Here is a 57,671-nt window from a genome sequence, read left to right on the forward strand (position 1 = left end):
CACAAAGGATTGTACTGGAGTAAAGTAAAAGGGACTAAAGGAGCGACGAGTGTAGAGCCTAGTGAGGATTATGTATTGCCTTTTGGTAAAGCTTGGGTCTTACAAGAGATCTGGAAAAAGGAAGAAGAAGAAACCTTGAGTATCATCACCTACGGTATGGGCGTGCATTGGGCGATGAACGCCACGGCAGAGCTTGGTTTAAAAGATCGGGTAGAGATAGTCGACCTAAGAACGCTGCATCCTTTGGATTATGAGACCGTTTTTTCCAGTGTCAAGAAATGCGGCAAATGTTTGGTTGTGACTGAAGAACCTAGCGAGAATAGTTTCTCTCGCGCACTACAAGGTCGCATTCAAGAGGAATGTTTCAAATATATCGATGCACCAGTGATGGTCATAGGTTCAGAAAACATGCCGGCGATTCCGTTGAATTCGGTTTTAGAAGAAACGATGATCCTGTCAACGGAAAAGATAAAGGTGAAGATTGAGGAGATTTTGAGGTATTAGTTAGACATTCAGGAGCTTTTTAAGAATGAACAAAAAGACACTCAGTTAGAAGAGGACTTGGAGACAGTGGAGAACTAAAAATTACGTATTCGCAATAAATTATTAAGTCGATTAGTATCATTGAAGAAAAAAATGTCTAATGTTTAGGATCATATACATCTCACTCATAGCTTTTATATTTTTATTATTTTCCTCGTTTATACAGTTGCCCATTGAGAAAGTAAACTTCAAAAAATCAGATCTGGTTGAATTATCAAAAGTAGACACGACGTTTAGATTTGATATTAGGTATGCAACTACAAACAATTTTGCAGGACAACCAGTTTATAAAGAAGCACGAGCTTTTCTACAACAACCAGCTGCCGAGTGTTTGAAGGAGGCACATGAAGAGTTGAAATCCATGGGATATGGATTGCTGATTTTTGATGGCTATAGGCCCTGGAGCGTCACAAAATTATTCTGGGATATAACACCAGCAAAGAATAAAATGTACGTTGCGAAACCTAGTAAAGGCTCTAGGCACAATAGAGGTTGTGCAATCGATTTGAGTCTGTACGATTTGAAAACAGGCAAGGAAATAGAAATGACAGGTGCTTATGATGAAATGAGCGCACGATCGCATAGGAGTTATACCGGAGGGACATTAGAGCAGCGTAAAAATAGAGACCTACTTATCAAGGTGATGAGAAGCTATGGATTTAGTGTTCACAGATATGAGTGGTGGCACTTTGACTATATGGATTGGAGAAACTATGCTATTCAAGATATTCTTTTTACGGATTTATGATGGTTAATGTATTCATTAATAGATTTTATATTTTTAAATAACGTTCATCTCCTGAGAACCAATTCGATAGCTATTTAAATTATTTCCAGCAATTGAAACTGACTTATTTTAAATAGGATTATACGCGCGTTCGTATAATAAGGTTTTGAGAAACATATTGTACAGTTGACCATCAATCACTCGCATAAAAGATTGAAAAAAGATGAGTCTATTTAATCATCGTTTAATCCGTTTTCTTAAAAATGTTAGGTATTGAACACGACAATTCATTATGATTGCCGACCTTTCTTGTTTAAATACATTTTAATGAAAGTTACCCTAGAGAGAAAAAACACAGAATATCTACTAGAAGCCAGAGGAGCCTCTGGAATTCCCGTGATGATTGACAATAAAGGAAGTGAAGTCGTTCAGGGATCTAGTCCCATGGAATTGATATTAATGGGCGTAGGCGGTTGTAGCGCGATTGATATTATCTCTATACTCAAAAAACAGAGACAAGAAATCACTTCTTACAAAGTAGAGGTAACTGGCGATAGAGTAGAGCAGGATGGTTCTAAGCCATTCAAGGCTATTGAGGTCGTCGTTCATCTTGAGGGCGATATCACTCCAGAAAAAGCGCAACGAGCCGCTGATTTGAGTTTCCTGAAATACTGTAGTGTTTCTAAGACTTTTGACAGCGTTGTAGACATTACTTACCAAGTTTCACTCAACGGAAAACTTATTTCATGAAGCATTTTGAAACTGAAGCGATACGCGCACAAATGGAGCGATCGCATAATCTAGAACACTCCACGCCGGTATACTTAACATCTAGCTTTGTTTTTGAGGATGCAGAGGAGATGCGAGCATCATTTGCAGGAGAGAAGAAACGAAATCTTTACAGTCGCTTCACCAATCCCAATACTTCAGAATTCATAGAGAAAATCTGCAGGATGGAAGGCGCTGATTCTGGCTATGCTTTTGCTACTGGGATGTCTGCAATCTTTACAACGTTTGCGGCTTTACTGGATAGCGGTGATCATGTAGTGTCCTGCCGCAGTGTTTTTGGTAGTACACACTCACTATTTACCAAGATCTTTCCCAAATGGAACATTTCCACCAGCTACTTCAAGATTGATGAGCTGGATCGAATAGAGTCTTTGATTACTGACAAAACAAAAGTACTTTACGTAGAATCGCCTACAAATCCCGCAGTGGATGTCTTGGACATGGCGGCGATTGGTGCTATTTGTAAAAAGCACAATATTATTTATATCGTAGATAACTGTTTTGCAACTCCTTATTTACAACAGCCTATCAAATTTGGTGCAGATCTAGTCATTCACAGCGCAACTAAATTGATGGATGGACAAGGCAGAGTTTTAGGTGGCGTGACGGTTGGTAGGGCAGATTTAATGGAAGAAGTGTATGCTTTTGCCAGAGCTTCTGGTCCAGCAATGTCTCCGTTCAATGCATGGGTGCTTTCCAAAAGCCTGGAAACACTCGCCGTTAGAGTCGATCGTCATTGCGACAATGCTTTAAAGGTGGCAGAGTTCCTGGAGCAACAGGATAAAATAGGAATGGTAAAGTATCCGTTTTTGAAATCTCATCCTCAATATGAGATGGCCAGGAAGCAGATGAAAAAGGGTGGTAGCGTGATTGCCTTTGAATTGAAAGGTGGTCTTGAAGCTGGAATAACATTTCTCAATGCGATTGAGATGTGCTCGCTAAGTGCCAATCTGGGCGACTCCAGAACCATTGTTACTCATCCAGCATCCACAACTCATGGTAGGCTAGCAGAAGAAGACCGACTGGAAGTAGGAATTACAGATGGTCTGGTGCGTATCTCCATTGGTCTTGAACATCATGAAGATATCATCGCAGATGTAAAACAAGCGCTGGCTGCTGTCTAGAAGTTTAATTGCTTTATAAAAAAAACGCCCTATGCATTTTGCAAAGGGCGTTCTTCTATTTGAATAAATATAATTAGTTGGATCCAGTCGTCGCTTTAATCACCACGTTATTGTTGGCATCCAAAAGAGTCAAAGTCCCATCTGTTTTTTGATAGGAAGTCACCTTTTCCACCGCGGCTAGAAAATTATTCTCCATACTCATATCTGGACAAGACATTCTTGTAAGAGCTACGTTACCAATATTTAGCTGATAAGTTTCAATGGTAAATGGAGCATTGTAGGTATTACATCCAGCGTTGCCGCTTATAGTTTTGGCTAATCCGTTGAAGTTAATTGTTTGGCCAGCACTTACGGTGTTACCATTAAGTTGATTAACGTTGTAGCTACCGTTCAATTCTACACGGCTTCCCGTATTTAAAACCTGACGTGTCTCATCACAACTAGTTGTTGAAATGAAAAGGATAGCAACTAGGCAAATTGAAAATAATGATTTCATGATTTTTATTTTAAAAGTAGTTGGATTGCAAAGTTTAAGGTCTCAAATATTTAATAAAAAACGGTCAGCGTCATGAAGATACTAACCGGTTTATGATTTTCTGTTTGAGAAATATTATCTCTTAGCTTGTGGTGGGAATTGCATTAAAATCTCACGTACCATTTCATTGGTTCGCTCTACTTTTTCCTCTGGTGAAGATTTTAGGGAAGCCGTTCCAACACCTTGCCATATCAGTTCCTTATCAGCTGCATCAATCAGATCTATATATAGAACACCTTCTGTCGTTCTGTTGACATTATTGTTGAACGGACCGTTGAAGCCAAAACCGCCCCAACCCCAACCGTAGCCAAAGCCCCAGCCAAAGTTGTTATACACATCAACGCGTTCCTTAGTATCTGTAAATATGCTTACTAAAATATCTGGAGTTTCAGATTTGGAAAATCCTCTTGCGCTCATTTCGCTATCAATGGCTCTCAAGATTCTTTTTTTATCCAACTCAGAAATTTTGGCTTCATCGACACCTTTTTTAAAGTAGGCGTACGTTTTATATTGGTTAAAGTCTGTTCCCAGTGCATAATCTTGGGAAACTCTTACGGTTTGACAGCCAACCATCGCAGTCATGACGAGTAGTAGAAGTATTATCTTTTTCATAGTATGGATTATTTGATATTACGCTTTCGCGAAAGCAAAAACGCTGACTAAAATAATATCAAATTTAATGCCGAAAAGTAGATTTATTAACCTCTAGCTTTATCAAAGCCGTAAGGACAGTGGCGACAACCGCTCTCGCAACAATAGCCTCGTTTTAAGTGATATTGCTCTGTAAAACATCGATAACCGTCTGGAGTTAGATAATAATCACCGTCTTCTATAGGAATATGTTTTTTCACAAAACAAAAGTAGCAGATAATTGTAGGTAAATAAAAAAACCGCTATGAAGGCAGCGGTGTTTTTATAGAAGTTCTATGTTACCTGTGTATTACTGCTTGAATGCTATCAAATGTGGTTTCACCAAATCTCATACGAAAATCAAAATCTGCACCAAAACCTAGTGCCGATAAAGTAAAGGAATGCGTACCTGCTGGTAGTTCAACATAACCACTACCGCTTAAATAATAAAAGCCTGATGCGTAAGTACCATTTGCCGATGCTCTATTTGTATAAGTACCGGTGTCATATCCATAATGATTAGCATTATCACCATTGACAGTAAACCATGCTCTAAATAATCGAGGAGCACCATCTGTAATAACGCCACCGTTTGATCTATTGACTCCTACACTAAATTGATAGGAATATTGAACTAATGAAGGCTGTGTCAAAGTAATCGTTGATGTGTTTAAATTTGTCTCTACACCTGAGCCATTGTTTGATGTGATGGTGACACCAGGTGTAAAGTCCCTCAAATTCAAGGGCATTTTACTTTGAACTAAGGATGGCTGGGTAATTAAATCTCCATCTGTATTGACATACACTGGAAATGCATCATCATCAGCAGTGGTGTAAACATTACCGTTATTTGCCGCATTCAATCCATCAATTCTCATGGTAGAATTGGCACCTGCAATATGTATTTCTCTTTTTGGGGCATTGTTTTTTACACCAACATAACCTGAAGGGTTCAGGTTAATATCATCATTAAAGCCATTGTCACCATCATTTTCAATACCAATGGTTAACAAAGCATTTTCTGTGCTTGAACCATTTCCAGAACCGTCATCTTCGAACCTGATATATCCATAATCACTATTGATGTTTTCACGACTTCTAAATACAATGGAAGACGCTCCACCTGCATTGCCATGTTCAAGCGTAATAGAGCCATTAGCGGCACTTCCAGCATTTCCAGTAGCTTCAACAATATGCAGTGAAGAAGAGGGATTATTGGTGCCAATGCCTACATTGCCATTGGTCCAGATGTTATCGTCAATACTTGCAGGAGCAGTCGTTGTATTAGAAGTAAACCAATCTGCATCACTATCAATGACAGGAGCAGAACTAATGACATTACCAGCGGCATCTAGACCTAAAATTCTAGTAGGAGTTTCGTTCTGGAAACTACCAACATAAGATGGTAAAGCAAGCTGAGAAGTATTAAGAATTGTCAATGCATCAGTATTATCCGTTCTAAAATTGAAAGCATTGTTTGTTTGAAAAGTAAAAGGAGTATTAATATCTGTAACGTCTGGTTGCAAAATATTTAATGGCCTCCCAGAAGATGTATTTAATTGAAACATTAAGTGTTCAAAGTCTGAAGAATCTTCATCAATCTGTAATCTGGCATTTGGGGTAACCGTTCCTATTCCTGTATTTCCATTAGCCTCTACTCTAAAGTTTCCACCGGTATATGTTCCATTCGTATTCGGAGTGGTTCCTAGTTGAATTCCTCCTGTGGACCAGTAGTCATTATCGGTAATATCGACTCCCCAAAATGGAGCTCCTTCATCTACAGTTCTACCAGAAATCCAATATTTGTTAGCTCCAGGATCAGAAGATGTACTTGCCAGCTCAATAAGGCTAAAGCCATCATCACCACTATTTATAGGGCCGCTTTTGAAAACTTTAAGAACCGAGCTGTGATCTTGACCACCACCACCTGCGTCCTGATCTTCAATGGTGAAAACGTCTATTTCTCCGGTCAAATTATTTGATTGAACAAAGTTGAAGGAATTTTCATTTCCATTACCTATGACATCTAAGGTGCCCGTAGGGTTGGACTTATTGATTCCAAAGGATCCATTTGTAAAATTTAGATCTTCAGTATTTAAATCATAGGTTCTAGTCTCTGAGTCTTGGGTAAGGTTAGTTGTAGCAAGATTTGTATCGTCACCAGAATTCACTGCAACCCATACAGATCCATCCCAATAATAAAAACCAACAGAGTGTGCACCAGTTGCGTTAAATACCATGGTTCCTACTTCAGGTGTAGCTGTTAAAGGTGCCTGTGTACTAAGATCGTCAATCTGAACTTTAGGAATCAAAATACCTTTATCACCATTCCCGTCGTCGACATGCAGTAATGTACCAGCAGAAGGAAAAGTAGTCCCTATTCCTACTTGCGCAAAGGTGAGCACTGGTAAGACTGCTAGGACGATTAATAGAAGTATTTTTGTTTTCATTAGTTGAATAATAATGATACAAAATTATGCTTAAACATCGATTAAATACAATAAAAACAGATTAAAAAAGATTAGTATATTGTAAAACACTGAACAACAGCTATATAAAAAATAACATGTCTGAGTCAATCGTGTTGTTCATCGGTAATGAATGTTTTACAATTAGTTTCATTCCTCTAAATCAATGATTTAATTTTATTTCATGTCTAGATTTTTTCTTGTTTCCACTAGTATTTTAGGTAAGCTAGGAATTGCTGGAATATGCCTGTATCCTTTTGTGATTGTATCTAATGAATCACACAAAGAAGATATGCGCTTAGTAAATCACGAGCGCATTCATTTGAGACAACAGATTGAACTGTTGATCTTGCCATTTTATATTTGGTATTTAATAGAGTATGTAATAGGGCGTTTTACTATGAGCCATGATCAAGCCTATCGCAATATTGTCTTTGAGCGTGAGGCCTATGCTCGTGAAAGTGATTTAGACTATCTCAAAAAGCGATCATTATGGCAGTTTTTAAATTTTTATAGAGACTCTTCAAAACATGAATTATTTAAGGAGGCAACATCAATAACTCAATCATTTAAAACATTTCCCGATAAAGAGATAATACTAGATATAAAGAGAGAAGATCAATTGCATCCCACGGTATCTGGTAATAAGGTGCGAAAACTTAAATACAATCTGGACCACGCCCTAAATAGTGGATTTGAGCAAATAATCACATTTGGCGGTGCTTACTCAAATCATATTGCTGCAACCGCTGCAGCTTGTGATATACTTGGTCTACGATCGGTTGGTGTGATTAGAGGTGAAGAGTTGGGTGCAGATCTACAGAAAACCTTATCAAACAACATCACGCTCAAAACAGCTGTTGACAATGGAATGGAGCTGGCTTTTGTTACCAGAGAGGAATATAAAATGAAGGATCAACCGTCATTTATTTCGCATCTTTTAGAAAAGTACGGTTCCAGTTTTATCATTCCAGAAGGTGGAACCAATGAGTTGGCAGTCAAAGGCAGTGCGGAAATATTATCGCAGCAGGACCAACAAAACTACGAGTTCATTTGTGTTGCAGCGGGCACCGGCGGCACGGCAGCAGGAATTATAGAAAGCTCGCATAGCAATCAGCATGTGTTTGTTTTTTCTGCGCTTAAAGGCGATTTCCTCAAGAATGAGATTGAAAAGTATACCGACCGTAAAAATTTTACGTTATTCTCTGAGGACACATTTGGCGGTTATGCAAAATCTACGGATGAATTGATAAATTATATGAATGCACGCTTTCGCGAAAGCGGAATTCCTCTAGATCCTATCTACACGGGAAAAATGATGTATCGTATCGAACAGATGATTGCAAGCGGCTATTTTACCGACAAAACTCGTATTTTAGCCATCCATACGGGCGGTCTTCAGGGTATTCCTGGATTCAATCGCAGACTTAAGAAAAAAGGACGTCTACCACTACAGTATGAAGATCACATTTAAGACTTTTCTCATTTTATTTTTAGCTGCAGGCCTATTGGTTTCCTGTGGTTCAAAAAACAAAGTAGTCACTACCAAAAAACGCAACCGTACCTCAAGAACGGTAAAAAAAATACCTGAAGAACGCGTTGTTGACGTCAAGGAAACTGATGAAAAAGTAACGAGAACCATCACACCTTCTGGAAAGGATGATGTGAGTACCTATATCGATAATTTTGCCGCAGATGCGATGAAGGAGATGCAGCTGTACAAAATTCCTGCGAGCATCACTCTTGCTCAAGGAATTCTGGAAAGTGGCTCTGGAAAAGGCCGACTTGCAGTGGAGGCGAACAACCATTTTGGCGTTAAATGTCACACAGGTTGGACCGGTAATAAAATCTATCACGATGATGATGCCTCTCAAGAATGTTTTAGAAAATACAGAGATGCGTCATATTCATATAGAGACCATTCTCTTTTCCTAACAGAACGCTCCAGATATAGCGGGCTTTTCAAACTGGATGCAGATGATTACAAAGCTTGGGCAAAAGGTTTGAAAGATGCCGGCTATGCTACCGACAGAAAATATCCAGACAAGTTAATTTCCTTAATAGAGAGATATAGATTGGATCGATATGATGCACAGGTTTTAGGTAAAAAGCCTATGGAACTGCCAGCAGAAGCAGGTGCTACAGACCAGATCCAGTATACTATCATTAAAGGAGATACACTATACGGTCTGGCCAAAAAACATAATACTACCGTGGATCGCATCAAACTTATTAATGGTTTGAGAGATAATTCCATCAGCATAGGTTCGACCATTTTGATCGAGCCGGACACAAAAAATTAAGCATGTCATTTACCTATAAAAGAAGCAGCTCACTTTTTAGTGAGGCAAAACAATATATTCCTGGTGGAGTCAACTCGCCAGTAAGAGCATTTAATGCGGTAGGCGGCGATCCAGTATATGTGAAAAGCGCCAAAGGCGCCTATCTCCATACAGAAGATGGTCACCAACTTATAGATTATATCGCTTCCTGGGGTCCCATGATTCTAGGACATGCTTTTGATCCAGTGGTAGATGCCGTTGTAGAGGCGACCAAGAATGGAACCTCTTATGGAATGCCTACTGAAATTGAAACCCAAATAGCAAAATTAGTAGTATCCATGGCGCCCAACATCGATCAGGTGCGCATGGTGAATAGTGGTACAGAGGCTTGTATGAGTGCCGTACGTCTCGCTCGTGGGTTTACCGGTCGTGAAAAGATTATCAAGTTTGCAGGTTGTTATCACGGTCATAGCGATTCGTTTTTGATACAGGCTGGTAGTGGTGCGGTTACCTTTGGTAGTCCTAATAGTCCAGGCGTGACAAAAGGAACAGCACAAGACACCTTACTAGCAGATTATAACAATCTGGATCAGGTCGCTGAAATCTTTGATAAAAACAAGGATGAAATTGCCTGTGTCATCATCGAGCCTATAGCCGGTAATATGGGATGCATCGTTCCCAGCGATGGATTTTTGGAAGGAATACGTGAATTGTGTGATGCAAACGGTGCTCTTTTTGTTTTTGATGAGGTCATGACAGGATTTAGACTGGCTCGTGGTGGTGCACAAGAAACTACTGGTGTGAAGGCAGATATTGTTACCTATGGTAAAGTAATTGGTGGTGGATTGCCCGTTGGTGCATTTGCGGCGAGGCAGGAAATCATGAATCATCTGGCGCCTTTAGGTCCTGTGTATCAAGCGGGAACATTGAGTGGGAATCCGCTGGCGATGAGCGCTGGTCTTGCGATGCTGGAACACTTGAACGACCACCCAGATATTTTTGTCAATCTCGCTCAAAAATCTGAGCATCTACATAAAGGAATTGCTGACGTTCTTTCGGCTAAAGGGATCGATCACCAGATCAATAGGTATGGGAGCATGATATCAGTACATTTCACAGATGAACCTGTCACTGATTTTGCAAGTGCCGCAAAAGGTAATAACGAATGGTTCAAAAAATACTTTCACGGGTTGTTGGAACGTGGCATTTATTTGCCGCCTAGTGCTTTTGAAAGCTATTTCTTAAACGATGCCTTGAGCTATGAAGATATCGAACGCACGATCACCGCGGTTGAAGATGTGGTTTCTAAATGGTAGGATGATGAAGGTATTTTCGCTTTCGCGAAAGCGAATTTCCTAAGAATCTAAAGGAACAACCACCAACAATTTGCGATAGTTTTCCTCACCTAGCAACGATCTAAGTTCAAATTTGTATTTGGTCTCCAATTCTTTGAGTTCCATCTGTTGCTCGCGAGTAAAGGTTTTGCTTTTCAGATATACATTGGATTCCTTTGCGTGGAGATGCACCAATTTTTTCAATTCAGGAATAGTTTCCTTGTCTAATTGCGTTTTAGATAAAATGAGTTTCGTTTCTTTTTTTGCATCTACTGGTTTCAAGGTATTCTTGATAGGATATTGCACCTCAAAACCCGAATCCTCATCAATTGAAAGAGTAGTTTCTTGAGCAAATAAGCTCATTGAGATAACAAAAAAAGGGATCGATAAGAATATCTGTAAACGAGTCAAAATGTAGCGGCTTTACAACTGCTAACGTAATATAAATAAGGATCGTATAAAAAGAAAAACTCTGGAATCTTTGTTAAATTCCAGAGCCTCTCATCAACCAACTACTACTTATTTTCTAGATCTGCGCGCTTCATCTTTACGCCCGCGAGATCTATGCTCTTTCATCACCGCCATTTTTTCAAACTTGGTGTATTGGTCATCATTTAAAATCTCTTTGAAAGCTCTTTTTGTAGCGATCTTTTGATCCATACGAGCCTCTGCCATCGCCATTCTTTCTTCTTTAGAAGGCTTGCTGTTTTCTTTGTTTGCTGCTCTATTAGCCATCATTTCTTTTCTCTTGATAGCATTGTTCAACATCACTTTCTCCACTTGAGCTTCTTGTTTATTAGTAAGATCCAGTGCTAGGGTCATTCGTTTTGCTTGCATGGAAGCCATTGCTTCAGGTTCCATTTTTTCTGCACGAGCAATACGTTTTTCCATACGATCACCACGATCACGGTCTTGATTTTTCTGTGCTTGTGCTGTGAATGCAAGTAGCATCAACAAGGCAGGTAGGATTAACTTTTTCATTTTATTTTGTTTTAATTTGTTCAACGACTTTGTGACGTCAAATCAATAAAAAAGTTTGATGTAGCCTTTTATTCAGTATAGAAATTGAAAAAATAATTATTACTAAAACTAACTTGTTAAAGCAAGCTAGTTAAATGGATTTAAGCTAATTGACTTTTGAATCCGCAATTAATTTAGAATGTATTTTTGTGACGAAATGTTCAATTTTTATAGGATTGAAGGATTCTAAAATTGCGTCCACTCCATATTCAGAACCTTTAATGTTTCTGCCTATGCTGTGCAATCCATCAATTGGTTTTCCATCTACTAGATGAGTGTTATTGATATCCACATGGATCCCTAATTTGTCTTCCACCTGTTCCACGAGGTCATTTTCTTTGAGATTTCTTATGAGTGGCGATGCCATTTCTTCCAGATTGGGAGATGACAGGATAGCATCAATTAATGCCTCACAGGTTATGGAGCCATTCTTATTTTTCAGCTGAAATCCGTTCGGGATTAATTTTAAATCAGGATCGTTGACAAAATCTAGATTCATGATTCCAGCTTCATAAAGAGCAATAATTTGTAGAATACTTTCTACCGGCGGGCCAAAGCTGTAGCGCTTCGTTCCCTCATCCACTTGTATAAGCTCAGACATCAACTTTGGTGGTAGTTTGTGGCTATAGATGTTATATAGATCGGGTTGTAGCTGGCGCCATACTTGACCAATCGTATAATCCAAAGAAAAGGCATGAATCCCATAAGCCATTTCACAAGTGCGTTTCATGTATTCAACGACAGGCAAATTAGCATCTAGAATATGGTCATGCTTTATGGTAGGATCCACTAACCAATCCACAATCAGCGAAACCAACCCAGACTTCCCGATAGAAGTATCATCAAACCTATCTTCCAAAGAACTGTAGATGTCAGCGATTACTGTGGCGATGGGTTTAAGCAACTCTTTGATAGTAAGGTTGTCTGTGTTTCCTAATTGCTTATGCAGTTTAGCGAACAGGTCTTTCTTTTGTTTCTGATCCAATGAAAAATGATCATCTACATTCTTTCCTAAAGGTTTTGGTACAATAGGTAAACCATCCAGCGAATATGGAACCATCAGTACATCTGCTCCTTTTAAGGTATAGTCCAAATAAATAGAATCCTCTTGTTGCACAAAATCACCATCATAATGATCCATGATCATACGCATGACATCGACCATAGAAAGCCCTAAGCCTTTGATCGCAAAAGTGCTTGCTGCTCCATAAATTTCCTTTGCTTGATTTGAGTAGCTGTTGTTTGAAAAGTATAGATCATTATCTACTGCATGTTTTTTGAATTTTTGATTCTCGTCTGACATTGCCGTAGAGACATGCCCTATGGCTATTAGCACATTAGTAGATTCAAAGAGGCCGTCATCTTCAGTAAAAACCTGAAATTTTCCATTGAGTTTTTCAATGTTGTCCACTTTAGAGCGAACCAACTCAATCACCTCAAGCGTGATCAATCGCTCTATAAAGCTGTTGGCTCTTTGCGACAAATAGGTGCCCATCACTCTTCTGGGCTGGAATGCATCTTTAGTGTAATTTGGTTCATGATCCATAACAGTCTCCAGCCATTCAAAATAACATGGAAACTCTGGAAAAGTGGTGCCTTGTAAATCAAATGCTGGCCTTGCTGGAAAATCTTTAAGTGCGCGGTCAGTGATATTACTTAGATTGGAAGGTGTTTGATCTACTTTCCAGGCGGTTCCAGTTCCCAGCACGTCACTAGATTCAAAAATCAAGATAAATGGTAATACCTTCAGCTCACTTCTGGAAAAGGAAATATAGAGTTGTTCAAGTGCAAAAAGTCCTCGTGGACCTAGCCCAATAAGGGATAAAAAGGGATTGGATTTCATGGGACAAAGAACGTTCAAGGAAAATATAATAGTGGTAAATAATACCCAAACCATTTTTATGATTCTACCATGAGTTCAAGAAAACTCCTTGGTTTATAATCAATTTCAATCAAGCGAACATTGCAATTGAATTTCGCTCGTCAGTCTAAAGTTTTGCCAATCCACCAACAAGCCGTTTTTTCCTACGTTATCTTTAAAAGAAAAAATGGGAAAGTTCTCAAAGATGGCCATACTCGCAAAATTAGGATGGAAAGGCTTCAAATGGTATCGTAAAAGACGCAAGAATAAAAAGTTGAAAAAGCAAACTAAACACTCGAAGTAGGAATTTATAAAGTGATCTACACGTGATTAAATAATCGCAATGAGTACTTCTTCTATAAACATTTATTGGTTTAAAAGGGACTTGCGACTTTCAGATCTAGAAGGTTTGAAAGCGTTGGAATCTGACACTATACCGCTATTGCTGGTTTATATTTATGAACCTAGCATTTGGCAAAATGCTCATTATTCTAGTCGTCACTCAGATTTTGTCAAGCAGTCCATTGCAGACTTGAACACTCAACTGGAGCCTTTTAATCAGGAAATTCTCACCGTGGAAAGCGAGGCACCTGCATTTTTTGAAAAGTTGTCTCAATTGGTCAATATCAAATCTATCCACAGTTCCATGGAGACAGGACTTGATCTCACTTATAGTAGGGATTTGGCCCTAAAAGACTATTTCAACAATGAGGATATCGTTTGGAATGAATATCAAACAAATGGTGTTTTTAGAGGTATTAATAATCGAGATACGTGGAGTAAGGATTGGTACAATTACATGAACCGTTCGTTATGCGATGTGGATTTGAATAAGTTCGCTTTCGCGAAAGCGGAACAATTCTCCAACCATGTCAATTTATTAAATCTAGAAACCTCGACCGAAGTATTTCAAATAGGAGGCGAGTCGCAATCTAAATTATGGGCAGATAGTTTTTTCAATCACAGGTTAAAGTTCTATTCCAGTTTCATCTCAAAACCATTGCAGTCCCGCATGGGTTGCAGTCGATTGTCGCCGTACATTTCATGGGGAAATGTATCGATACGGCAGTTGTACCAGGGAGCCAAAAAACTCAAAGAACACACGACCCACAAAAAATCGTTGAATGCCTTTAATAGCAGATTGCGCTGGCAAAGCCACTTCATACAGAAATTTGAACAAGAACCACGTATGGAATTTGAGTCAATCAATAAAGGATACCTCGAGTTGCACCAAACGTACAATGAAGAGTTTGTCACTGCCTGGAAAGAAGGGAAAACAGGCTATCCATTAGTCGATGCATCCATGCGTGCGGTTAAACAAACAGGTTATATCAACTTCAGGATGCGGTGTTTGGTAACCTCATTTTTATGTCATCACCTATTTCAGCATTTCACAACTGGAAGTGCTTTTCTGGCCGCTCAATTTCTGGATTGGGAACCTGGTATTCACTACGGTCAATTCCAGATGCAGGCTGGACTTACGGGAACCAACACTTTACGTATTTACAACCCAACCAAAGGTGCTCATGATCATGATCCAGATGCGTTATTCATTAAATATTACGTTACGGAATTGAGTCATTTACCACCACGATATGCCATCGAACCATGGCTCGCAGAAGAAGAGTTGCACGAATACGATTTCAATTACGGAGTCGATTACCCGCGTAGAATCGTGGATATAACAGAAACTCGTAAACAAGCTCTGGAAAAAATTTATGGATTGCGAAAGAACCCTTTGACACAATCAGAAAAGAAAAGGATTTTGGCAACACATTCCATGAAACGTAGGATGGCATGAGCAACGCAAGCATTTATTGGTTTAAGAATGATCAACGTCTACTGGATAATGAAGGATTGTGTCAAGCGGTCGCTTATGGCCAACCAGTATTGTCAATATTCATAATCGATCCTAGATGGTTCAACACTATAGTCTACGGTGAGCGCAAGGCAGACCGGTTGAGGTTTGAGTTTCTAGTTCAATCATTAAAGGACCTTAAAAGTAATTTGAAGGAGTTGGGAGCAAACCTGGATATTCAAGTGGGACATCCTGAGACCATTCTGCCAAAACTTTCCAAGGAACATCACATTAGCCACATCTATTGTGAACAAGAATATGCTGATGAGGAACTGCGACTGCTCGATAGAGTAAAGGCAAACCTATCAAAGGAGACAGAAATAGTCACCTATTGGGGCAAAACGCTTTATCATATTGATGACATACCATACACTATTGAGGAACTTCCAAAAACTTCAAAAGCGTATCGCATCAATACCCAGAAAAAAGCAGCAGTGCGTGAAACCTTTGAAAAGGTCGCTCCATTTGCAACCATTGATAATTATAAATACGGTGATATTCCTGATGCTATGGAAGTTGGCTTTGAAACCAATGAATGCGAACTTGAAACCTTTGTAACAGCAGGAGAAACGGCAGCGCTTGAGCGATTGCATTACTATACTTTCGGCAGTCAATTATTGACTGGTTATAAATGGAGCAGGAATAAATCTTTGGGTTTGGACTACAGCAGTAAACTATCACCTTATCTCGCTCTAGGAAACATATCGCCTAGAACGATCTATGAGAAAGTAAAGCAATATGAAGCATCTATTAAGAAAAACACTAGTACGTGGTGGCTCATATTTGAAGTGGTCTGGCGAGACTTTTTCACTTTCAAGGGAATGCATTACGGCAATGTCATTTTCCAAACGCAAGGCTTCAAGAATAAAAAACTAGAATTTGAAAATGATCCCAAGCTTTTTGAAGCTTGGAAAACCGGAACCACTGGAATACCTTTTATAGATGCCAGCATGCGCCAACTTAACCAGACTGGCTACATGAGTAACCGTGGCCGCGTGAACTGCGCTAGTTTCTTAATTCATGATTTGAAGGTTGATTGGACTTGGGGTGCGGCCTATTTTGAAACTAAATTGATTGATTATGACGTTTCGGCGAACTGGCTTAATTGGCACATGCAAGCCTTTGAGATATGGTACACCAATCCCGTGAATCAAGCTCTGAAATATAAAGCCGGTCCATACATCAAAAAGCACATCAAAGAATTAGAACCCTTGACTGATGAGCAAGTTCTGGCTCCATGGTTATTTCAACGCAATACCGATTATCCTGATCCTGTTGTGATGTTCTCTAAATGGACCAGGGCAATCAATTTGATCAAGAAAGCGAATGGATTGGAAACCTAGTTTAGCTTAATAGAAGTCATTTTAAGAAGTTTCGCTTTCGCGAAAGCGGAAAAATAAAAATCATTGAATAAACTAAACCACCTCAATAAACAATCCACCATCCGTTTTTGAAACTTTGGCGACTTTTTTTCCAGTAAGACCTTTTACGGCTTTATCCCATTTTTTATTGGACAATCCAGCTTCTTCTTTTAGAGCGTTGAGGTCTACTTTTTCATGTTTTTTCAAGCGCTCAAAAACCACTTTCTCATCCTCATTCAATTCGACACCGGCTTTTTTCTCTGGTCGCATTTGAGGGAAGAATAATACTTCTTGAATCGATGGATTATTGGTTAAGAACATAATCAGACGATCCATTCCTATTCCTAATCCAGATGTAGGAGGCATTCCATATTCCAATGCTCTCAAGAAATCCTGATCGATAAACATCGCCTCGTCATCACCGCGATCCGCAAGAGCGGCTTGTGCTTCAAAACGTTCCCGCTGATCAATAGGATCATTCAATTCTGAATAAGCATTAGCGATTTCCTTACCACAAACCATAAGCTCAAAACGCTCCGTAAGCTCTGGGTTCTCGCGGTGTGTTTTACACAGCGGACTCATCTCTTTGGGATAGTCAGTAATAAATGTGGGTTGGATAAAGTTTCCTTCACATTTTTCGCCAAATATCTCGTCAATTAATTTCCCTTTTCCCATGGATTTATCGACGTCGATGTCTTGCGCTTTCGCGAAAGCGAACAACTCATCCTCACTTTTTCCAGTAATATCAAAGCCTGTAAATTGTTTGATCGCATCGGTCATTGTGACTCTTGGATAGGGCGCTTTCCACTCAATCTCATGCTTGCCAAAAGTGCTGGTCGTCTTACCATTCACCTTCATGGCACAGTGCTCCAATAGACTTTCAGTGAAATCCATCATCCAATTATAATCCTTGTAGGAAACGTAGATTTCCATAGCCGTGAATTCTGGATTGTGGGTACGATCCATTCCTTCATTTCTAAAATTTTTGCTGAATTCATAAACGCCATCAAATCCGCCTACAATCAAACGCTTCAAATACAACTCATTCGCAACACGCATATATAGCGGTATGTCCAGCGAATTGTGATGGGTAATAAAGGGTTTTGCAGCTGCGCCACCTGGAATGGGTTGTAAGATGGGTGTTTCTACCTCAAAATATTCACGCTCGTTGAAAAATGATCGCATCGCATTGAAAAGCTTGGTACGCTTGACAAATACGTCTTTAACTTTGGGATTGACCACAAGGTCTGCATACCGTTGACGGTAGCGCATTTCAGGATCGTTAAACTCGTCATAGGTGTTACCGTCGGCGTCTGTTTTAGGTAATGGCAATGGTCGCAGTGCCTTGCTCAATACTTCAAAATTCTTGACCATAACGGTTTGCTCTCCCACGTTTGTCGTGAACAACTCGCCCTCAATTCCTATAAAGTCACCTATATCAAGCAATTTCTTGTAAACGTCATTATATAAAGACTTATCCTCACCAGGACAGATCTCGTCACGGTTAAAATAGACTTGGATCTTTCCTTTTCCATCTTGGATTTCAGCAAAAGAAGCCTTTCCCTGAATTCTTCTGGACATCAATCGGCCAGCTATGGTAACTTTCTTGCCGTCTGCAAAATCCTGTTTTATGAATGCTGTGGTGGCATCAATGTGATACTGCGCTGCTGGATAGGGATCGATTCCCATCTCACGCAATTTGTCAAGTTTTTCACGTCTAACGATTTCTTGTTCAGAAAGTGGCATTGGTCAATTAATTTAAGCTTGCAAAGATAACTTTGTATTATGGTGTGGCAAAGCGGTTATGGTTTTGCTAACAAGAGGTTGATAAGCGCGCTTTCGCGAAAGCGTAACTCCAAATAATCTTCAATCCATAATGTAACAATTTTCAAGATTTACGGTCTATTACTACAAACCCAGTTACTTTATGTCCATTTGGAGAGTTATTCTTGCTGTTATTTTGCCACCGCTAGCCGTGCTTGATAAAGGATGTGGTTCGATAGTTATCGTATTTATATTGACACTTTTGGGGTGGATTCCTGGCGTGATTGCAGCATTGATTATTTTGAATAACCCCAACAGGTAATCTATCACAGTAGTTGTATGTGGTAAAGTTTAAAAAGCCTTTGCCGTACCTTTGCACCATGAACAAAACCGTCCGTTTTCAAGATCTAGGTCGTAAGGATTACAAGGAAACTTGGGATTATCAAGAGCAGCTTTTCAAGGAGATTCTAGATACCAAAATCAAGAATAGGAGAGAAGATGCAGGTCTGGAAACCGACAATCATTTGTTGTTCGTAGAGCATGACCATGTATATACGCTAGGTAAAAGCGGCGATGAAGAAAACCTGCTGGCAAATCAAGATCTGCTTAAAAAAATAGGAGCTACTTATTATAAGATCAATCGTGGTGGTGATATCACTTATCACGGTCCAGGACAGATTACCGGTTATCCCATTCTAGATCTAGAGAATTTCTTTACTGACATTCATAAATACCTAAGATTCTTAGAAGAAATCTTCATCACAATATTAGCCGATTATAACCTCAAAGGCGAGCGCAGTCCGGGCGAGACCGGAGTTTGGTTGGATGTAGGCACTCCATTTGCCCGCAAGATTTGTGCGCTGGGCGTGCGAGCCAGTCGCTGGGTTACCATGCATGGTTTTGCTTTTAATGTCAATACAGATTTGGGCTATTTTGACCATATTATTCCTTGTGGGATTCAGGACAAAGCGGTCACTTCACTGGCATCAGAATTGAAACGAGATGTTGATATGGATGAAGTCAAGGAGAAAATTAAAAAGTATTTCGCAGAAATGTTTGAAGCACAACTTACCGATTAGAATAGCGCCTCATTTTAATTTGGCTATTTATTAAGTGTCCTATTTTTCCTACTGATTTATTTTTAGGTCATGACGCTCACTCCCGAACAAATCACCAACGCACTAGCTGAGCCAGAAATGGCGGCACACCTTGCAGACCTTGTCTATATACAGGACGAGCACTTATCCATTCACCGAAAAAAATATGGTAAGGGCTTTACTTATTTGATCAATAATAAGGATCGAGTGACTGATAAAAAAGAGATTGATCGCATCAAGGCGTTAGTGATACCGCCAGGTTGGAAAGATGTGCGTATCTCTGGAATTGAGAATGGCCACCTGCAATCTGTGGGACGTGATGACAAGGGCCGCAAGGTGTACAGATATCATGACTTGTGGAATGTTCTTAGAAACCAGACAAAGTTTTTTAAAATGTCCGCTTTCGCGAAAGCGTTACCCAACATGAGAAAACAGCTAGAAAAAGACCTCGAATTAAACGGTATGCCGCTTAACAAATGTCTTGCCATCGTACTGTCTGTAATGGATGCGACGCACATTAGAGTAGGTAGTGAGCAATATGCGCGCAGGAATAAAACCTACGGGCTGTCCACACTTAGAACCAAACATGTGGATGATACGGCAGACGGTATCGAGTTTCATTTTAATGGCAAAAAAGGCGTACAGCAAACCAAAAATATAATCGATGCAGACCTGGTGGAGCTCATTCATCAATGTGAGGAAATTCCAGGTTGGGAACTTTTTCAATATTATGATGAATCAGGCAAGCATCATGGTATCGATAGTGGAATGGTCAACGATTACATCCATAGAATAGGCGGTGAAATTTTCACGGCCAAAGACTTTAGAACTTGGGGTGCCACCACCACATTTTTTGAAACGGTTCTAGAATTACCTAAACCAGAAAGCGAAAAAGAAAAAGACAAGAATATCCTAAAAGGCTATGATGCCGCTGCAGAAGAATTGGGCAATACACGTGCGGTTTGCCGCCAGTACTACGTGCATCCTGAAGTTCCAAATATTTATCAGGATGACAATTTTGAACCCTATCGCAAAAAGGCGAGAAACTACAAGGATAAGAATCACATGACCGCGAGTGAGCGTTGCGTGCAGGAAATCATCGAGAATTTTGAGATTGAGTTCAAGCTAGATGAGTAACTACCACTTATAGATCAGCACTTCATTATTGTCTAGAGTGACCAGATATCTGGACTTTCCACCTGCAATTTGTGCCATCGTATTGCCGTAAACGGGTAAGAAAGGAATGGTTTCACCTTGATTATTCAGAATGAACACCTTGTTTTCCCCATTCTCAATTACAGTTACATAATCCTTACCGTTGACTCTAGATATTGTTGCGGGTAAGTATGTGCCATAAGGTAATGTGGTTTTTGCGCCATTGATTTGAAGCACATTTTTGTTTTGAATAAGCTGGCTTCTCGAGGTGAAGCCTATTTGTGAATCAGTATCCAGTGATGTGTTTGTAGTAGTTACTTTACCTGTGGTTGGATTTACGTGCAGTAGTTTGTTATCAGCATTAACCAATTGAATCAGATTATTAAAGAAATATAGATCAGATTTTGCGTCAATTTTAGTCTTCACATTAGTTCGTGTTGAACCGGTACGAGTGAGAAGTTTCAACTCGTTTTTGTCTGTAGTAAAACCAATATAATCCTTATTACCTTTTCTAAAATGCTGCGGACTATTCAAAATAGTACCATCAGATTTGTAATCAAAACCACTCACCTTGTTCCCTTTTGAATCTAACATGGTGAGATCTTTACCTGTGGTCACTACAAATCGATAGTTGCGATTATTGTCATAATCAAAAATGCTCAACGGCTGGCTAATTTGATTCTTGGGACTGAAAGGGAATTTATCGACGTTCTCACCTTTTCGGTCCAGTAAATAGACTTTTTTTGAAGTAGCAAAAAGTAACTGCTTGCGATCGTTTTTGTAAACATCTACATTTTCAATATCGCCCAGGATTTTGGAATCCAGTTCTTTGGTCCAGTGCACCTCACCACTTTCAGAAATCAATGACAATTTGAAGTCTTCGGTTTGAAAAGCAACGTCATAGGTATTGTTCAAATGATTAGGAAATAGAAATGGACCAGCAATGATATTACCTTCTGGTTTGAAAGAACCTACTTGCGCTACTAAGGGTTGTTCTGCAGCAGTCGTTCCATAAGGTATTTCCAGTCTGTAAAAGGCATAAGAATCTTCATGAACGTATTGACTAATAATGGCTTTGAACGATTTCTCGTCCATGGTTTTCAATGCTTTCTCATCATTCTCGCTAATGGTAATAAAAGGTTGTTTCAATTTTTCAAAACTGGTGATGTTAAGAAGTGAGCTGCTGCTGCTCATTTTTTTACGAGCTTCCATCCACCAATTCTGTTTAGATAGAGTAGTACCGTTTTGATAGCTAGCGATCACTTCTTCCAGCGTTTCCTGCTGTGCAGATAATACCATGAATTGATCCATGACGGTGACATAACTCAAGGATAGTTCTGAAACCAAGGGTTTCATGCTGCGAGTTTCAATAGGGTCTGCAATGGTATAAAATGGTACATCGCGATAGGTACTTTTTGCCGCGCTTATACTATCAAGGTCGACAAATAGATCCTCATAAGGCATCAATGTAAAAGCGATGGCTTGACCACTTTCCAATTCAATAGCTGACACTTCTTGTGAATTGAGCAATATGTCATTCAGTAATTGAGGAACAGTAACTTTCCTGTTATTATATTGAGACAGATTACTCAATAATTGTTCTTGATCGCTATAAGTGGTAGAAGACAATGATTTGAAATTTGCAGGCGCTATCTGGTCAAGTTGGTTTTCTCGCGCATCTAAATCATTATAGATAGTTTGCTTCTGGTTCAAGCTATCCTTGTAGACGATCAATCCATCCATATAAATGGAATTGCCATTTATTTTAGGCTCTAGTTGATACCAGTCACCATAATTACGAGCATTAGTTTTGTTTCTTCCCAGCAGGAATTGATATAGCCATTGCTCATCAGACGCATTGATGTAAATGCTTAGGTCGTCATGGGTACGTTCATAAAGTGTAACAAAGGACTTGTCAAAAACATAATCGGTTAGATTGCGGCGTATGAGACTTTCAACCACTAGAATGGAAGAACTTGCGATGTGTGTTCCATTTTTATCTGCGGTGTAATAGGTATTACCATCGGCAGTTTTTTCTTGAATTTCTGTATCGTTGTAATCGATGCGTTTCACGGTAGAACTAGAATCTGCGGTACTTTCAAAAGTCTCTGTCAATAATGTGATGGCCACTTGGTTTTTACCTTCCATACTCAAAGCCACAAAGGATTCTGACTTGAGTTGATAGTTACTTAAAAACGAGCTAGCGCCTTTGATTTCTTTAATTCTGGAGAGAGATTCCAGTTGCTCATATAATGGGTTGCTATCCAATAAATCATTGATCTCCTGAATATCAGAAAGTGCAATGAGAACTTTGGAATGATCAGGAATACTATAAATAAGAGCTGTGTCTTCCATTTTAGGATCACAACCAATAATTACCGTGAGAAGAAAAAAGAAGGCTAAAAATCTGTTCATACCGTGGATAAATCGCATGACGCAAAAATAGAATTTATGAGTCCAAACCACTCTGTTTTAAGAAACTTATAGAGGCAACTGTAGTTGCTCTGGCAATAATTTGAAACTCATGCGGTGATAAGGTGTCGTTCCAAATTCCCTGATGGCCGCTCGATGCTGTTTAGTGGGATAACCTTGATTCTGTTTCCAGTGATACATTGGGAATTCTTGATCCAGCTTTTCCATGAATTCATCGCGATGGGTTTTTGCAAGAATGGAAGCAGCAGCAATATGTAGATACTTACCGTCACCTTTTATCACTGTTGTTGAAGGGATTTTAGGAAAGGCGTGAAAACGATTGCCGTCAACAGCAATGTGTTCTGGAGCTACATTCAAACCCTTAATCGCATGATGCAGTGCTTGAATACTCGCATTGAGGATATTAATTTCATCGATTACAACCATGTCCACATGAGCAACATGGTAAGACAAAGCCTCTTTCTCTATGATTTCACGCAGATGGTTTCTACGCTTTCGCGAAAGCGTCTTACTATCATTCAGCCCTGCACAGGTAAATCCTGGAGGTAGTATCACAGCTGCAGCAGTTACTGGTCCAGCAAGACAACCACGGCCAGCTTCATCAGTACCGCACTCTATGAGTTCAGGATGTATTTTTTCCAACAGCATGTCCTGCAATGATATGGAATTTATCAAATCTCAATGATTATGGCAATATCCAACTCATATCAAAGTTGATAAAAGGTCGCGTTTAATTGGACGCGGCAATATGTATAATACCTATTTTTGGCATCGTGTCACGACTCATGAAATCCTTACTATTATTCCTGCTGTTCCTAGCATCAACAAGTGCATTTGCATTACAGCAACCTGTTCGTACACTCGACAATGGGAACCAGCAACGACCTCTTAATAATAAAGAAGTAAGTGTAGAAGGCGAGAAGCCGCCTATTACAGATTATTTGATCATAAGCCAGTCCAGAGATACCACTTATGTAGATACCACGCTTAGCATGGCCAAAGAATTCAAATTCAATTACCTGCGCAAGGATAATTTTGAATTGATGCCTGGAGCAAACATAGGCCAACCTTATAATAAGTTGATCAAGAGATTTGATATGGAACAGCTCACACCCAGAATGGGAGCAGAGGCACGCCATGATAATTATTATGAGATAAGCGACATCAATGATTATTATGTACCAACACCGTTAACAGATCTTTATTTCAAAACTGCCATCAATCAAGGCCAGCAGTTGGATGCGCTTTTTACTTCCAATATTTCACCTCAATTTAATTTCTCAATTAGCTACAAGGGAATGCGTAGTGCTGGTGACTATGTAAATACATTGACTAGTACGGGAAACTTTAAGTTTACGGCTAATTATTTTTCAAAGGATAATAGGTACTGTATGCGTTTGCATACTGTATTTCAGGATTTGAGCAATCAAGAAAGTGGTGGATTGACACCAGATGCTTTGAATGGATTTATAACAGTAGATGAGGATTTAGATGATCGAGGTAGACTAGAACCCAATCTGGATGACGCCGTAAGTTTATTGGACGGCAAGCGATTCTACATCGATCATGATTATGAATTACTAAAATCGACTGACAGTCTTAGGAATTACAGTTTGCGTGTGACTAATAAAATGTCTTTTGAAGATAAGTTCTACAGGTATCAAGAAGCTACCGCATCAGAAGAGTTTCTAGGTGAGGCGTTTCAGGCGACGAATATAAAAGACAAAACCAACCACGAAGAAGGTTATGTTGAATTGGGTGCCTCACTTGATCATTACCTATTTGGTAACATCAAAGCAGCTATAGGAAGGCTGGACTACACTTATGGATACGACCGTGTACTCAACCGTGGAACAGAAACGATCCCTAGCAGGTTAAATGGAGAAGTTTATCAATTCAAAGCAGAATTTGAAAAGCGATTAGGCGTGTTTCAGTTTGAATCGCATGGAGGTATTAATGTTGCAGGAGAACTGGATGGACAGTATCTTAATGCAATGGCTAGCGTGAACTTTAAAGATTTTACAGTTGCGGCTGGCGCAGGCATAAGCTCTCGAGCACCTAATTTCAATTTGTTATTGCACCAGAGTGAATACAGAGAATATAACTGGCAGAACTCTGAGTTTAGCAACGTCAAAAAACAGCAACTCAAATTACAGGTCAAATCAGAGAAATATTTTGATCTTGATGTCGAGGTGAATACGATTCAGGATTATGCATATTTCCAAGAATTAGCAATCCCAGATATTACAACTGGCTTGACTGTTTACAATGCGATACCTGTGCAAACCAATGAAGAGTTGATCTATTTAAAAGTAAAAGCACATAAGTCCTTTGAATTCCTAAGATATTTTGGAACTGATCATACACTAGCATTCCAGACGGTTGATCAGACTGATGGTATCATCAATGTTCCTAGTTTTGTCACGAGAAACAGTATTTACTATAAAGATCGCTGGTTTAAAAAGGCTATGCTGGTGCAAACAGGAATCACGCTCAAATACTTTGATGAATACAATATGGATGGCTACGATCCAGTCTTAGGAGAGTTTTATACTCAGAATACGGTAGAATTGGGAGCCTTTCCTTTAGTGGATATTTTCTTCAATGCAAAAATCCAGCAGACACGAATTTTTGTGAAGCTGGAGAACGCAACTTCTCCTTTGGGCCAGCCCAATTACTTCAGTGCGCCTAGAACTCCGTTCAGAGATTTGAGCCTCAGGTTTGGTCTTGTATGGAATTTCTTTCTTTAGTACCCATAGGATAGCAGCCTCTAAAATTAAAGTTTTACTAAAAGCGTTAAATGTTGTATGTACAAGGATTTGTGCATGAGAGAGTTGTAATCAGTTTTTGTTAAATTTTGGTTTTCGTTGAGAAGTCCTTAGGAACTAGTGAGCCTTATGCGGCGTATGTTTGGCAAAAAATAGATAACTATGAAATTTACCAAATTAACAATCGCCATTCTATCTGCAGCTACAGTGTTTGTGTCATGTAACGATGACGACGATATCACTGAAGGTCGTTTTGACCGTGCAGAATTGTACGCAACAAGTAACACAAGTGGCGCAATTACCGTTTATGACCTTTCTGACGGTGATGATCCAGAAACTACTACATTTAATGTAGCTGGTACTCAAGAAAATGAGGGTATTGTTTATGATCCATCTACAGATCAAATAATATTCGCCTCAAGAACTACAAACTCCGTTCATATTGGTGACAATATTGAAGACATGATTGACGGTACAACTCAGTCCTTGACTGTAACCGCTAGTAATTCAGAATTATCTAGTCCAAGATCTGTCACTGTCAATGGTAATTTTATTGTGGTTGCAAATAACGTTTCGAATCAACTCTTTATTTATGAAAGAACTGGAAGTACTGTAACCTTGAGAAATACTTTGCAAGTTGGTTTTGCTTTATGGGAAATACAGTTTGATGGTGATGACCTATTTGCAGTCGTTGATAACACAAATGGTATTGCAGTTTTCAATAATTTAATTACTGCTAATACATCAAACGGAGCTGTACAACCAAGTAAGACAGTACTTATAGAAGGTATTCAAAGAACTCACGGGTTTGTTTACAACGCAGAGGATGATATTGCTATAGTAACTGATATTGCTGACGCAACAGTTTTTGACGATGGTTCATTCCATATCATAACTAACTTCTCAACTAAATTTGACGCCGTTACTAATCTTGGAACTTTACCAGTAGCAGGAAATCAAGTTGAAGTTATTGGTGCATCAACATTTTTAGGTAATCCAGTTGCTGCTGCATATGATGCTGAAACTAATACGATTTTCATTGCCGAAAATAGAAATGGTGGCGGTCGTGTTTTAGGTTTTAATGCTAGCGCGAGCGGTAATGCATCCCCAATTATTGACAATTCCTTGCCACGTGTAAGCACAGTATTCTTCTATGGTGAGGACTAATTCTCAATAGAAATTGATATTATTTGAAAGCCTCCCAATTTTGGGAGGCTTTTTGCATGCAGTATTTTTTATCCTTATATATTTGTGCTGTGCAAAAAATGAAACATTTTATTTCTGCTGGATTGATTGCGTTGCTTTTTGCGATGCAACTGGCTACACTGCATCAGTTTTCGCACGATGATTCTTCAACGGTTTGTGACATATGTTTGGTCGCACAACAGGTTCAGTCTTTAGATTATACGCCTGTAGACGCAGCAACTGTTCCAATCTATATTCCTATTGAGGTACCTCAAGGGATTGTAAATGAGTACGCTTTCGCGAAAGCGGAACTTCTTTCCTACTACCACCTATCCAGACCACCACCAGTAGATTGCTAGAAAATTAAGGACACGTTTCTAAGTGTCAATTTTTAGTAATCAATACTTATATCATGTTTAAACAACTAGGTATAGCAATGGCAATGATTTGCTTTGCATATGCTGTTAATGCTCAAGACTGTCGCGTTGAGCTCAAGGGAATTGTAACAGATTTCCACGATGGTGAGCCGCTGGCTTTTGCCCAACTTTATATCAAAGACCTACAGAAGGGTACTTCAACCAATGAAAATGGAGAGTACGTCCTTAGCAATCTTTGTGCGGGAACTTTTGATATGGTCATTACTCATCCTGAATGTGAGACCAAAACAATTCAAATTGAAGTTCAAAACGATAAGATTCAGAATTTTACGTTAGAGCATCACATCAACGATCTGGATCAAGTCGAGGTTGTTGCAGATGTTCACGATGATCATGAGAAAACGCAATCATCCACTAGAGTCAGTGAAGAAACCATTAACGAGTTTAGTGGTGCTACCCTAGGTGATGCTCTTGCTACTGTTCAAGGTGTTTCGGTTTTAAAAACGGGTAACAGTGTGACAAAGCCTATCATTCATGGACTATTTGGGAGTCGTGTTACTATTGTCAACAACGGTTTGCGACAACAAGATCAGGAATGGGGCGTTGAACACGCGCCCAATATTGATTTGAATACTGCCAGCAATATTCAAGTGATCAAAGGTGCTAGTGCCTTGCGTTATGGCGGTGACGCCATAGGTGGTACGATCGTGATTGATCCTGAACGTTACCTGGCAAAAGATACGCTCAAAGGTCAGGCAATAGCTCAATTACAATCCAATGGTCGTGGTGGTAGCTTTACTGGTTCAGTTAGTAATTATAAGAAAAGCGGCTGGTATCAGCAAGCTACGTTGACTTATAAGAAGCTTGGCGATTTTGAAGCGCCAGATTATGTGTTGAGCAATACAGGCAGTCAGACTTATGCGGGAAATTTTGCGATAGGTTATCACAAGTTTGAGTATGGCGCGAGCATTAGGTATTCGTATTATAATACAGAACTTGGAATTTTGAGAGCCTCGCATTTAGGGAATTCAAGCTCATTGGTTACTTCCATTAATACAGGAGTACCATCAGTGATTCGGGATTTTACTTATAATGTTGATCCGCCTAAACAGGATGTGGAACATCATGGACTCCAACTTGACGCCTACAGAAGAATTCAAGGTTTGGGAAAATTGGAATTGAATTATGCGTTTCAATTTAATAACAGACTGGAATTTGATATACGTCGTCAGGCTTTTGATGGAGAAGCGTCGCTAGACCTGGACTTATTGACTCATACGCTCGCTGCTTTTCTCGTTATTGATTCTATGGAAGATACTGAGGTTGAATTGGGAATTGACGGATTGTATCAAAACAATTCTCCAAATCCAGCAACTGGAATACGACGATTGATACCAGATTATGAGAGTCAAAAAATAGGCGGTTTCGCTAGTTTCAATCATCAATTGAGTGATCAATGGTTGTTCGACGCTGGCTTAAGATATGATTATTACAGAATCGATGCTGATAAATTCTACCTTCAAAATAGGTGGGAAGGTTTAGGATACGATCAGCAATTCCCAGAATTTGAAGTCCGGGAAATTGATAATCAGATTTTGACAAATCCAGTATTTGATTACCATCTGTTTGCGTTTAGTGCTGGCGCTAAATATCTTCTGGAAGAGCATTATGATTTTGCTCTTAATTTAAGTACGGCAAACCGTGCGCCTAATCCTTCAGAATTATTTAGTGATGGTTTACACCATGCGCTAGCTTCTATAGAATTAGGGCAATTAGACTTGAGAAAGGAGCAATCCTACAAGTTGAATTTTGTAGCACATGCGGTACATGATAATCTGGACGTTGAGGTGAATCCTTATCTGAATATTGTGGAAGACTATGTACAATTGATTCCTAATGGGATTGAAACCACTACACGCGGTGCGTTTCCAGTATATCAATACGAGCAAGTAAGTGCCGTATTAGCTGGGGTTGATGTTGGGGCGACATGGGATATCTTCAAAATTTACAGTGTAGATCCTGAAAGACAATTCTTGGATCCAGTGATTGAGAAACACTTGTCACTCAATTCTAGATTTTCATATATCTATGGCCAGAATCGTACGAATGATGAGCCCTTGATCAATATGCCACCTACACAATTCTTTAACGAGTTAGTATGGACTAATGGTATTCTAGATAATCTAGAACTTAAGATTTCTAATCAGAGTACGCTTAAACAAACTAGATTTCCGGATAATGATTATGAGGTTGAAATACCCGATGATCAAGGCAATACTCGTATAGAAACCGTCAGGATTTCTGAATCACCAGCAGGCTATAGTTTGTGGAATGTTGGTGCCGGCTACTCTTTCGCGAAAGCGAAATTAAACTTAAGAGTCAACAACGTTTTCAATACAAACTATCGCAATTATTTAAACAGACAACGCTTCTATGCAGATGACATAGGAACCGATGTACAATTACAATTCATCTATAATTTTTAAAAACAAATTCAATGAAAATCAAATTTATAAAATCACAAACCATGAAAACTCAAATTTTAAAACTGGCTTTTGCAGCTGTTCTTGTAACATCATTGACAGCTTGCGGTGATGATGATGCTCCAGAAATTATCAATGAAGAAGAGGTGATCACAACAGTAGAATATACATTGACAAATTCAATTGATGCTAATAACGTTGTCGTTTACAGATCATTTGACGCAGGTGGTGGAGCTTCACCGGCAGTTACCGTAACGGGAACTTTACTCGCAAACGCTAACTATAATGGAAGCGTTAGATTTTTGAATGAATCTGACCCACAAGATGCAGACAATATTACTGAAGAGGTGATGGATGAGGCTAATGATCACGAGGTGTTCTATGCGACTCCTGTCGCTGGTGTAATTATCACAAAGCAGGATACGGATTCTGACGGAAATCCATTAGGATTGAGAACAAACTTCAACACAGGTGCTGCCGGATCAGGAAACTTAACCATCACTTTGATCCACTTGCCTAAAAAGCCTAATAACAATACGGTGTCTGATGCAAGGTCAACAGGTGGTGAACCAGACGTTCAACAAACGTTTTCACTCAACATTCAATAATTAGTCAGCCCTTAAAAAAGGGTATAAAAAAACCGTCCCGATAATTAAACTATCGGGACGGTTATTATTTTAAAGAAGAATAGATTTAATCTACAGCATCTTCAACATCATCAGCAACGTCTTCCATTTTGTCGCCTACTGAATCGTTTTCTTCTCTGCAGCTTGAAATGCTAATCGCAATTAAAGCTACCATACCTAGTACTAAAAATTTCTTGATCATAATATTATATTTTATAATTGATTGATTAAAAAATGTACGTTTAGTTACAATGGTCTGCGACCAGAGATAATATTTATTAGTATCACAATTACAGCAATTACTAATAATACGTGAATTAAGCCACCAGTTCCAATTCCAGGAATAACACCTAGAAGTCCTAGCAACCACACAACGATACAAATTACGGCTACAAGCCAAAGAATACTTCTCATAATAGTTAGTTTTTTAGTTAACGGATTGAATTTACTTACATTATTTGCAGCCTATTGTTAATGAAATGGCAATTAATTTATATTTAGTAGGAACTAGTGTAAGGTTTTGATTGATAATTGTGACTACTAGCTTTGCTAGTAATTTTCAGGATTCTCAATCACATCTCTGGCTCTTTTTTGGTGAGCGTCAATAACTTCCTTGTCCATTTTCTTAAGTAACGCCATCATCATATTCATGCGCTGATTGTTATCAAAATATTCTTTTTTCTCTTCCAGGAAATTCCAATACAAGGAGTTGAAAGGACAGGCATCATCTTCTGCTTTTTTCTTTGAGACTTTATAGGCGCAACCCTTGCAATAATTACTCATTTTATTGATGTAGCTACCGCTGGAAACATAAGGTTTAGTTGCAACCAGGCCGCCATCTGCCCATTGCGACATGCCACGAGTGTTAGTAATCTCGACCCATTCAATAGCATCGATATAGATTCCCAGATACCATTCATCTACATAACTGGGATCTGTCATGGTGAGCAGCGCATAATTTCCCGTGATCATCAATCTCTGGATATGATGCGCATATGCGTTATCCAGAGAGTTGTTGATCGCGTTACTCAAGCAATTCATTTTAGTGTCACCAGTCCAGTAAAAATCGGGTAGTGGGTTTTTGTTTTCTAATTTATTAAGGGTTTGATAGCTGGGCATTTCCTTCCAATAAATACCGCGCATGAATTCTCTCCAACCTAGTATTTGTCTTACAAAGCCTTCGATTTGGGAAATATGTATGTCGGTATCGCTTTCGCGAAAGCGTGCTACAGCAGCCTCAATAACTTCCATCGGGCTCAAGAGTTTGCTATTCATGGCAAAGCTCAATCTGGAATGATATAAATATTCCTGATCTGTATGCATAGCGTCCTGAAAATCACCGAAACGTATCAACAAGTGCTCACAGAAATAATTTAAAACATCTAGTGCATCTTGTCTGGTGGTGGGCCAGTTGAAGTTTTTCTCTTCAATTCTTCCAAAGGTTGCTACATTTTCCTCCTGCAACAATTTCACGATATGACTCACATCTTTGCGAAAGCCTTTCTCATGCGGGATGCTGGTGTCTCCATCCCATTTCTTACGATTGCTCTGATCATAGTTCCATTTTCCACCTTCGGGTTCTTTGTCGCCCTCGATCATGATGTCGTATTTCTTGCGCATATCGCGATAGAAATATTCCATCGTCAACCTTTTTTTTCCTTCAAAGAACTTTTTTACATCCATTCTTTTGGTGAGGAAATGTTCTGTATCAAATCCTTCCCATTCAATATCTAATGATTTGCAAAACTCCTTGAGCTGTTGATCCAGTCTCCATTCATCAGGTGCCAGATATTCAAACTTTTCAATGTCGTGTTTGTTGATGAGGTCATCTAGGTTTTTGACTAGATCCTGAGAATTCTCCTTATGATTCAATTCATAATAGACGTTTTCAAAACCACGATCATCCATCCAATCCTTGAAGGACCTCATGGCACTAAAAAACGCCACCACCTTCTGAATATGATGTTTTACATAATCAGTTTCTTGGCGCATTTCTGCCATGTGATATATAATGTGTTCCTGATCGCCATTGAACCAACTGTGCTTATGATTGAGTTGATCGCCTAGAATGAGTCTTAAGGTTTTAGGAGAATTTGACATGTTGTAACAACTGGTTGATTTAATTTACTTATAGGTATAACCTTTAAAATTTCAAGTTATGTCAACTAAGAAATATCTACCGTTAATCATATCATTAATTTATGCGGTAGGATTCCTTTTGTATGCCATGTTAAACGACATAAGTGGAGTTGATATAGCCATCTATGCTGTTTTAGGATATGCCATTGTTTTGCCTTTCGCAACAAAATGGGCGTGTAGGAAATTTGATTGTTCTCTTTTAAATAAAAAAACTACTCATGAATAGCAGTCTCAAAAGGTGGCTTTATGGTCTGACCGCTCTGTGGTTAATCGTCCTAATTATCTGTGCTTTTATAATAGAAGTTTCGCAGACGACTTTAATGATGAGTTATATAACCGGGCAAGGTTTTCTCATAGCGCTATTAATACCTTACTTAAAGCAACGCAAGAGTTGTACATCTAAAACTAAATGAAAGTAGTTTTCAAAGCCACAAATTTCTATACTCTTTATCGCTATCATATCGATCTGCTTGTGATTGAATATTAAAAGTTCGGTTTCTGGGATCGTTTCCTACACCGCTATTGTACATCCAGTTTCCATAATTCGAATGAACATCGTAGTCTATAAGGATATGTTCAAAATAGGCCGCTCCTAACCGCCAGTCCTGCTTTTGATGCATGGACCAATAACTGGCCACATTTTGCCTACCTCGATTACTCATAAAACCTGTGGCTGCGATTTCGTTCATATTAGCATTTACGAAATCTTCATGGGTTTCACCATCGATCCATTTGTCTAGAGCACGATCGCTGGATTTCCAATCATATTCTTTCTCTAGAATTCCGCTTAAGGCAAATATTTTTTCCTGATGTTTTAGAGAAACATACTTGAAAAAATCTCTCCAGATCAATTCAAAGATCAACCAATAAGTATCCTTGTTTTTTGTGATCTCGTCCTCAAACTTTTTCACCTGAGCATAAATCTGTCGTGGCGAGATACAACCTATCGCTAACCATGCGCTGAATTTGCTGCTATAGTCCGTGCCTACTAGACCATTTCTAGTTTGTTTATATTCTTGTAGTTTTTTTGTTTCCCAGAAATAATGGTTCAAACGTTCCCAGGCGCTGCTCTCGCCACCATTCCAGGGGAAGGCACTGCGAGAATCTTTTTCAAACGTTTCTAATCCTAAATCATTTAAACTTGGCATTTCAGTATCAGGGATTTCTGGCATCTTTTGGTGGTAGCCATCAATTCCAACAACCGCTCTAACGCTGCTTTCTTTTTCAAGTTTTTTGCGCAATTCTGTAAATACTCTTGGGATTTGCGAGATTTTAAAAGGAATATCGTCTGGATGATAAAGAAACTGATCATAAAATCGATGACCCTTTGGCTTACTCTCTAGTTGGTATAAAGCCTCACCTAATAGCTCTTCTTGCTCCGTTTCATCACGAGTCCATTCTTTTTGTAGATAGATATGCTTGATGTCATATTGCTTAACCAGATCTGGAATAACCTCGTGCGGAGCATCATGATAAATCAAAAGCGGTATGCCATGTTCCTTTAGATGACTACTCAAGTCTTCAATCGCTTCTCTAATGAATTGCGCCCTGAATTTTCCCGTTTTACCAAAAGGTAAATCCACATCTAGATCCATCCCAAAATCACTCTCCTGATAATATCGTGGATCAAAAAAGTAAACGCCTATAACATCACCATCGGCGTCGCAAGCTTCTTTCAAGCTCTGATTATCAGCTACTCTTAAGTCATTTCTAAACCAAACTAAATTCATATTCTGTATTAATTTTATTTTGCAGCGCTACACTTCTTGCTGCAATACTTCACGTTCTCCCAATTTTTCTCCCATTTCTTGCGCCAAGTAAACTCTCGCTCACAAACAGGACAAACCTTGGTAGGTAGATTATTCGGATTTCTCGCTTTTTGTTTCATAATTCACTTTCTGCACCTCATGCAGATTATGTTTGTTCAGAACTCAATGTTTATCAGTTCAGAGTACACATTCAGTCAAGTATCTCTACTTTATACTTAAATCTCAAATTCTAAATCGGTCAGTTCTTTTCCAACCTTAGCATAACTCAATCGTTTCTCGAGGTTAGCCGTTGAATATCCGTCCAGTCCATTAATGGCCATACTACCTGCTTTTTCTAAATGGATCCAGCCGTCTTTTGCCTGGATTCCTTCTTTCAAGAAAATATCAGTAATGCGGCAAATGACCAGAATGCATTTGTTCTCTTTTAAATAATACTCACTCTCATAACGAGCGCTTACTTGGATTTTAGCAGCTTTCACAAATGGCGCCTCAATACCGTCTCGCATCTCTTTTTCAATATCTAGATGTTCAAATTCTGAGATAGTGGGATCATATTTCGCGCTGCTTTGATGTGCGGCTTCCAGTATATCCGTGTTGATATGGTTGAGTGTAATTTGACCAGTTTCTTTCAAGTTTTTGTAAGTATCGCCAGCGCCATGTCCTAGAGGTCGCTGTATAAAACTGAACATTGCGGGATTACTTCCCAGGTGTGTAACACTGCTAAAAATGGCGACATTGTCAACTCCATTTTTTGACCTTGTTGCCAGCAGGTTAGCGCTTTTGTAACCGGTAACACTGTTGATTAGATTGCCTCGATAAATGCGCTCCATACCTTCAAGATCTCGGTTTGTAAAATGTTTCATTAGGGCGCTTTTCTCTCAAAGGTAGGATATAAGGCAAGCCACATTCAGCCCAACTATTTTAAAACTTTGCTAAATTGCCCAATGGACCATCAAAAAGCTTTTTCAACAAACCGCGAGACTTGGAACGCACGCACGATGCTACATTATAACAGTGGTTTCTATGATAAGTCCGCTTTCGCGAAAGCGAGAAATTCCCTAAACCATTACGAACAACGAGCATTAGGTGATATCACAGGCAAGAGTTTGCTACATCTTCAATGTCATTTTGGACAGGATTCATTGAGTTGGGTGCAAAAAGGAGCCATCGTCACTGGCGTTGATATTAGTGATACGGCTATCGATCTGGCTAGAAACCTAAGTGAACAACTTGAGTTGCCGGCAACCTTTGAGTGCTGCAATGTTCTAGACACATCATATCATATAAAGAATCAATTTGATATCGTTTTCACGAGTTATGGTGTGATAGGCTGGCTGCCTGACTTAAAACCTTGGGCACAGATGATCGCCCAGCGACTCAAAAAAGGAGGTCAATTTTACATGGTAGAATTTCACCCCATCGCATGGATGTTTGATTACCAAAACACGCCGCCTACCATATCCTACCACTATGCAAATAAGGAAGTGATTCATGAGGAGTATCAAGGAAGCTATGCCGTTGATGATAAGGGTCTTGACAGCAATGAATACAGCTGGAACCATAGTTTGAGCGAGGTGGTTCAGTCTTTAATCGATGCTGGTCTACAAATTACAACCCTAGCAGAACATGATGGTAGCCCTTATAATATCTTCCCAGGAATGCATAAAAAGGATGATTTATATTATCTCAAAGACCAACTATACCCAACTATATTTGAGATTCTCGCCGTGCTTCCCTAAGCTATGGTTAAAGCTATATTAAGTTTTGACCTAGGTGAATTGCCGCTAATTCTATAATCTTATTTTTGGCCAAAATCTAAACCATGGCCATCCTAGGACCTATCATTAAAGCTGCTCTCAATATTCATGAGTTTTTCACTCACGTGGATGACCACAAAATGGCACAGCAAAAAGTGCTGAAAAAATTGTTGGAAACAGCTCAGGACACAGCCTTTGGAAAGGAATATGATTTCAAAACTATTCTGGAAGATGACAATGTGCATGAGGCATTTGACAATGCTGTACCATTCCATGATTATACCAGTATGGATTCAAAATGGTGGAGCAGAATCAAAAATGGTGAGGAAAATGTGACCTGGCCAGGAATGCCTGGATATATGGCACGTAGCAGTGGTACCACTGGAAAAAAGAGTAAGATGATTCCTGTTACTGACGACATGCTGGATGCGATAAGCACCGCTGGAACACGGCAGGTAAGTGCGCTGACCAACTTTGACCTAGACGCAGAGGTTTTTGAAAAAGAAGCTTTAGCCTTAGGAAGTTCAACAGAACTTGAAATAGTTGACGGATTCAAAGTAGGTGAGATTAGCGGTATTGCCGCAAGCAATATTCCAGAGTTTTTGGAAAGCAAATATCGTCCAGGACAAGACATCGCGAGAATCGACGATTGGGATGAGCGTGTTCAAAAAATTGCAGAATTGTCTAGTGAATGGGACATCGCAATGATTAGCGGCATTCCGTCATGGCTGGAATTGATGCTTAAAAAAGTAATGGATTACCACAAAGTGGATTCCATTCATGAGGTATGGCCATCCTTGAGTGTTTATACTACTGGTGGCGTTGCATTTGAGCCTTATCGCAAGAGTTTTGAAAAATTATTTACAAAGCCCGTTACTATTGTGGATACCTATCTAGCTAGTGAAGGTTTTATCGCTTGCCAGCAACGTCAGGAAACTGATGCCATGCAATTAATAACAGATGGTGGCATTTACTTTGAATTCGTTCCCTTCAAGCCAGAATATATTTTAGAGGATGGAAGCCTACGACAAGATGTAACCACCTTAGATATTTCTCAGGTAGAAGAAAATGTGGATTATGTATTGATTATCTCAACAGTAAGCGGTGCGTGGCGCTACTTGATTGGTGATACCATAGCTTTTACTGACGTGAACCATGCAGAAATCAAGATTACTGGACGTACCAAGTTTTTCTTGAATGTTGTTGGTAGCCAGTTATCCGTTCTTAAAATGGAAACTGCATTGAATGAATTGCAAGAAGAATGTCATGCGAGCATTAAAGAATTTACGGTTTACGCTCGTAAGATCGATGGAGAGTTTTACCACAAATGGTTTCTGGAAACAGAAACAGATAAGTCTGAAGAAGATCTCGCCGACTCATTAGACCAAAAGCTGAAAGAGGCTAATAAAAATTATTCAGTTGCCAGAAGTAAAGCTTTAAAAGGTGTGAAAGTAACTAAGGTTCCAGAAGGGTTCTTTAACGACTGGAACGCACACCAAAAGAAAATGGGCGGTCAGGTGAAAATGGCCAAAGTTCTAAGCGATGACAAACAAGATGAATGGGAAGAGTTCGTAAAGGAGAAGTTGGGAACTGATTAGGAAATAGTCTCAGTCTCAGTAATCCATTGTGAGAATGGCTAGCGACAAATATCTTTAAGCAAAATTTTACTAAGGCAATCTGGGAATTGCCACTGAAAACTGAATACTCAAAATTAACTCAACTCTTCCATGGTAGGCACCTGACCTGTTTCACCATATCGATTGATAAGATCTGTAATTTCTTCTGGCGATAGATAGAATTGCCTCATGTGATTCTTATAGCTATCAGATAGGCTGGTGTGATTAAGAATGAAATTTTTGGTTTTCAAAATATAATCGCCCATTCCGTGTTTTACGGCATAATCGTCTGCCGCCCGTTCTACCTCTTTGATGTGCGTTTTGGAATACAAATACTTGAGTCCAAAAATTAGCATTCCAATGGTGGAACGACTGCGATAGTCCATCACGTGACCCAATTCATGACCTAACCATCCGGTTAATACGTCATTGGGAATCTCGTCAATGGTAAAATAATTGTCCTCTACTTTGAATTTTTTGCTGATTAAAATGATGTAAGCTCGGTTTTTTCTTGAGCTTAAAATGCTCTTCCACTTAGGTTGCGCCTGCATGAAATTCTTGCGTACCATATCGTTGTACTTGAATTCCACCTCGGTATCAGCGAGTTCTGGGTAATAGGACATGGCTAGTTCTGCCTCTTCACGTATATTTTCTGGTACGATTAATTTTGGGTACTTCATGGACGGGAAAGATAGCCGTTGGAGCGGTTTTAGCCGTGAAAAATGCGTTAAAACAAAATCGGCAGGTGATCAGTTCCTGCCGATTGTTGTGTGCAATGGGATTGAGATTGATATCGCTTTCGCGAAAGCGTAACTTCTCAAAAATCCTTAGAACTGTGCCACAATGCCGGCATTTATACCAAACGGGTGACCAGGACGTAAGCCAGCAGGTTGCCTGGAAACAGCATATTCATTGTCTAGAATATTGATGATGTTTGCCGTTATGGACAGATAATTATTGACGTGATAGCGACCAGAAAGATCAACGATAAAATTGCTGTCTACTTTATTTGAACTAGCGATGCTGCCTTGCCCGGCGATAGTCCTCATAGCACCTACAAAGCGAGCGTTGAGGTTGACGTCAAAGCTGTTATGGGAAACGCCAGCAAGTATGTTGAACTGATTTTGCGCGATGTAGGGAATTTCATCACCTATTTCTACCTCGCCATACACGTCACTATCAAATGCATTACGGAACTGCGTGTCAGTGAAAGTATAGTTCACACTAACGGGTAAGGACCAACTATTATTCATTTCAAGAAAATCATAGTTCAAGCTAAATTCAAGTCCTGCAACGTTTGCTGCGCCTGCGTTGAACTGGTCTGTCGTGCCACCACCACCAGCTGCGGCTAGATCACTTCCCAAAAGGTTGGAATAATCATTGAAAAATACAGTGGTCTCGCCACGTATTCCTGCTAGGTTGAATCTAGTTCCCAACTCATAATTGACGCTTTCTTCTGCATCTACATCTGGTGCGCTTCCAGGTGGTGAGAAACCTTTGTGAATTCCGCCAAACATGGAAATACTGTTGTCGAACTTGTAAAAGGCACCTACTCCAGGAATGAAAATATCAATGTTGTTCTCTCTGGAGCTTAGCTCTGATCCAGTACGTTGAGGATCTGCGCTTCCATAATTATCTCTGGTCAGCTTAATGTTTTCATAACGCAATCCTGGTGTTATGGTCAATTTACCAGTTGTAAACTTATAGAGTGCATGTGCGGCGATGGCGCTTGCCTCGCTTATTCGATTAGCATCTGTGCCTGGAGATCCTGGAGATGTCAAAGCAAGCCTGTTATTTTCTACAGCATATAGATCAACGTGCTGGTAGCGATCTTCTTGATCTTTATGATAGCGCAAACCTACTTCTAGTTCACTTCTAGTTTTTGAACCGAAGAATAGGTTCGCTTTAGATTGAATCCCACGACCGTAATAGCTGCGGTTGTTTGCTTTGACTCCTAGTACATCATCTGCAGTATCTGCACCACTGGATAAGGCTAGAAATTCATTTTGATTGGTAGCAGGATCGCGCAATATTGAGGCGATGCCTACATTGCCATTTCCAGTATTTACATAATCCAACTTGTACCAGTTGCGTGCAAAATTATTGGAGTAGGCCGTGGTGGTAATGAAAAGGTTTTTGGCAGGTTGGATCAGGTGTGTGAGTTGGATTTGATCGTGTTCGGTTTTGATGAAATCTTCTGCGCTGCCCAGATATCTTCTGTAAGGATCATTTTCAAAATCAGTTTCGGTAAGTCCTAGGTATGTCTCGTTGTCTAGGCCTTCACTGTATTGAAGTTTGAGCGTCAGTGATTGATAGACGTCAGCATCTGCTTTTGTAGAGTAGCGAACTTTTGCACTATAGTCATTGCGGTCAAATCCAGTATTGCCGCCACCATCAAGACTTTTGAATCCATCACTATTAAAGTTAAGGTATTCTACTACATAGCCCAGCTGCTCACCGCTATCACCTACACGCAGTTGTGTCTGGCGAGAGTTATAGTTTCCAAAATTCATTTTGGCATACCCTTTCAATTCATTTGGGATATTCGTTGATACAAAGTTGATCGCGCCGCCAGTGGTAAAAGGACCATACTGAACTTGGCTGCTACCTTTAAGGACTTCGATCGCTTCCATACGAGCCACATTAGGAAAATAGTATGCTGCTGGAGCAGAATATGGTGCTGGAGCTATAAGAACGCCATCCTCCATAAGCGTGATTTTAGCAGATCGTTCTGCTTGTGTGCCTCGTAGTGAGATGTTGGGTCTCAGGCCAAAACCATCTTCTTCAGTAATATTCACGCCAGGAACTGTAAGTAAGGCTCGATTGACGTCAGTATATTGAAACTTGGCTAAGTCTTTAGCCGATAAAAAATAGGAGGAACCCGTGCTATTTTGTGCTTCAAATTTGCTCCCAAACAATGAGTTTGACCTCAGTTTAATGGAATTCAGATTATTGATGGAATCTTGAATTGTGGTTTGCTGAGCGTTAGCAAAAACCATTGCCAGCACTACGAACAAAGAAGAAAAATATACTTTCATTTATTTAGACTAAATATGAATAGTTGTTTTGGGTATGCAAAACTAAAACCTTATTTAGATTAAATAAAAATTATTATTGAGTTTTTACATTGATAATCTCAATGGAAAGCACGTTTGTGATAGATGATGACTTTCTCTATTGAATTAGAGTTATTTATAAGCCTATAATTCTTTTGAAAGTTGCAAATGTTGCTGAATGCAGTCACCGATAGAAACGCCATAAATAAAGTTTCCAGCTACATGAAATCCGTGATTCTGGGTTTCCCAGTTTTTGATTTGATTCATTTTATTTTGATGTCCCACCACTTTTTGCGGAATGGCCTGCGGCCAGAATCGGCTATGGATGAGTTCTAACTTAACATCGATTCCCGTCCATTTGCGAAATAAAGGCACACAAAGATTATCAAAAATCACCTGCGGATCCTGGGAATTACAGTGATCTGGTCTGACGAAAAAATTCATTAATGCGTGATCACCAGCAACGGCTGTTTCAAATACGTTTCCATTGAAAAGTACGCCTATAAAATCCTTGCGTTCAAACGATGATGCTAGAAAACCAAAACCCGTTGTTTTTGAGCGCAATTCTTCTAATGTGATTTTGACTTGTAGCGTCAACATGGGATTGTAAGAGACTGCGATATTTGGGAAGTCTGTCACGGACAATACTTTTGTCAATTTATAGTAGGGTAGTGTAGAAATAATTTTATTAGCGATAATTTCCTGACCATTCTCCAAAGCTATCTTCCAGGCATCAGCTTCCTTAACTATTGACTGTATCGATTTGTTGAGGTGAATATGGTTATTGAGCTTTCGCGAAAGCGAACTAGTCAAAACCTCCATTCCACGGTCAAAGCTAACAATTTTGCGAGGTGCAGATGGCGATTTCTTGAGAACTTTCAATAGGCTGCCGTGTTCCCTTTCCAACTCCACAAATCGCGGAAACACAGATGCCATTTCAAGCTGAGCAGCATCGCCTGCATAAATACCGCTAACAATAGCTCCTGCCATGCGCCTTGCGACTTGCTTACCGAATCTGCGAGTAAAAAATTCCAGTACACTTTCTCCTGCTGGCGATTTACTGGTGATGAAAGGCTCCTTGAGAATGCGGAGTTTTGCGCCCAACGAAATGAGATTGGTAGAAAGTAGCGTCAACGGTGATGCCTTCAGGGTATGTAGTTGATCATCCCAAAGTATCTGGCGTATTTTACTTTCTTCCAATGCCGGTAGTATGCGGTCTTCAATGTGTAATTCTTGACAGAGTGCTTCTACTTCTGGCGTGAGTGCCATGCTGTTGGGCCCATGTTCCACTAACAATCCATCGATGACCTCTGATTCTATGACTCCGCCGCAGCGATCGGTGGCTTCTAGGATGGCAAAATCCTGTTCAGATTTGAGTAGAGAATATCCAGCGCTTAGGCCAGAAATTCCAGCGCCAAGTATAACTACATCATAGTTTTGCTTCAAAGTCATAAGGCAAAGGTAACCGTTGTCAGGATCAGATACCAGTTGCTATTCATTGGGTTTTGGTTCTAGTATTTGGGAGCTATGAAGTAAAATAAACCTTATGAGTTTTAACTAGAATGTTATTATGGATTAAAGCCGAGTTATGCATTTTAGGTGATCTAGTTTTGCGACCTATAAATCTTACTTCATTTGTAGAACAATTTCATATAAACTCAACGATGACAACCATGGACTAGCATTCCTTAAAGTCGTACCTTTGCATGCAATTAAATTGAATTGCAATGATCTCACACGATGCTAAGTTTGTAGGTGAAGGCCTTACTTACGACGATGTACTTCTTGTTCCTGGCTACAGCGAGGTACTCCCTAGAGAAGTTAGTATACAAAGTAAATTTTCCCGTAACATTACCCTTAATGTACCCATAGTATCTGCCGCAATGGATACGGTAACTGAAAGTCGTATGGCTATCGCCATGGCGCAGGAAGGAGGAATAGGGATTCTACACAAGAACATGTCGATAGAGGCACAGGCTCAGAAAGTGCGCCGTGTCAAACGTGCAGAAAGCGGTATGATCATCGATCCAGTAACCCTTACTGAACAGGCTACCATTGGCGATGCAAAAGCCAGCATGCGCGAGCACGGTATAGGTGGTATTCCTATCGTTGATGAAGGAGGATTCATAAAAGGAATTGTAACAAATCGGGATTTACGATTTGAGAAAAAAGATAGCCGCAGTGTAACTGAGGTAATGACTTCAGAAAATCTAGTAACGGCAAAGGCAGGAACTTCCCTGCAGCAGGCAGAAATCATTTTACAGGAACATAAAATTGAAAAGCTTCTGGTCGTTAGCGATGATGATAAATTAATTGGTCTGATCACTTTTAGAGATATTACCAAGCTCACACTACAGCCTAATGCCAACAAGGATCAATACGGTAGATTGCGTGTTGCTGCTGCGATAGGTGTTACTGGTGATGCGGTAGATAGAGCAAGAGCTTTAGTTGAGGCTGGTGTTGATGCGGTAGTTATTGATACAGCACACGGTCATACCAAAGGTGTGGTTGATGTATTGAAAGATGTAAAAAAGCATTTTCCAGAATTAGACGTTGTTGTAGGTAATGTAGCTACAGCTGCCGCCGCAAAGTATCTAGCAGATGCTGGTGCAGACGCCGTCAAGGTTGGTATAGGTCCTGGGTCCATTTGTACGACACGAGTGGTTGCAGGAGTAGGTTTTCCACAACTCAGCGCTGTTATGGAAGCGGCTCATGCTCTCAAAGGCTCTGGAGTTCCTGTCATTGCAGATGGCGGAATACGATACACGGGTGATATTCCTAAAGCTATAGCTGCTGGTGCAGACTGCGTCATGTTGGGTTCTTTACTTGCTGGTACTACAGAATCTCCAGGTGAAACGATTATCTATGATGGTCGTAAATTCAAATCTTATCGTGGTATGGGATCTGTAGAAGCGATGCAGACTGGATCTAAGGATCGTTATTTCCAGGATGTGGAAGACGACATCAAGAAATTGGTTCCAGAAGGAATTGTGGGACGTGTACCATTCAAAGGTGATCTTGTAGAAAGCATGACACAATTTATAGGAGGTCTACGTGCAGGAATGGGTTATTGCGGAGCTAGTGATATTGAAAGCCTCAAGGATAAAGGTCAGTTTGTAAAGATCACTGCCGCTGGAGTTCATGAAAGTCACCCACATGATGTAACGATTACAAAAGAGGCGCCTAATTATAGCCGCAACTAAATGAAAATCATTTGTATAGGCCGTAATTATGTGGAACACATCAGGGAGCTCGATAGCGAGCGACCTGATGAACCCATTGTTTTTTTAAAGCCAGATACGTCTATTTTATTGGATAAGAACCCGTTTTTTATTCCAGACTTTTCTGATGATGTCCATCATGAAATTGAGGTTGTTATCAAAATCAATAGGCTAGGAAAACATATAGACGAGAAGTTTGCGCACAAATATTACAACGAGATAGGATTGGGTATTGACTTTACCGCAAGAGATCTTCAAAATGAATTAAAAGCTAAAGGCCTTCCATGGGAAAAGTGCAAGGCATTTGATGGCGCTACCGTTGTTTCTAGGACTTTTATCGATAAAAAAGAATTGGGAGATCTTGGCCAGCTCGGTTTTCAACTATACAAGAATGACGTTCTACAGCAGGACGGCAATACAAACTTGATGTTGTGGAAGGTTGATGAGCTCATTGCATATGTCAGTAAATTTTTTACTCTCAAGATAGGAGACCTTATCTTTACAGGCACACCAGCTGGAGTTTCTAGAGTTCAGGAGAATGACTCTCTCAAAGGATTTCTAGCAGGAAAGGAATTATTTTCAATACGCGTTAAATGAGTAAATTATATAACTTAAGTACTATAAAGGAATTGTCAGAAGATGATCCAGAATTCATCAAGGCAATGGTCGATACTTTTATAGAAGAGATACCGCAGGATCTGGAGCAACTTGCTTTGGGAGTCGTGGAGGATGATCGTGAAATGGTTCACGAGTACGCCCATAAGATGAAGCCTACCGTTGAAATGTTTGGACTTTCTTGTCACTATGACGTACTCGTCATGGAGGCTTGGGGAAAGTCAGACGATCAAATGGATATCAACGAGCACTTCATGCGAGTGCAGGAAGACCTACAGAAAACCGTCACACAGCTCAAGGAAGATTTTTAACCCATGAAAGCAACGGTAATTACTATAGGCGATGAGATCCTCATAGGCCAGATCGTTGATACAAATTCTGCTTGGATGGGTAAGGAGCTCAACAAGATTGGGGTTTCTGTCTATGAAATTATTTCTATTGCCGACGATAAGGATCATATTTTGTCCGCTTTCGCGAAAGCGGAACAGCAATCAGACGTAGTGCTCATCACCGGCGGCTTAGGTCCTACCAAGGACGACATCACAAAATCAACCATCTGTGAGTACTTTGACGATGAATTGGTGCTGAACGAATCTGTTTTAGTACATATACGTGAGATGTTTGCTAAGTATGTCAAAGATGCTATTGTGCCGGCTAACGAGCTGCAGGCTATGGTTCCCTCTAAAGCCAAAATTCTCAACAACGCCTACGGTACCGCACCAGGAATGTGGTTGGAGAAGAATGAAACTGTTTTTGTTTCCATGCCAGGTGTCCCTTTTGAAATGAAGGCATTAATGAGTAATGAAGTATTGCCGCTACTGGGAAAAACCGAAGGTTTACCTTTAATTTATCACCGTACGATATTGACAGCTGGTCAAGGTGAGAGTACCATAGCGGCTCGAATTGAAAAATGGGAAGATGAATTACCGGCAGATATCAAACTGGCTTATCTGCCTAGTTTAGGCTCCGTGAGGTTGCGTTTGTCCAGTATAGGAAAAGACCGTGATCAAGTGAGGTCTGCCGTGGATCAAAGAGTATTGTCTTTATATGATCTCATCGATGATATTATCATAGGAGAAAGTAATGATGAATCCTTAGCCCAGCAAGTATCTGCACTTTTCAAAAAAGCGGGACGAACTCTGGCAGTTGCAGAAAGTTGTACAGGCGGTCAAATCGCACAACAACTAACGGAGCATGCAGGTGCCTCTCAGTTTTTCATGGGTGCATCTGTCACTTATGCTACAAGATCTAAGATTGATTTATTGGATGTCGATCCATCGATTATAGAAACGCACAGCGTTGTCAGTGAACAGGTAGCAATGGCGATGGCAAAAGGTGCACGATTAAAATTTCATTCTGACATTGCAGTTTCTACCACAGGCAATGCTGGACCCAGCAAAGGCGATAGCGATGCAGACGTTGGAACAGTGTTTATAGGTATAGCAACGGCATATGAGTGTTTTGCGGTCAAGTTCAACATGGGGAATCATCGCGAGCGAGTGATCCAGAAGACGGTCAATAAGTCGTTTGAGTTATTACAGAAAGAAATATTGAAAATACACGCAAATTAGGTTTGTGTGTTCCAATTAATATTTGTTATTTTGCAGTCCGATTTTAAACACAGATAATCATGTCACGAGTTTGTGAACTTACTGGTAAGAAAGCGATGAGTGGAAACAATGTTTCCTTCGCTATGAATAAGACGAGACGTAAATTTAACGTGAACCTTTTCAAAAAACGTTTTTACCTTCCAACAGAAGATAAGTGGATTACCTTGCGTGTATCTGCAAAAGCATTAAAGAACATCAATAAAAAAGGAATTACCGCTGTGGTAAAAGAAGCTCGTGCTAACGGGATTCTTTCCAAGTAATTCTATAGAAGAGCACTAAGATGGCAAAGAAAGGCAATAGAATACAGGTAATTTTAGAATGTACCGAGCATAAAGCAACTGGTGAGCCAGGAACTTCTCGTTACATTACTACAAAGAATAAGAAGAATACTCCAGATCGTCTTGAAATCAAGAAATTCAACCCGATCTTGAAGAAGATGACTGTTCATAAAGAAATTAAATAATAAGACATGGCAAAGAAATCAGTAGCAACCCTACAAACTGGGTCAAAGAGATTAACAAAAGCCATTAAGATGGTTAAATCACCTAAAACAGGTGCATACACATTTGTGAGCGCTATCATGGCTCCGGAATTAGTAAGCGATTTCTTAGAAAAGAAATAAGTTGGTTAGTTAAAACTGAAAAGACCGCGTTGCAACAGCAACGCGGTTTTTTTATTTTGATTTTTCACGCGTTTATTCATTTTACTCCATTGTATTTATTCATTATTTAGAGTTAGCCTTCCTGGTAAGCGTATATGAAACAAAAGCTTAACCAAAATACGCTCAACTCATAACCAGCGATATCTTAACTTTGCCAGACCAACAATAGACTATGAGTTTTTTCAAGAATATATTCAATAAAGAGAAAAAGGAAAGCCTTGATAAAGGTCTAGAAAAGACCAAAACTAATTTTCTCGACAAGCTGGGTAAAGCCGTTGCGGGTAAATCAAAGGTGGACGATGATTTACTGGACGACTTGGAAGATGTACTGGTTTCCAGTGATCTAGGAGTAGCAACCACCATTAAGATTATTAAGCGCATTGAAGAACGCGTTGCAAGAGATAAATATTTAGGGACTGAAGAGCTCAATAAAATCATGCGAGAAGAAATCGCTGGATTGATGAGTGAGGTCAATAGCGGTAATGCCACCGAATTTAAAATACCAAAGCAAGATGGACCTTACGTGATTATGATCGTAGGTGTCAATGGAGTTGGCAAAACAACAACTATAGGTAAGCTGGCCCACCAATTTAAAAAAGCAGGCTTGAAAGTGGTATTAGGAGCTGGAGATACCTTTAGAGCTGCTGCGGTAGATCAGTTGCAAATCTGGGCAGATCGCGTAGGAGTTGATATTGTCAAACAAGCCATGGGAAGTGATCCTGCGAGTGTAGCGTTTGATACCTTACAAAGTGCTGTTGCTCAAAATGCAGATGTCGTATTGCTTGATACAGCTGGAAGATTACATAATAAGGTCAATTTGATGAACGAATTGACAAAGATAAAGCGCGTGATGGACAAAGTGATTCCTGAGGCGCCACATGATGTGATGTTAGTCTTGGATGGTTCTACTGGTCAAAATGCTTTTGAACAAGCAAAACAATTTACGGCCGCCACTGAAGTTACCTCACTAGCTATCACAAAATTGGACGGTACCGCAAAGGGTGGCGTGGTCATAGGTATTTCAGATCAGCTTCAGATTCCTGTTCGATATATTGGAGTAGGCGAAGGCATGGAAGATCTCCAGGTATTTAACAAGATAGAATTTGTAGATAGTTTCTTCAATTAGAAATAAAGCTCAATAACCTATAAAAACACTCGCAAGGACCTTATAGTTCTTGCGAGTGTTTTATTTTTAGAAAAAGAATTACCCATGAAAAAAATCTTGTTCCTTTTTGCTTTAACTGCTATCATAAGTTCCTGCAAAACACCAGAAACTACAACATCAGAAAATCCTGAGCAAACAAATGTTGCTGTGGAATCGGATTCTTTACAGCCTTTGGATTTGAAAGTAACAGATTCAAAATATATCACTAGAGATGATGTGTTTGCAGAGCTTAAAGACGAGGTGTTATTATTCAGTGAGAATTCTCCAAATGGAACTCGCAAAGCAGAATTACTAAATGAATTGGTTCAGGAAAAAAGCATTCCTCAAATTCAACGAGCTATTTATGATGGTAAGTTCAGTTATGAAGATTTGGCGCTTTACTACTTGAATAGAATTTACAAGTATGATAGGAATAATGATCTGTCATTGAATTCGGTCATTGCGCTCAACCCTAATGTACTGGATCAAGCAAGATCTGCTGATGCGACATTGGTTACAATGAAAGAATACGGTGAGACTTTAGATATTTATGCTATAACTGGTATGCCTATTCTTTTAAAGGATAATATCAATACTAGCGATATACCAACTACAGCAGGTGCAGCTGTTTTACAGGGAAACCAAACAGATGATGCACAGCTGGTCAAAAACCTCAAAAATGCTGGAGCAATTATTTTGGGTAAAGCCAACTTGAGCGAATGGGCTTATTTTTTCTGTGGAGATTGTCCTAGCGGTTATAGCGCCGTTGGTGGACAGACATTGAGTCCCTATAAAAGATTATATTTTGATACCGGTGGATCCAGTAGCGGTAGCGGTGTCTCGGTAGCAGCAAACTTTGCTGTAGCTGCTGTAGGTTCAGAGACTAGTGGTTCAATTTTGTCACCATCTTCCCAAAACTCTGTTGTTGGTCTTAAACCTACAGTAGGAACAATTTCGGGTGAAGGAGTAGTTCCTATTTCGTGCTATCTAGATACTGCAGGACCTATGGCAAAGAATGTCGTTGATGCCGCTATCTTGATCAATGCTATGCGTGGTAACGAGGCCGATGTTATAGAGAAAAACCTGATTCCTAAACTCAACGATTATTCATTGGAAGGAAAACGCTTTGGGATTTTCAAGAGGTTTATGGAAAACCCATTATATGCTGATGCCATTGCGACAATTAGAAATCAGCGAGCTGTGATTGTAGAGTTAGAAGAGAAGGATGTAGAATTAAATGGTTTCCTTAAACTACTTAATGCAGACATGAAGCAGGATTTGCCTGTCTATTTCAAAACCGCAGGAAATGATCAGTACAAAGATTGGAATGTTGCCAGAGTAATGCAGGAGAATTTAAAGGACTCTTTAAAATCAATGCCTTACGGTCAGCGATTATTTCAAGGGATTGTCGACGAACCAGAAATGACCGAAGAAGAATTTGCTACTTTCAAAGAAGGAATGACCAAAACGGCTCAAGATTATCTGAATTATTATTATTCCAAATACCGATTAGATGGTATACTGTCCATTAACAACTACACAGCCGGTGTAGCGGCTGTTGGCTTCTTTCCAGCCATGACAGTTCCTATGGGTTATGATGAGGATGGCAAGCCATTTGGGTTAACTTTTATCGCACCTACAAATAAAGATCGCGAGCTATTAGGTTGGGCAGCAGCCTATGAGCGCGTAAGTAAGAAGCGTAAGATGCCGACTGATTATCAAAAGTAAGCCATGACACAAGACGACAAGCCACCTATATTTTCAAACAAGAGTCTACGTACATTGACTAAAGGAGTAGCCATTTATGCGGGCTTCTATGTAGCTGTGGTTGTTGGTCAAACTATTAGCCAGCCGGTTAGTGAAAATTCTGCTGCACCGCAAAACGCATATATGCCGTTATATTTTTTAGCTGCGGCACATTTGCTTTTAGGATTGATCAATTTGGGTATCATTCTAAGTAAAAGATACAATTGGTTTGTTCCATCAATATCTGGGATTCTTATGATATTATCTAGAATTTATCATACCGAGCTCGAAATATGGGTTTGGAGCTGGTCGTAGAATAATTCGCTTTCGCGAAAGCGATATAAATTTGTACCTACAGACTCTAAAAGCGAACTGTTTTTGATAAGTAGATTGAAAACTCGTTGTAGGTTTCCAGTTCTTCATATTGGATTCCAATATCAACTATACGATTGTTATATTTTGTACCTAAAGTCCAATGATTTAAATCTCTATATTTTAAAAAGGAACCGTTGAAGTATACGCCTGAAGGTATATAGATAGAGTGTTTTATACCGTAGCCAAAGCTTTCTATATCTTCGTTACTATTGTAATTGATATGAGCTATTACGAGCGATGGGATCCATTTGAAAATACGATAATTGGTATATGGCTTTAAAATCAATTGATAATTGAAAAACTGATTGCTGTCAAAATCTGCTTTATGAAACGATACAGTCGCTGACAAATCCCATTCGTTTCTAAGAGTAAAAATTTTCTGTAACGATGCATCTGCACGATCATTTTTAGAAAAATTAGTGGCATAACCCACTTGTAAATCTGTATTTGCTAACACATTCAAAAAGCCAGTATTACCAAAAACGCCAATAGTATTATAATTAAAGCCGTAAAAAGCGCCTAGTTTACTGGGTTTGTAGTTTTTTGTAACAACAAGTATGCAACCAGGAATCAAATCAAGAGTAACCTTAATCTCATTTTGATTTGATACAACATATTTCTTTTTTCTGTAGTAGATATTTTCAATTTCTAAAGTATCGCCCACTTGAGCCCTAATCCAGAACCTACCTTTCTTATCAGTAACTTCAAATGGCTTTTTAGAGCTTAGATTTTGGATCCACGTGTCAGAAATACCTTTTCCTGCAGAATCTACGACTACGCCTTGAATCTTACATTGTCCGTCACATGAAAGATGTATCGCTAGAATAGCAACTAAAAAACACAATAACCTCATTAGTTAAAGGTATCTATTTTAATCGTCTTTAGTCTTTTCAATGAACGATCACATTTATCGTAAATTTGCAGCCGCTATGAGAACAAAATCAAGAAAGAAAAATCGCATTAATGTCATCACTTTGGGCTGTTCCAAAAATGTGTATGATAGTGAAGTGTTGATGGGTCAGTTGAGAGCCAGTGGCAAGGATGTGGTATATGAGGAAGAAGGCAACATTGTCGTGATCAACACCTGTGGGTTTATCGATAATGCCAAAGAAGAATCTGTAAATACCATTCTTGATTTTGTAGACCGCAAGAGCCGTGGCGAGGTGGATCAGGTTTTTGTTTCTGGTTGTTTGTCAGAACGTTACAAGCCAGATTTGCAAAAGGAAATCCCAGATGTCGATCAGTATTTTGGGACTACAGAGCTTCCATCGTTGCTTAAAGCACTAGGAGCAGATTACAAACACGAACTCATAGGCGAGCGTGTGACTACGACTCCTAAAAATTACGCCTACTTCAAAATTGCCGAAGGTTGTGATCGCCCATGTTCCTTCTGTGCGATCCCACTTATGCGTGGTGGACACAAGAGTACGCCTATCGAAAACCTGGTTATTGAAGCTGAAAAGTTAGCTGCCAAAGGTGTCAAAGAATTAATTCTTATTGCTCAAGATTTGACCTATTATGGTCTGGACCTCTATAAGAAACGCAGGCTTGCAGACCTTTTAAAAGAACTTGCAAAAGTGGACGGCATCGAGTGGATTCGCATGCATTATGCCTTCCCAACTGGTTTCCCGGTGGACGTTCTGGACGTGATGAATGAGGAGCCTAAGGTCTGTAATTATTTGGACATCCCATTACAACATATTTCTACGCCCGTATTGAAGTCGATGCGACGCGGTACTACGTTTGAGAAAACAAATGCGTTGTTGGATCGCTTTCGCGAAAGCGTGCCACAAATGGCTATTAGAACAACTTTGATCGTTGGTTATCCTGGAGAAACGGATGAAGATTTTGAGATCCTGAAGCAATGGGTCAAAGATCAACGCTTTGAGCGTATGGGCTGTTTTACCTATAGCCACGAGGAGAATACGCATGCATACAAATTAGAAGACGATGTGCCTGCAGAAGTAAAACAGGAACGTGCCAATGAGATTATGGAAATCCAATCCCAAATCTCTTGGGAGCTGAACCAGCAAAAAATAGGGCAACAATTTAGAGTCATGATTGACCGTAAGCGTGGTAATCACTTTGTAGGTCGTACAGAATTTGACAGTCCTGATGTGGATAATGAAGTGCTCATCGATGCGAGCGAGCACTATTGTAGTGTTGGTGAGTTTGTGATGGTAGAAATCACAGATGCAGAAGATTTTGACCTCTACGCAGTACCGGTAGCTTAACGCTCCTCATCCTTCTCACGTTCCGCACGTTTCTCACGGAAGCTTTCCCTAAAGTTGCGACGCTTGCGATTCTTAACCGATGTCTGTCGGGATTTATTCCAGCCTAGAAAGATGAAGAAGGCAACGATGACAGCTGCGATATAAATGTAGTCTGTGTACTGACCGAACATAAATTACTCATTATATGATAAAGATAGCAAAATTGCCGATCGCCTATTCGTCTTTTTATACTGTTGTATAGTTCTTCGAAAATTGAGGTATTAACCTTAAACGAAAAGAAGGCTTGATTTGAGTAAAACAAAATTTGTTAGGTTTCAATCCACTAAGAGATATTTGCCAACGATGACTGAGCTGAAATCTACCATTACTGCTTGATTATCGATTCCTTACATCACTTTCCACAACACCATCTCGCAGTCTTATGACACGGTGTGCATGCTCTGCAATGTCTTCCTCGTGAGTTACAAGAATCACAGTATTACCATCTGCGTGGATCTTGTCAAAAAGTGCCATGATCTCTATACCAGTTTTGGAATCTAGGTTACCGGTAGGCTCATCGGCTAGGATGATGGATGGATTGTTGACTAGCGCGCGACCAACAGCAACACGCTGGCGTTGTCCACCAGATAGCTGATTTGGTTGGTGATCCATACGATCTGCAAGGCCTACGCTGGTAAGAACTTCAGTAGCTCTAACGTTGCGATCTTTTTTAGACATTCCTGCATAAATCATAGGCAGCGCTACATTATCTAGTGCTGTAGTTCTGGGAAGTAGGTTGAAGGTTTGAAAAACGAAGCCAATCTCGGTATTTCTAATGTCTGCGAGTTGGTCATCGCTCAAACTGGAAACGTCAGTACCGTTCAGTCTATAGGTACCTGAAGTAGGTGTGTCTAAGCAACCTAACAAATTCATAAAGGTAGATTTACCAGAACCTGAAGGTCCCATAAAAGCTACATAATCACCTCTTTTAATGTCAAGATCTATTCCCTTAAGAACCTTTACTTCTTCCTGACCTAATTTGAAATTACGCACGATGTCGCGCACCTCGATGACATTTTCACTCATAGTTTCCATACTAATTATTCATAGGACGCAGGAACATGCCGCTCGTTACAATTTGATATGAAAAGCTTGTTGTCTTTGTTGTGGTCTAAAGAAAATGATTCCCCAATCATACGTATCGATGCTAACTGTGACCTTTGAGTGTTTTTGAAGTTTTTTCCAAGCCTTAGTCATTCCCTGAGACCAATATATATCATCCAGAATCACCACCGTATCCTCATGACAATGCGGCAAAATCTTTTCAAAGTAGTCCAGTGTAGCCGTGCCGTCGTGATGGCCATCAATGTAGATGAGATCATATCTTTCTTCTGATCTGGTATTCGACAATTCTTTAAAAAACTGGTCAAAGGTCTGCTGTGATACTTGAACGTTTTCAAGTTTGAATTCCCTAAACCTTTCTCGCGCATAACTAGCAACCTCTGCGCTGCCTTCTACCGTACGCACTTGATTTGCAGCTAGGGACAATGAAATGGTGCCAGTTCCTAGTGAAGTTCCCAATTCCAAAACTTGTTTTGTCTTGAAATAATCACCTATGCGGTAGAGCAACTTCATCTGTTTTAAGGAACTGCAATTGTGCTTTAGGATATTTGAAGTACTTCGAGAATTACTTTTGAAAACCCTGCTGCCAGCGCCGTGATCAATAATTTGTAGTTGCTGTGGATTATTTTTTACGCTTTCGCGAAAGCGTGAAAACTTCTCATACTCCTCAAAATAACGATCATCCTTTAAGCAATCGCGACTAAATTCAAATACAAAAGGCGAGTGGATCCCATGCAGGTGAACCGATTTCCATCGGTGGATGATGTAATGTTTGAGTTGGTGCAGCACGATTCAAAAATAGGTATTGCGATACATCGTTTCTTGTCACCCTAGATTTATTTCATCCTGTCACCCTGAACTCGTTTCAGGGTATATAGGTTTGTTTCATCCTGTCACCCTGAACTCGTTTCAGGGTTTTAGGGTTTTTTTCAGCCTGTCACCCTGAATATATTTCAGGGTCTCCTTTATTGATGTCTCCTTAAAGCCGCCTCATAATTAAACGCCCAACCGCTCCGTCAATTCCAGCCATTCCATTTCTTTCTCTTCCAGTTCTTCTTTAACAGCTCCTAATTTGATGCTGTTTTCAGTCATGGTTTCTGGATCGATGGACTCGTCAAGAAAGCTGTCTTGCAACTTTTTACGATCGATTTCCAATTGTTTCACTTTATTTTCCAAACGACTCAGCTCCTTTTGATCTTCTCTAGAGATACCTGCTGGCGCCGATTTTACTACCGGTTTAGGTGCTGGTTTAGCTTCTTGAGTTTTGGCAGCATCCTTTTCTAAAGCAATATCGGTTGTTCCCACATAAGCTCTAAAGTCCGAATAGTTTCCTGGGAAATCTGTGATCTCACCAGATTGATTGAAGACCAACAAGTGATCGACAATCTTATCCATGAAATACCTATCGTGACTTACCACGATAATACAACCAGGGAAATCCATCAAGAAATTCTCCAAAACGTTGAGTGTTGGAATATCTAGGTCATTGGTTGGCTCATCCAGAATTAAAAAGTTGGGGTTCTGGATCAAGATCGTACATAGATATAAGCGCTTGCGTTCACCACCACTTAGCTTCTCGACAAAATCATGTTTCTTTTTGTTGTCAAAAAGGAAACGCTCCAGCAACTGGCTTGCGCTAATTATTTTACCCTTATTGAGCGGTATGAATTCGCCGTATGCCTTGATGACATCAATTACCTTCTGGCCAGGTTTGATGTCTATTCCGCCTTGAGTGTAGTAGCCTATTTTGACCGTTTCACCTATGGTAACCTTTCCTTTGTCTGGTGCTAGATCACCATTAATGATGTTGAGAAAGGTGGATTTACCAGTTCCATTTTTCCCTATGATTCCCACACGCTCACCACGCTGGAAATTATAATCAAAATTCTCTATCAAATTCTTATCACCAAAGGACTTTGAGATGCTATGAAGTTCCACAATCTTGGTGCCTAGGCGTTGCATATTGATTTCCAACTCTACGTTATGTTCCTTACGACGATTGGAGGCCGCTTCTTTGATCTGGTAGAAATCGTCGATGCGAGATTTGGATTTCGTGGTACGTGCTTTAGGTTGGCGACGCATCCATTGCAGTTCTTTTTTGAAAAGCTGTTGTGCTTTTTCTTGAGTGGTTTGCTCAATCTCCAGACGCTCTTCCTTCTTTTCTACATAGTAGGAATAGTTGCCTTTGTAAGTATAAAGATTACCGTTGTCCAACTCAATAATTTCATTACATACACGATCTAAAAAATAACGGTCGTGAGTCACCATAAGAATCGTATAATCTTCCTGCTTAAAGTATTCTTCCAGCCATTCGATCATTTCAAGATCCAGGTGGTTGGTAGGCTCATCCATGATCAACAACTGTGGATCAGATAATAGAGCAATCGCCATGGCGATACGTTTTTTCTGACCACCACTCAACTTCCCGACTTGCTGAGAAAGGTCGTCCAGTTTAAGCTTGGAGAGAATTTGCTTGTATTTAGTCTCAAAATCCCATGCTTGAGCAGATTCCATCTGGTCAAATGCCTTTTGGTAGGCGTCTGCATCATCCATATTTTCCATTGCCTTTTCATAACGGGCAATAATTTGAATGGTAGGAATGTCTGAAGCAAGAATGACTTCTTCAATAGTCTGGTTGTGGTTCAGATCTGGTTCCTGAGAGAGGAAAGCCATGCGCAGGTCATTGCGACGATTCACACTACCGCTATCGGGTTGTTCTTTTCCGGCTATGATGTTGAGTAGCGAGGTCTTACCGTAGCCGTTTTTTGCGACAAAGCCTATCTTTTGACCTTGGTTAATACCTAGCGATACATTCTCGAACAACGCCTTATCCGCAAAGGCGCGTGATACATTTTCAACACTCAAATAATTCATGGAATACCTTCAATAATGGGTTGCAAAGCTAATTCATTTAAAGGCTTCGACATCTTCTTTGCAATAATTATGGTTGGTCTGATACTTATCTGAAATTAAATCCTAAAATGAAAGGTGGTGGTCACTTCCAATAGGATGAAATATTAGATTATAAGCCAATCGATTGCTCCTACATTGTCAACCTATTTAAAGTCTTATTAATGAATTATGAAGCCAACTTGCATTTTGATATTTCACTTGCTAGATGTGTTTTGTGGTTAATGGGATTTAAGTGAGCACGCTTTCGCGAAAGCGGAATTTAATAACGCAACGCAAACAATAAAATCGACGAATTGCAAGTTCAAGTGTAGAGCACATTTTAAAATAGGCTATCTATTAAGATAATTTTATATTTACAGGCAATTACCAATTTCCCTATGCGTCAATCGACACTGGTACTAATCATCCTATTGCTATCAATTGCCTCCTGTGTACCTACATCTAAGATCACGTACCTGCAGGAATCCAAGTCAACTGTAAATGACAGCCTGATGATGGTGCGACGTTTACAACCACCTTATCGATTGCAGGTGAATGATGTTGTTAATATCAATTTGTATCAAAGTGCTGATGAACGGCTGACAACCCTTTTCTCGCCGGCCAGTGGTGAGTCTGTGAGCAGTGCAGGCGTCAACGGTTATGGTGTTGACCTCAGAGGAGACATACGACTGCCAGAAATAGGTACTGTCAAAGCAATAGGCCTTACTACTGAAGAGTTGCAGGATAAACTGAAAGACATCCTGCTGGAAAAATATTTCAAACAGGAAGAAGAACTGTTCCTAACAGTCAAGCTGGCTGGTATATCTTTTACGATGGTAGGCGAGGTAAGCGGTACTGGAATTCAATCTGTGCAAAGAGAACAGGTCAATATTATTGAAGCAATTGCTGCTGGTGGTGGTGTCCCAGCCACAGGAGATCTCACCGCCGTTAAAATTGTACGTAATTATCCTGACGGTGTCAAGGTACATGAGGTAGATCTCACCACACTGGATGTTGTTTACTCACCATATTACTATATACAGCCCAATGATATGATCGTTGTGGATCCATTGCCGCAAAAACAAATAGGAATAGGGACTACTGGGCTATCTGCTTTTTCCACCATTTTTTCACTGGTAGGAACAATAGCGGCTGGAATATTACTGTTAACTAGATAGCAGATGGAAGCAGAAAATGAAGTTAACGCATTATCGGGCATTTTTGATGTCAAACAGTTTCTTCAAAAGCTATTGAAGTTATGGTGGCTTTTTTTAATATGCATGGCTATAGGATTGGGTTATGCCTATTATAAGAA

The 57,671-nt window shown here is 39.8% G+C and carries 58 protein-coding genes (2 of these 58 running past the window's edge); 33 read left to right on the forward strand and 25 right to left on the reverse strand.

Annotated features, from left to right (window positions below; genetic code table 11):
* The 4 genes from BLO34_RS01025 to BLO34_RS01040 all read left to right on the forward strand — a co-directional run.
* On the forward strand, positions 1–504 hold the 3' portion of the coding sequence (locus BLO34_RS01025) for a thiamine pyrophosphate-dependent enzyme (protein WP_090756338.1). It extends 1,521 nt beyond the left edge of the window; only the last 504 of its 2,025 coding nucleotides appear in the window; its start codon lies off the left edge, out of view; the stop codon is at positions 502–504.
* 139 nt (positions 505–643) lie between these two features.
* Positions 644–1,291 (forward strand): M15 family metallopeptidase, encoded by a 648-nt coding sequence (locus BLO34_RS01030; protein WP_090751812.1) that lies wholly within the window; start codon positions 644–646, stop codon positions 1,289–1,291.
* A 306-nt stretch (positions 1,292–1,597) separates the two neighbouring features.
* Complete coding sequence (locus BLO34_RS01035; protein WP_090751814.1) at positions 1,598–2,020, forward strand: OsmC family protein; 423 nt, start codon at positions 1,598–1,600, stop codon at positions 2,018–2,020.
* Entirely contained in the window at positions 2,017–3,183 is a 1,167-nt protein-coding gene (locus BLO34_RS01040; RefSeq protein ID WP_090751816.1) for a trans-sulfuration enzyme family protein, read from the forward strand. The genes BLO34_RS01035 and BLO34_RS01040 overlap by 4 nt, the downstream gene beginning before the upstream one ends.
* A gap of 73 nt (positions 3,184–3,256) precedes the next feature.
* Here BLO34_RS01040 and BLO34_RS01045 read toward each other — a convergent pair whose 3' ends face one another.
* The 4 genes from BLO34_RS01045 to BLO34_RS01055 form a co-directional block, all read right to left on the reverse strand.
* Positions 3,257–3,679 carry an META domain-containing protein gene (locus BLO34_RS01045; protein WP_090751818.1) on the reverse strand — a complete coding sequence of 141 codons (423 nt, stop codon included), beginning with the start codon at positions 3,677–3,679 and terminating at the stop codon, positions 3,257–3,259.
* A 114-nt stretch (positions 3,680–3,793) separates the two neighbouring features.
* Positions 3,794–4,330, reverse strand: coding sequence for a DUF4136 domain-containing protein (locus BLO34_RS01050; protein ID WP_090751819.1), 537 nt, complete (start codon positions 4,328–4,330; stop codon positions 3,794–3,796).
* 86 nt (positions 4,331–4,416) lie between these two features.
* A complete protein-coding gene (locus tag BLO34_RS14635; RefSeq protein WP_172823941.1) occupies positions 4,417–4,569 on the reverse strand; it encodes a DUF5522 domain-containing protein in 153 nt (50 codons plus the stop codon).
* A gap of 78 nt (positions 4,570–4,647) precedes the next feature.
* The gene (locus tag BLO34_RS01055) at positions 4,648–6,798 is read right to left on the reverse strand and encodes a hypothetical protein (RefSeq protein ID WP_090751821.1); all 2,151 of its coding nucleotides are present in this window, start codon (positions 6,796–6,798) and stop codon (positions 4,648–4,650) included.
* A 202-nt stretch (positions 6,799–7,000) separates the two neighbouring features.
* Between BLO34_RS01055 and BLO34_RS01060 the strand changes: the two genes are divergently transcribed.
* From BLO34_RS01060 to hemL, 3 genes are read left to right on the forward strand one after another with little or no spacing between them, the layout of a single operon-like run.
* Positions 7,001–8,290 (forward strand): 1-aminocyclopropane-1-carboxylate deaminase/D-cysteine desulfhydrase, encoded by a 1,290-nt coding sequence (locus BLO34_RS01060; protein ID WP_231959531.1) that lies wholly within the window; start codon positions 7,001–7,003, stop codon positions 8,288–8,290.
* Entirely contained in the window at positions 8,274–9,119 is an 846-nt protein-coding gene (locus BLO34_RS01065; protein WP_090751822.1) for a glucosaminidase domain-containing protein, read from the forward strand. Before BLO34_RS01060 ends, BLO34_RS01065 begins: the two co-directional genes overlap by 17 nt.
* 2 nt (positions 9,120–9,121) lie before the next feature.
* On the forward strand, positions 9,122–10,414 hold the full coding sequence (gene hemL / locus BLO34_RS01070) for a glutamate-1-semialdehyde 2,1-aminomutase (RefSeq protein ID WP_090751824.1): 1,293 nt from the start codon (positions 9,122–9,124) through the stop codon (positions 10,412–10,414).
* A gap of 39 nt (positions 10,415–10,453) precedes the next feature.
* Here the strand turns inward: hemL and BLO34_RS01075 are convergent, their stop codons facing one another.
* From BLO34_RS01075 to BLO34_RS01085, 3 genes are all read right to left on the reverse strand, one after another.
* On the reverse strand, positions 10,454–10,795 hold the full coding sequence (locus BLO34_RS01075) for a hypothetical protein (protein WP_090751826.1): 342 nt from the start codon (positions 10,793–10,795) through the stop codon (positions 10,454–10,456).
* A 156-nt stretch (positions 10,796–10,951) separates the two neighbouring features.
* Entirely contained in the window at positions 10,952–11,413 is a 462-nt protein-coding gene (locus tag BLO34_RS01080) for a hypothetical protein (RefSeq protein WP_157686591.1), read from the reverse strand.
* 145 nt (positions 11,414–11,558) lie between these two features.
* The gene (locus BLO34_RS01085; RefSeq protein ID WP_157686593.1) at positions 11,559–13,295 is read right to left on the reverse strand and encodes an FAD/NAD(P)-binding protein; all 1,737 of its coding nucleotides are present in this window, start codon (positions 13,293–13,295) and stop codon (positions 11,559–11,561) included.
* 361 nt (positions 13,296–13,656) lie between these two features.
* Here BLO34_RS01085 and BLO34_RS01090 point away from each other — a divergent pair, with 361 nt between their 5' ends.
* Together BLO34_RS01090 and BLO34_RS01095 are read left to right on the forward strand one after the other, a co-directional pair.
* Positions 13,657–15,114: a cryptochrome/deoxyribodipyrimidine photo-lyase family protein gene (locus tag BLO34_RS01090; RefSeq protein WP_090751832.1), complete on the forward strand. Its 1,458-nt coding sequence runs from the start codon at positions 13,657–13,659 to the stop codon at positions 15,112–15,114.
* Positions 15,111–16,514 (forward strand): DASH family cryptochrome, encoded by a 1,404-nt coding sequence (locus tag BLO34_RS01095; RefSeq protein ID WP_090751833.1) that lies wholly within the window; start codon positions 15,111–15,113, stop codon positions 16,512–16,514. The genes BLO34_RS01090 and BLO34_RS01095 overlap by 4 nt, the downstream gene beginning before the upstream one ends.
* A 72-nt stretch (positions 16,515–16,586) precedes the next feature.
* Here the strand turns inward: BLO34_RS01095 and lysS are convergent, their stop codons facing one another.
* Positions 16,587–18,278: a lysine--tRNA ligase gene (lysS, locus tag BLO34_RS01100; RefSeq protein WP_090751836.1), complete on the reverse strand. Its 1,692-nt coding sequence runs from the start codon at positions 18,276–18,278 to the stop codon at positions 16,587–16,589.
* Between the two features lie 181 nt (positions 18,279–18,459).
* On the opposite strand from lysS, the gene BLO34_RS01105 reads away from it, so the two are divergent.
* The 3 genes from BLO34_RS01105 to BLO34_RS01115 all read left to right on the forward strand — a co-directional run bounded on the left by BLO34_RS01105 (position 18,460) and on the right by BLO34_RS01115 (position 20,530).
* Positions 18,460–18,618, forward strand: a complete 159-nt coding sequence (locus BLO34_RS01105) for a YqaE/Pmp3 family membrane protein (RefSeq protein ID WP_090751837.1) — start codon at positions 18,460–18,462, stop codon at positions 18,616–18,618.
* A 58-nt stretch (positions 18,619–18,676) separates the two neighbouring features.
* Positions 18,677–19,375 (forward strand): lipoyl(octanoyl) transferase LipB, encoded by a 699-nt coding sequence (gene lipB / locus BLO34_RS01110; RefSeq protein WP_090751839.1) that lies wholly within the window; start codon positions 18,677–18,679, stop codon positions 19,373–19,375.
* 69 nt (positions 19,376–19,444) lie between these two features.
* A complete protein-coding gene (locus BLO34_RS01115; RefSeq protein WP_090751840.1) occupies positions 19,445–20,530 on the forward strand; it encodes a DNA topoisomerase IB in 1,086 nt (361 codons plus the stop codon).
* Here the strand turns inward: BLO34_RS01115 and BLO34_RS01120 are convergent, their stop codons facing one another.
* Entirely contained in the window at positions 20,531–22,963 is a 2,433-nt protein-coding gene (locus tag BLO34_RS01120; RefSeq protein WP_090751842.1) for a hypothetical protein, read from the reverse strand.
* 66 nt (positions 22,964–23,029) lie between these two features.
* Positions 23,030–23,629 (reverse strand): ribonuclease HII, encoded by a 600-nt coding sequence (locus tag BLO34_RS01125; RefSeq protein WP_090751843.1) that lies wholly within the window; start codon positions 23,627–23,629, stop codon positions 23,030–23,032.
* A 137-nt stretch (positions 23,630–23,766) separates the two neighbouring features.
* Between BLO34_RS01125 and BLO34_RS01130 the strand changes: the two genes are divergently transcribed.
* The 5 genes from BLO34_RS01130 (at position 23,767) to BLO34_RS01150 (ending at position 30,402) form a co-directional block, all read left to right on the forward strand.
* On the forward strand, positions 23,767–25,731 hold the full coding sequence (locus BLO34_RS01130) for a putative porin (protein WP_090751845.1): 1,965 nt from the start codon (positions 23,767–23,769) through the stop codon (positions 25,729–25,731).
* A gap of 180 nt (positions 25,732–25,911) precedes the next feature.
* On the forward strand, positions 25,912–26,916 hold the full coding sequence (locus BLO34_RS01135; RefSeq protein ID WP_090751847.1) for a hypothetical protein: 1,005 nt from the start codon (positions 25,912–25,914) through the stop codon (positions 26,914–26,916).
* A gap of 98 nt (positions 26,917–27,014) precedes the next feature.
* Positions 27,015–27,293 carry a hypothetical protein gene (locus tag BLO34_RS01140; protein ID WP_157686594.1) on the forward strand — a complete coding sequence of 93 codons (279 nt, stop codon included), beginning with the start codon at positions 27,015–27,017 and terminating at the stop codon, positions 27,291–27,293.
* A gap of 53 nt (positions 27,294–27,346) precedes the next feature.
* Positions 27,347–29,797, forward strand: a complete 2,451-nt coding sequence (locus tag BLO34_RS01145; RefSeq protein ID WP_090751850.1) for a TonB-dependent receptor — start codon at positions 27,347–27,349, stop codon at positions 29,795–29,797.
* Between the two features lie 11 nt (positions 29,798–29,808).
* On the forward strand, positions 29,809–30,402 hold the full coding sequence (locus BLO34_RS01150; protein ID WP_090751852.1) for a hypothetical protein: 594 nt from the start codon (positions 29,809–29,811) through the stop codon (positions 30,400–30,402).
* A gap of 85 nt (positions 30,403–30,487) precedes the next feature.
* On the opposite strand, the gene BLO34_RS14740 is transcribed toward BLO34_RS01150, so the two are convergent.
* From BLO34_RS14740 to BLO34_RS01155, 3 genes are all read right to left on the reverse strand, one after another.
* Positions 30,488–30,622, reverse strand: a complete 135-nt coding sequence (locus BLO34_RS14740; protein WP_262492274.1) for a hypothetical protein — start codon at positions 30,620–30,622, stop codon at positions 30,488–30,490.
* Positions 30,623–30,666: 44 nt separating this feature from the next.
* Positions 30,667–30,834 (reverse strand): lmo0937 family membrane protein, encoded by a 168-nt coding sequence (locus tag BLO34_RS14515; RefSeq protein ID WP_157686596.1) that lies wholly within the window; start codon positions 30,832–30,834, stop codon positions 30,667–30,669.
* A gap of 135 nt (positions 30,835–30,969) precedes the next feature.
* The gene (locus BLO34_RS01155) at positions 30,970–32,520 is read right to left on the reverse strand and encodes a cryptochrome/photolyase family protein (protein ID WP_090751854.1); all 1,551 of its coding nucleotides are present in this window, start codon (positions 32,518–32,520) and stop codon (positions 30,970–30,972) included.
* 58 nt (positions 32,521–32,578) lie between these two features.
* On the opposite strand from BLO34_RS01155, the gene BLO34_RS01160 reads away from it, so the two are divergent.
* Complete coding sequence (locus BLO34_RS01160) at positions 32,579–32,785, forward strand: hypothetical protein (RefSeq protein WP_090751855.1); 207 nt, start codon at positions 32,579–32,581, stop codon at positions 32,783–32,785.
* 196 nt (positions 32,786–32,981) lie between these two features.
* Here BLO34_RS01160 and BLO34_RS01170 read toward each other — a convergent pair whose 3' ends face one another.
* From BLO34_RS01170 to BLO34_RS01180, 3 genes are all read right to left on the reverse strand, one after another.
* Positions 32,982–34,289: a DASH family cryptochrome gene (locus BLO34_RS01170; protein WP_090751859.1), complete on the reverse strand. Its 1,308-nt coding sequence runs from the start codon at positions 34,287–34,289 to the stop codon at positions 32,982–32,984.
* Between the two features lie 14 nt (positions 34,290–34,303).
* Positions 34,304–34,447, reverse strand: a complete 144-nt coding sequence (locus BLO34_RS01175) for a DUF2256 domain-containing protein (protein WP_090751861.1) — start codon at positions 34,445–34,447, stop codon at positions 34,304–34,306.
* 96 nt (positions 34,448–34,543) lie between these two features.
* A complete protein-coding gene (locus BLO34_RS01180) occupies positions 34,544–35,191 on the reverse strand; it encodes a flavin reductase family protein (RefSeq protein WP_090751863.1) in 648 nt (215 codons plus the stop codon).
* Positions 35,192–35,272: 81 nt separating this feature from the next.
* On the opposite strand from BLO34_RS01180, the gene BLO34_RS01185 reads away from it, so the two are divergent.
* Positions 35,273–36,067, forward strand: a complete 795-nt coding sequence (locus BLO34_RS01185; RefSeq protein ID WP_090751865.1) for a class I SAM-dependent methyltransferase — start codon at positions 35,273–35,275, stop codon at positions 36,065–36,067.
* Between the two features lie 83 nt (positions 36,068–36,150).
* Positions 36,151–37,683 (forward strand): GH3 auxin-responsive promoter family protein, encoded by a 1,533-nt coding sequence (locus BLO34_RS01190; protein ID WP_090751866.1) that lies wholly within the window; start codon positions 36,151–36,153, stop codon positions 37,681–37,683.
* A 113-nt stretch (positions 37,684–37,796) separates the two neighbouring features.
* On the opposite strand, the gene BLO34_RS01195 is transcribed toward BLO34_RS01190, so the two are convergent.
* The 4 genes from BLO34_RS01195 to hemG all read right to left on the reverse strand — a co-directional run bounded on the left by BLO34_RS01195 (position 37,797) and on the right by hemG (position 42,209).
* Positions 37,797–38,381, reverse strand: coding sequence for a hypothetical protein (locus BLO34_RS01195; RefSeq protein WP_090751868.1), 585 nt, complete (start codon positions 38,379–38,381; stop codon positions 37,797–37,799).
* Positions 38,341–38,610, reverse strand: a complete 270-nt coding sequence (locus tag BLO34_RS14815; protein WP_172823978.1) for an anti-sigma-F factor Fin — start codon at positions 38,608–38,610, stop codon at positions 38,341–38,343. The genes BLO34_RS01195 and BLO34_RS14815 overlap by 41 nt, the downstream gene beginning before the upstream one ends.
* The gene (locus tag BLO34_RS01200) at positions 38,529–40,739 is read right to left on the reverse strand and encodes a TonB-dependent receptor family protein (RefSeq protein ID WP_090751870.1); all 2,211 of its coding nucleotides are present in this window, start codon (positions 40,737–40,739) and stop codon (positions 38,529–38,531) included. Before BLO34_RS01200 ends, BLO34_RS14815 begins: the two co-directional genes overlap by 82 nt.
* Before the next feature lie 162 nt (positions 40,740–40,901).
* A complete protein-coding gene (gene hemG / locus BLO34_RS01205; RefSeq protein WP_090751872.1) occupies positions 40,902–42,209 on the reverse strand; it encodes a protoporphyrinogen oxidase in 1,308 nt (435 codons plus the stop codon).
* A gap of 275 nt (positions 42,210–42,484) precedes the next feature.
* Between hemG and guaB the strand changes: the two genes are divergently transcribed.
* From guaB to BLO34_RS01255, 10 genes are all read left to right on the forward strand, one after another.
* The gene (gene guaB, locus BLO34_RS01210) at positions 42,485–43,960 is read left to right on the forward strand and encodes an IMP dehydrogenase (RefSeq protein WP_090751874.1); all 1,476 of its coding nucleotides are present in this window, start codon (positions 42,485–42,487) and stop codon (positions 43,958–43,960) included.
* Entirely contained in the window at positions 43,961–44,575 is a 615-nt protein-coding gene (locus BLO34_RS01215) for a fumarylacetoacetate hydrolase family protein (protein WP_090751876.1), read from the forward strand.
* Positions 44,572–44,904: an Hpt domain-containing protein gene (locus BLO34_RS01220; protein ID WP_090751877.1), complete on the forward strand. Its 333-nt coding sequence runs from the start codon at positions 44,572–44,574 to the stop codon at positions 44,902–44,904. Before BLO34_RS01215 ends, BLO34_RS01220 begins: the two co-directional genes overlap by 4 nt.
* A 3-nt stretch (positions 44,905–44,907) precedes the next feature.
* The gene (locus tag BLO34_RS01225; protein ID WP_090751878.1) at positions 44,908–46,164 is read left to right on the forward strand and encodes a CinA family nicotinamide mononucleotide deamidase-related protein; all 1,257 of its coding nucleotides are present in this window, start codon (positions 44,908–44,910) and stop codon (positions 46,162–46,164) included.
* Between the two features lie 59 nt (positions 46,165–46,223).
* Entirely contained in the window at positions 46,224–46,463 is a 240-nt protein-coding gene (gene rpmB, locus BLO34_RS01230; RefSeq protein WP_090751880.1) for a 50S ribosomal protein L28, read from the forward strand.
* Positions 46,464–46,483: 20 nt separating this feature from the next.
* Positions 46,484–46,666 (forward strand): 50S ribosomal protein L33, encoded by a 183-nt coding sequence (gene rpmG, locus BLO34_RS01235; RefSeq protein ID WP_055413333.1) that lies wholly within the window; start codon positions 46,484–46,486, stop codon positions 46,664–46,666.
* 6 nt (positions 46,667–46,672) lie between these two features.
* On the forward strand, positions 46,673–46,825 hold the full coding sequence (locus BLO34_RS01240) for a DUF4295 domain-containing protein (protein ID WP_090751882.1): 153 nt from the start codon (positions 46,673–46,675) through the stop codon (positions 46,823–46,825).
* Between the two features lie 211 nt (positions 46,826–47,036).
* Positions 47,037–47,990, forward strand: coding sequence for a signal recognition particle-docking protein FtsY (gene ftsY, locus BLO34_RS01245; RefSeq protein ID WP_090751883.1), 954 nt, complete (start codon positions 47,037–47,039; stop codon positions 47,988–47,990).
* Between the two features lie 84 nt (positions 47,991–48,074).
* Entirely contained in the window at positions 48,075–49,736 is a 1,662-nt protein-coding gene (locus BLO34_RS01250; protein WP_090751885.1) for an amidase family protein, read from the forward strand.
* 3 nt (positions 49,737–49,739) lie between these two features.
* A complete protein-coding gene (locus BLO34_RS01255; protein WP_090751886.1) occupies positions 49,740–50,069 on the forward strand; it encodes a hypothetical protein in 330 nt (109 codons plus the stop codon).
* Positions 50,070–50,115: 46 nt separating this feature from the next.
* Here BLO34_RS01255 and BLO34_RS01260 read toward each other — a convergent pair whose 3' ends face one another.
* Positions 50,116–50,982: a hypothetical protein gene (locus BLO34_RS01260; RefSeq protein ID WP_090751888.1), complete on the reverse strand. Its 867-nt coding sequence runs from the start codon at positions 50,980–50,982 to the stop codon at positions 50,116–50,118.
* Positions 50,983–51,058: 76 nt separating this feature from the next.
* On the opposite strand from BLO34_RS01260, the gene rimO reads away from it, so the two are divergent.
* Positions 51,059–52,363, forward strand: a complete 1,305-nt coding sequence (gene rimO / locus BLO34_RS01265; RefSeq protein ID WP_090756344.1) for a 30S ribosomal protein S12 methylthiotransferase RimO — start codon at positions 51,059–51,061, stop codon at positions 52,361–52,363.
* Here the strand turns inward: rimO and BLO34_RS14520 are convergent.
* From BLO34_RS14520 to BLO34_RS01280, 4 genes are all read right to left on the reverse strand, one after another.
* Positions 52,360–52,533, reverse strand: a complete 174-nt coding sequence (locus tag BLO34_RS14520; RefSeq protein ID WP_157686598.1) for a hypothetical protein — start codon at positions 52,531–52,533, stop codon at positions 52,360–52,362. The genes rimO and BLO34_RS14520 overlap by 4 nt on opposite strands.
* A 205-nt stretch (positions 52,534–52,738) precedes the next feature.
* Complete coding sequence (locus BLO34_RS01270; protein WP_090751889.1) at positions 52,739–53,428, reverse strand: ABC transporter ATP-binding protein; 690 nt, start codon at positions 53,426–53,428, stop codon at positions 52,739–52,741.
* A 45-nt stretch (positions 53,429–53,473) separates the two neighbouring features.
* Complete coding sequence (locus tag BLO34_RS01275; RefSeq protein WP_090751891.1) at positions 53,474–54,253, reverse strand: O-methyltransferase; 780 nt, start codon at positions 54,251–54,253, stop codon at positions 53,474–53,476.
* A gap of 207 nt (positions 54,254–54,460) precedes the next feature.
* Positions 54,461–56,338 carry an ABC-F family ATP-binding cassette domain-containing protein gene (locus BLO34_RS01280; protein WP_090751893.1) on the reverse strand — a complete coding sequence of 626 codons (1,878 nt, stop codon included), beginning with the start codon at positions 56,336–56,338 and terminating at the stop codon, positions 54,461–54,463.
* 416 nt (positions 56,339–56,754) lie between these two features.
* Between BLO34_RS01280 and BLO34_RS01285 the strand changes: the two genes are divergently transcribed.
* Together BLO34_RS01285 and BLO34_RS01290 are read left to right on the forward strand one after the other, a co-directional pair.
* Positions 56,755–57,534 carry a polysaccharide biosynthesis/export family protein gene (locus BLO34_RS01285; protein WP_090751894.1) on the forward strand — a complete coding sequence of 260 codons (780 nt, stop codon included), beginning with the start codon at positions 56,755–56,757 and terminating at the stop codon, positions 57,532–57,534.
* A 3-nt stretch (positions 57,535–57,537) separates the two neighbouring features.
* On the forward strand, positions 57,538–57,671 hold the 5' portion of the coding sequence (locus BLO34_RS01290) for a polysaccharide biosynthesis tyrosine autokinase (RefSeq protein WP_090751896.1). 2,329 nt of this gene lie beyond the right edge of the window; 134 of the gene's 2,463 nt are visible here — the first part of the coding sequence; the start codon lies at positions 57,538–57,540; the stop codon falls past the right edge of the window.

Origin of the sequence: Nonlabens sp. Hel1_33_55, from assembly GCF_900101765.1 — a bacterium.
GTDB lineage: Bacteria > Bacteroidota > Bacteroidia > Flavobacteriales > Flavobacteriaceae > Nonlabens.

Excerpts from the sequence above, each read along its gene's own strand:
- BLO34_RS01030 (WP_090751812.1), top strand. The coding sequence starts at position 644 with ATGTTTAGGATCATATACATCTCACTCATAGCTTTTATATTTTTATTA.
- BLO34_RS01035 (WP_090751814.1), top strand. The coding sequence starts at position 1,598 with ATGAAAGTTACCCTAGAGAGAAAAAACACAGAATATCTACTAGAAGCC.
- BLO34_RS01040 (WP_090751816.1), top strand. The coding sequence starts at position 2,017 with ATGAAGCATTTTGAAACTGAAGCGATACGCGCACAAATGGAGCGATCG.
- BLO34_RS01045 (WP_090751818.1), bottom strand. The coding sequence starts at position 3,679 with ATGAAATCATTATTTTCAATTTGCCTAGTTGCTATCCTTTTCATTTCA.
- BLO34_RS01050 (WP_090751819.1), bottom strand. The coding sequence starts at position 4,330 with ATGAAAAAGATAATACTTCTACTACTCGTCATGACTGCGATGGTTGGC.
- BLO34_RS01055 (WP_090751821.1), bottom strand. The coding sequence starts at position 6,798 with ATGAAAACAAAAATACTTCTATTAATCGTCCTAGCAGTCTTACCAGTG.
- BLO34_RS01060 (WP_231959531.1), top strand. The coding sequence starts at position 7,001 with ATGTCTAGATTTTTTCTTGTTTCCACTAGTATTTTAGGTAAGCTAGGA.
- BLO34_RS01065 (WP_090751822.1), top strand. The coding sequence starts at position 8,274 with ATGAAGATCACATTTAAGACTTTTCTCATTTTATTTTTAGCTGCAGGC.
- hemL (WP_090751824.1), top strand. The coding sequence starts at position 9,122 with ATGTCATTTACCTATAAAAGAAGCAGCTCACTTTTTAGTGAGGCAAAA.
- BLO34_RS01075 (WP_090751826.1), bottom strand. The coding sequence starts at position 10,795 with ATGAGCTTATTTGCTCAAGAAACTACTCTTTCAATTGATGAGGATTCG.
- BLO34_RS01080 (WP_157686591.1), bottom strand. The coding sequence starts at position 11,413 with ATGAAAAAGTTAATCCTACCTGCCTTGTTGATGCTACTTGCATTCACA.
- BLO34_RS01085 (WP_157686593.1), bottom strand. The coding sequence starts at position 13,295 with ATGAAATCCAATCCCTTTTTATCCCTTATTGGGCTAGGTCCACGAGGA.
- BLO34_RS01090 (WP_090751832.1), top strand. The coding sequence starts at position 13,657 with ATGAGTACTTCTTCTATAAACATTTATTGGTTTAAAAGGGACTTGCGA.
- BLO34_RS01095 (WP_090751833.1), top strand. The coding sequence starts at position 15,111 with ATGAGCAACGCAAGCATTTATTGGTTTAAGAATGATCAACGTCTACTG.
- lysS (WP_090751836.1), bottom strand. The coding sequence starts at position 18,278 with ATGCCACTTTCTGAACAAGAAATCGTTAGACGTGAAAAACTTGACAAA.
- BLO34_RS01105 (WP_090751837.1), top strand. The coding sequence starts at position 18,460 with ATGTCCATTTGGAGAGTTATTCTTGCTGTTATTTTGCCACCGCTAGCC.
- lipB (WP_090751839.1), top strand. The coding sequence starts at position 18,677 with ATGAACAAAACCGTCCGTTTTCAAGATCTAGGTCGTAAGGATTACAAG.
- BLO34_RS01115 (WP_090751840.1), top strand. The coding sequence starts at position 19,445 with ATGACGCTCACTCCCGAACAAATCACCAACGCACTAGCTGAGCCAGAA.
- BLO34_RS01120 (WP_090751842.1), bottom strand. The coding sequence starts at position 22,963 with ATGAACAGATTTTTAGCCTTCTTTTTTCTTCTCACGGTAATTATTGGT.
- BLO34_RS01125 (WP_090751843.1), bottom strand. The coding sequence starts at position 23,629 with ATGCTGTTGGAAAAAATACATCCTGAACTCATAGAGTGCGGTACTGAT.
- BLO34_RS01130 (WP_090751845.1), top strand. The coding sequence starts at position 23,767 with ATGAAATCCTTACTATTATTCCTGCTGTTCCTAGCATCAACAAGTGCA.
- BLO34_RS01135 (WP_090751847.1), top strand. The coding sequence starts at position 25,912 with ATGAAATTTACCAAATTAACAATCGCCATTCTATCTGCAGCTACAGTG.
- BLO34_RS01140 (WP_157686594.1), top strand. The coding sequence starts at position 27,015 with ATGAAACATTTTATTTCTGCTGGATTGATTGCGTTGCTTTTTGCGATG.
- BLO34_RS01145 (WP_090751850.1), top strand. The coding sequence starts at position 27,347 with ATGTTTAAACAACTAGGTATAGCAATGGCAATGATTTGCTTTGCATAT.
- BLO34_RS01150 (WP_090751852.1), top strand. The coding sequence starts at position 29,809 with ATGAAAATCAAATTTATAAAATCACAAACCATGAAAACTCAAATTTTA.
- BLO34_RS14740 (WP_262492274.1), bottom strand. The coding sequence starts at position 30,622 with ATGATCAAGAAATTTTTAGTACTAGGTATGGTAGCTTTAATTGCGATT.
- BLO34_RS14515 (WP_157686596.1), bottom strand. The coding sequence starts at position 30,834 with ATGAGAAGTATTCTTTGGCTTGTAGCCGTAATTTGTATCGTTGTGTGG.
- BLO34_RS01155 (WP_090751854.1), bottom strand. The coding sequence starts at position 32,520 with ATGTCAAATTCTCCTAAAACCTTAAGACTCATTCTAGGCGATCAACTC.
- BLO34_RS01160 (WP_090751855.1), top strand. The coding sequence starts at position 32,579 with ATGTCAACTAAGAAATATCTACCGTTAATCATATCATTAATTTATGCG.
- BLO34_RS01170 (WP_090751859.1), bottom strand. The coding sequence starts at position 34,289 with ATGAATTTAGTTTGGTTTAGAAATGACTTAAGAGTAGCTGATAATCAG.
- BLO34_RS01175 (WP_090751861.1), bottom strand. The coding sequence starts at position 34,447 with ATGAAACAAAAAGCGAGAAATCCGAATAATCTACCTACCAAGGTTTGT.
- BLO34_RS01180 (WP_090751863.1), bottom strand. The coding sequence starts at position 35,191 with ATGAAACATTTTACAAACCGAGATCTTGAAGGTATGGAGCGCATTTAT.
- BLO34_RS01185 (WP_090751865.1), top strand. The coding sequence starts at position 35,273 with ATGGACCATCAAAAAGCTTTTTCAACAAACCGCGAGACTTGGAACGCA.
- BLO34_RS01190 (WP_090751866.1), top strand. The coding sequence starts at position 36,151 with ATGGCCATCCTAGGACCTATCATTAAAGCTGCTCTCAATATTCATGAG.
- BLO34_RS01195 (WP_090751868.1), bottom strand. The coding sequence starts at position 38,381 with ATGAAGTACCCAAAATTAATCGTACCAGAAAATATACGTGAAGAGGCA.
- BLO34_RS01200 (WP_090751870.1), bottom strand. The coding sequence starts at position 40,739 with ATGAAAGTATATTTTTCTTCTTTGTTCGTAGTGCTGGCAATGGTTTTT.
- hemG (WP_090751872.1), bottom strand. The coding sequence starts at position 42,209 with ATGACTTTGAAGCAAAACTATGATGTAGTTATACTTGGCGCTGGAATT.
- guaB (WP_090751874.1), top strand. The coding sequence starts at position 42,485 with ATGATCTCACACGATGCTAAGTTTGTAGGTGAAGGCCTTACTTACGAC.
- BLO34_RS01215 (WP_090751876.1), top strand. The coding sequence starts at position 43,961 with ATGAAAATCATTTGTATAGGCCGTAATTATGTGGAACACATCAGGGAG.
- BLO34_RS01220 (WP_090751877.1), top strand. The coding sequence starts at position 44,572 with ATGAGTAAATTATATAACTTAAGTACTATAAAGGAATTGTCAGAAGAT.
- BLO34_RS01225 (WP_090751878.1), top strand. The coding sequence starts at position 44,908 with ATGAAAGCAACGGTAATTACTATAGGCGATGAGATCCTCATAGGCCAG.
- rpmB (WP_090751880.1), top strand. The coding sequence starts at position 46,224 with ATGTCACGAGTTTGTGAACTTACTGGTAAGAAAGCGATGAGTGGAAAC.
- rpmG (WP_055413333.1), top strand. The coding sequence starts at position 46,484 with ATGGCAAAGAAAGGCAATAGAATACAGGTAATTTTAGAATGTACCGAG.
- BLO34_RS01240 (WP_090751882.1), top strand. The coding sequence starts at position 46,673 with ATGGCAAAGAAATCAGTAGCAACCCTACAAACTGGGTCAAAGAGATTA.
- ftsY (WP_090751883.1), top strand. The coding sequence starts at position 47,037 with ATGAGTTTTTTCAAGAATATATTCAATAAAGAGAAAAAGGAAAGCCTT.
- BLO34_RS01250 (WP_090751885.1), top strand. The coding sequence starts at position 48,075 with ATGAAAAAAATCTTGTTCCTTTTTGCTTTAACTGCTATCATAAGTTCC.
- BLO34_RS01255 (WP_090751886.1), top strand. The coding sequence starts at position 49,740 with ATGACACAAGACGACAAGCCACCTATATTTTCAAACAAGAGTCTACGT.
- BLO34_RS01260 (WP_090751888.1), bottom strand. The coding sequence starts at position 50,982 with ATGAGGTTATTGTGTTTTTTAGTTGCTATTCTAGCGATACATCTTTCA.
- rimO (WP_090756344.1), top strand. The coding sequence starts at position 51,059 with ATGAGAACAAAATCAAGAAAGAAAAATCGCATTAATGTCATCACTTTG.
- BLO34_RS14520 (WP_157686598.1), bottom strand. The coding sequence starts at position 52,533 with ATGTTCGGTCAGTACACAGACTACATTTATATCGCAGCTGTCATCGTT.
- BLO34_RS01270 (WP_090751889.1), bottom strand. The coding sequence starts at position 53,428 with ATGAGTGAAAATGTCATCGAGGTGCGCGACATCGTGCGTAATTTCAAA.
- BLO34_RS01280 (WP_090751893.1), bottom strand. The coding sequence starts at position 56,338 with ATGAATTATTTGAGTGTTGAAAATGTATCACGCGCCTTTGCGGATAAG.
- BLO34_RS01285 (WP_090751894.1), top strand. The coding sequence starts at position 56,755 with ATGCGTCAATCGACACTGGTACTAATCATCCTATTGCTATCAATTGCC.